The organism is Xanthomonas floridensis, assembly GCF_001642575.1.
GTDB lineage: Bacteria > Pseudomonadota > Gammaproteobacteria > Xanthomonadales > Xanthomonadaceae > Xanthomonas > Xanthomonas floridensis.
The window spans coordinates 1-57,671 of record NZ_LXNG01000057.1; the positions used below are offsets into that span (position 1 = coordinate 1).

The 57,671-nt window shown below is 66.6% G+C and carries 45 protein-coding genes, 1 other RNA gene, 2 pseudogenes and 1 riboswitch (1 of these 49 running past the window's edge); of the genes and pseudogenes, 12 read left to right on the forward strand and 36 right to left on the reverse strand.

The annotated features are described in order from the left end of the window. Positions 1–11: 11 nt before the first annotated feature. The gene (locus A7D17_RS20990) at positions 12–995 is read right to left on the reverse strand and encodes an IS5 family transposase (protein ID WP_064510886.1); all 984 of its coding nucleotides are present in this window, start codon (positions 993–995) and stop codon (positions 12–14) included. A gap of 44 nt (positions 996–1,039) precedes the next feature. Here A7D17_RS20990 and A7D17_RS24340 point away from each other — a divergent pair, with 44 nt between their 5' ends. The 3 genes and pseudogenes from A7D17_RS24340 to A7D17_RS25300 all read left to right on the forward strand — a co-directional run bounded on the left by A7D17_RS24340 (position 1,040) and on the right by A7D17_RS25300 (position 2,276). Next, complete coding sequence (locus A7D17_RS24340) at positions 1,040–1,786, forward strand: hypothetical protein (protein WP_161946568.1); 747 nt, start codon at positions 1,040–1,042, stop codon at positions 1,784–1,786. A 159-nt stretch (positions 1,787–1,945) separates the two neighbouring features. Further along, positions 1,946–1,996 (forward strand): annotated as a pseudogene (locus A7D17_RS25295) (hypothetical protein); the annotation flags it as partial. A gap of 121 nt (positions 1,997–2,117) precedes the next feature. Then, positions 2,118–2,276: a hypothetical protein gene (locus A7D17_RS25300; RefSeq protein WP_425479651.1), complete on the forward strand. Its 159-nt coding sequence runs from the start codon at positions 2,118–2,120 to the stop codon at positions 2,274–2,276. A gap of 124 nt (positions 2,277–2,400) precedes the next feature. Here A7D17_RS25300 and A7D17_RS20995 read toward each other — a convergent pair whose 3' ends face one another. The 12 genes from A7D17_RS20995 to A7D17_RS21050 form a co-directional block, all read right to left on the reverse strand. Further along, positions 2,401–3,117 (reverse strand): response regulator, encoded by a 717-nt coding sequence (locus A7D17_RS20995; RefSeq protein ID WP_064510887.1) that lies wholly within the window; start codon positions 3,115–3,117, stop codon positions 2,401–2,403. Next, positions 3,107–5,767: a sensor histidine kinase gene (locus A7D17_RS21000; RefSeq protein ID WP_064510888.1), complete on the reverse strand. Its 2,661-nt coding sequence runs from the start codon at positions 5,765–5,767 to the stop codon at positions 3,107–3,109. The genes A7D17_RS20995 and A7D17_RS21000 overlap by 11 nt, the downstream gene beginning before the upstream one ends. Positions 5,768–5,850: 83 nt before the next feature. Next, positions 5,851–6,480, reverse strand: coding sequence for a potassium-transporting ATPase subunit KdpC (gene kdpC / locus A7D17_RS21005; protein WP_064510889.1), 630 nt, complete (start codon positions 6,478–6,480; stop codon positions 5,851–5,853). 30 nt (positions 6,481–6,510) lie between these two features. Continuing rightward, positions 6,511–8,559, reverse strand: coding sequence for a potassium-transporting ATPase subunit KdpB (kdpB, locus tag A7D17_RS21010; RefSeq protein WP_064510890.1), 2,049 nt, complete (start codon positions 8,557–8,559; stop codon positions 6,511–6,513). 10 nt (positions 8,560–8,569) lie between these two features. Beyond that, a complete protein-coding gene (gene kdpA / locus A7D17_RS21015) occupies positions 8,570–10,384 on the reverse strand; it encodes a potassium-transporting ATPase subunit KdpA (protein WP_064510891.1) in 1,815 nt (604 codons plus the stop codon). A gap of 15 nt (positions 10,385–10,399) precedes the next feature. Beyond that, positions 10,400–10,492 (reverse strand): potassium-transporting ATPase subunit F, encoded by a 93-nt coding sequence (locus A7D17_RS21020; protein WP_006452907.1) that lies wholly within the window; start codon positions 10,490–10,492, stop codon positions 10,400–10,402. A gap of 1,224 nt (positions 10,493–11,716) precedes the next feature. Then, a complete protein-coding gene (locus A7D17_RS21025; RefSeq protein ID WP_064510892.1) occupies positions 11,717–13,297 on the reverse strand; it encodes a CocE/NonD family hydrolase in 1,581 nt (526 codons plus the stop codon). 557 nt (positions 13,298–13,854) lie between these two features. Then, entirely contained in the window at positions 13,855–14,829 is a 975-nt protein-coding gene (thiL, locus tag A7D17_RS21030; protein ID WP_064510893.1) for a thiamine-phosphate kinase, read from the reverse strand. 110 nt (positions 14,830–14,939) lie between these two features. Further along, positions 14,940–15,410 (reverse strand): transcription antitermination factor NusB, encoded by a 471-nt coding sequence (nusB, locus tag A7D17_RS21035; protein ID WP_064510894.1) that lies wholly within the window; start codon positions 15,408–15,410, stop codon positions 14,940–14,942. Continuing rightward, complete coding sequence (gene ribH / locus A7D17_RS21040; RefSeq protein WP_003490334.1) at positions 15,407–15,871, reverse strand: 6,7-dimethyl-8-ribityllumazine synthase; 465 nt, start codon at positions 15,869–15,871, stop codon at positions 15,407–15,409. The genes nusB and ribH overlap by 4 nt, the downstream gene beginning before the upstream one ends. A gap of 284 nt (positions 15,872–16,155) precedes the next feature. Next, positions 16,156–17,295, reverse strand: coding sequence for a 3,4-dihydroxy-2-butanone-4-phosphate synthase (gene ribB / locus A7D17_RS21045; protein WP_064510895.1), 1,140 nt, complete (start codon positions 17,293–17,295; stop codon positions 16,156–16,158). Beyond that, entirely contained in the window at positions 17,292–17,894 is a 603-nt protein-coding gene (locus A7D17_RS21050; protein WP_064510896.1) for a riboflavin synthase, read from the reverse strand. The genes ribB and A7D17_RS21050 overlap by 4 nt, the downstream gene beginning before the upstream one ends. A gap of 168 nt (positions 17,895–18,062) precedes the next feature. Beyond that, a riboswitch (FMN riboswitch) is annotated at positions 18,063–18,232 on the reverse strand. 219 nt (positions 18,233–18,451) lie between these two features. Here A7D17_RS21050 and A7D17_RS21055 point away from each other — a divergent pair. Continuing rightward, on the forward strand, positions 18,452–19,075 hold the full coding sequence (locus A7D17_RS21055) for an outer membrane beta-barrel protein (protein WP_064510897.1): 624 nt from the start codon (positions 18,452–18,454) through the stop codon (positions 19,073–19,075). Between the two features lie 102 nt (positions 19,076–19,177). Here A7D17_RS21055 and A7D17_RS24355 read toward each other — a convergent pair whose 3' ends face one another. From A7D17_RS24355 to A7D17_RS21085, 7 genes are all read right to left on the reverse strand, one after another. Continuing rightward, on the reverse strand, positions 19,178–19,438 hold the full coding sequence (locus A7D17_RS24355) for a hypothetical protein (RefSeq protein ID WP_153042017.1): 261 nt from the start codon (positions 19,436–19,438) through the stop codon (positions 19,178–19,180). Between the two features lie 57 nt (positions 19,439–19,495). After that, complete coding sequence (locus A7D17_RS21060) at positions 19,496–19,888, reverse strand: hypothetical protein (protein WP_064511002.1); 393 nt, start codon at positions 19,886–19,888, stop codon at positions 19,496–19,498. A gap of 231 nt (positions 19,889–20,119) precedes the next feature. Further along, the gene (gene ribD / locus A7D17_RS21065) at positions 20,120–21,214 is read right to left on the reverse strand and encodes a bifunctional diaminohydroxyphosphoribosylaminopyrimidine deaminase/5-amino-6-(5-phosphoribosylamino)uracil reductase RibD (protein WP_064510898.1); all 1,095 of its coding nucleotides are present in this window, start codon (positions 21,212–21,214) and stop codon (positions 20,120–20,122) included. After that, positions 21,211–21,687, reverse strand: coding sequence for a GNAT family N-acetyltransferase (locus tag A7D17_RS21070; RefSeq protein ID WP_064510899.1), 477 nt, complete (start codon positions 21,685–21,687; stop codon positions 21,211–21,213). The genes ribD and A7D17_RS21070 overlap by 4 nt, the downstream gene beginning before the upstream one ends. Positions 21,688–21,691: 4 nt before the next feature. Further along, positions 21,692–22,216 (reverse strand): transcriptional regulator NrdR, encoded by a 525-nt coding sequence (nrdR, locus tag A7D17_RS21075; protein ID WP_005997276.1) that lies wholly within the window; start codon positions 22,214–22,216, stop codon positions 21,692–21,694. Between the two features lie 101 nt (positions 22,217–22,317). Continuing rightward, a complete protein-coding gene (gene glyA, locus A7D17_RS21080; protein WP_064510900.1) occupies positions 22,318–23,586 on the reverse strand; it encodes a serine hydroxymethyltransferase in 1,269 nt (422 codons plus the stop codon). Positions 23,587–23,771: 185 nt separating this feature from the next. Then, a complete protein-coding gene (locus A7D17_RS21085) occupies positions 23,772–24,281 on the reverse strand; it encodes an RcnB family protein (RefSeq protein ID WP_064511003.1) in 510 nt (169 codons plus the stop codon). A 225-nt stretch (positions 24,282–24,506) separates the two neighbouring features. Between A7D17_RS21085 and ettA the strand changes: the two genes are divergently transcribed. Beyond that, positions 24,507–26,168 carry an energy-dependent translational throttle protein EttA gene (ettA, locus tag A7D17_RS21090; RefSeq protein WP_064510901.1) on the forward strand — a complete coding sequence of 554 codons (1,662 nt, stop codon included), beginning with the start codon at positions 24,507–24,509 and terminating at the stop codon, positions 26,166–26,168. 106 nt (positions 26,169–26,274) lie between these two features. On the opposite strand, the gene def is transcribed toward ettA, so the two are convergent. Further along, positions 26,275–26,790 (reverse strand): peptide deformylase, encoded by a 516-nt coding sequence (def, locus tag A7D17_RS21095; RefSeq protein WP_064510902.1) that lies wholly within the window; start codon positions 26,788–26,790, stop codon positions 26,275–26,277. Positions 26,791–27,130: 340 nt separating this feature from the next. Next, the gene (gene arsC / locus A7D17_RS21100; protein ID WP_064510903.1) at positions 27,131–27,553 is read right to left on the reverse strand and encodes an arsenate reductase (glutaredoxin); all 423 of its coding nucleotides are present in this window, start codon (positions 27,551–27,553) and stop codon (positions 27,131–27,133) included. 680 nt (positions 27,554–28,233) lie between these two features. On the opposite strand from arsC, the gene A7D17_RS21105 reads away from it, so the two are divergent. Together A7D17_RS21105 and A7D17_RS21110 are read left to right on the forward strand one after the other, a co-directional pair. After that, on the forward strand, positions 28,234–28,644 hold the full coding sequence (locus A7D17_RS21105; RefSeq protein WP_064510904.1) for a post-PEP-CTERM-1 domain-containing protein: 411 nt from the start codon (positions 28,234–28,236) through the stop codon (positions 28,642–28,644). After that, positions 28,637–30,295 (forward strand): PA domain-containing protein, encoded by a 1,659-nt coding sequence (locus A7D17_RS21110; protein ID WP_064510905.1) that lies wholly within the window; start codon positions 28,637–28,639, stop codon positions 30,293–30,295. Before A7D17_RS21105 ends, A7D17_RS21110 begins: the two co-directional genes overlap by 8 nt. A gap of 214 nt (positions 30,296–30,509) precedes the next feature. Here A7D17_RS21110 and A7D17_RS21115 read toward each other — a convergent pair whose 3' ends face one another. The 12 genes from A7D17_RS21115 to A7D17_RS21170 all read right to left on the reverse strand — a co-directional run bounded on the left by A7D17_RS21115 (position 30,510) and on the right by A7D17_RS21170 (position 49,703). Next, positions 30,510–35,045 (reverse strand): cellulose biosynthesis protein BcsC, encoded by a 4,536-nt coding sequence (locus A7D17_RS21115; RefSeq protein ID WP_064510906.1) that lies wholly within the window; start codon positions 35,043–35,045, stop codon positions 30,510–30,512. After that, the gene (bcsZ, locus tag A7D17_RS21120) at positions 35,027–36,208 is read right to left on the reverse strand and encodes a cellulose synthase complex periplasmic endoglucanase BcsZ (protein ID WP_064510907.1); all 1,182 of its coding nucleotides are present in this window, start codon (positions 36,206–36,208) and stop codon (positions 35,027–35,029) included. Before bcsZ ends, A7D17_RS21115 begins: the two co-directional genes overlap by 19 nt. Further along, positions 36,205–38,505 (reverse strand): cellulose biosynthesis cyclic di-GMP-binding regulatory protein BcsB, encoded by a 2,301-nt coding sequence (gene bcsB / locus A7D17_RS21125; protein ID WP_064510908.1) that lies wholly within the window; start codon positions 38,503–38,505, stop codon positions 36,205–36,207. Before bcsB ends, bcsZ begins: the two co-directional genes overlap by 4 nt. 44 nt (positions 38,506–38,549) lie before the next feature. Next, entirely contained in the window at positions 38,550–40,694 is a 2,145-nt protein-coding gene (gene bcsA / locus A7D17_RS21130; RefSeq protein WP_064510909.1) for a UDP-forming cellulose synthase catalytic subunit, read from the reverse strand. 92 nt (positions 40,695–40,786) lie between these two features. Further along, positions 40,787–41,254 carry a hypothetical protein gene (locus A7D17_RS21135; RefSeq protein WP_064510910.1) on the reverse strand — a complete coding sequence of 156 codons (468 nt, stop codon included), beginning with the start codon at positions 41,252–41,254 and terminating at the stop codon, positions 40,787–40,789. 28 nt (positions 41,255–41,282) lie between these two features. Then, positions 41,283–41,738, reverse strand: coding sequence for a cellulose biosynthesis protein BcsD (gene bcsD / locus A7D17_RS21140; RefSeq protein ID WP_064510911.1), 456 nt, complete (start codon positions 41,736–41,738; stop codon positions 41,283–41,285). 190 nt (positions 41,739–41,928) lie between these two features. Beyond that, positions 41,929–43,110 (reverse strand): nicotinate phosphoribosyltransferase, encoded by a 1,182-nt coding sequence (gene pncB, locus A7D17_RS21145; protein WP_064510912.1) that lies wholly within the window; start codon positions 43,108–43,110, stop codon positions 41,929–41,931. 370 nt (positions 43,111–43,480) lie between these two features. Then, entirely contained in the window at positions 43,481–44,449 is a 969-nt protein-coding gene (locus A7D17_RS21150) for a glycoside hydrolase family 113 (protein ID WP_064510913.1), read from the reverse strand. Beyond that, positions 44,431–45,729 carry a hypothetical protein gene (locus tag A7D17_RS21155; RefSeq protein ID WP_161946572.1) on the reverse strand — a complete coding sequence of 433 codons (1,299 nt, stop codon included), beginning with the start codon at positions 45,727–45,729 and terminating at the stop codon, positions 44,431–44,433. Before A7D17_RS21155 ends, A7D17_RS21150 begins: the two co-directional genes overlap by 19 nt. Positions 45,730–45,778: 49 nt before the next feature. After that, complete coding sequence (locus A7D17_RS21160) at positions 45,779–47,686, reverse strand: glycosyltransferase family 2 protein (RefSeq protein WP_064510915.1); 1,908 nt, start codon at positions 47,684–47,686, stop codon at positions 45,779–45,781. 12 nt (positions 47,687–47,698) lie between these two features. Beyond that, complete coding sequence (locus tag A7D17_RS21165; protein ID WP_064510916.1) at positions 47,699–48,733, reverse strand: hypothetical protein; 1,035 nt, start codon at positions 48,731–48,733, stop codon at positions 47,699–47,701. 130 nt (positions 48,734–48,863) lie between these two features. Beyond that, positions 48,864–49,703, reverse strand: coding sequence for a glycosyltransferase family 2 protein (locus A7D17_RS21170; RefSeq protein ID WP_064511004.1), 840 nt, complete (start codon positions 49,701–49,703; stop codon positions 48,864–48,866). A 1,036-nt stretch (positions 49,704–50,739) separates the two neighbouring features. Between A7D17_RS21170 and A7D17_RS21175 the strand changes: the two genes are divergently transcribed. From A7D17_RS21175 to A7D17_RS25305, 5 genes and pseudogenes are all read left to right on the forward strand, one after another. Then, positions 50,740–51,900 carry a phosphotransferase enzyme family protein gene (locus tag A7D17_RS21175; RefSeq protein WP_064510917.1) on the forward strand — a complete coding sequence of 387 codons (1,161 nt, stop codon included), beginning with the start codon at positions 50,740–50,742 and terminating at the stop codon, positions 51,898–51,900. A gap of 29 nt (positions 51,901–51,929) precedes the next feature. Then, positions 51,930–54,098 carry a TonB-dependent receptor gene (locus tag A7D17_RS21180; RefSeq protein ID WP_064510918.1) on the forward strand — a complete coding sequence of 723 codons (2,169 nt, stop codon included), beginning with the start codon at positions 51,930–51,932 and terminating at the stop codon, positions 54,096–54,098. A gap of 1,258 nt (positions 54,099–55,356) precedes the next feature. Next, the gene (gene pnuC, locus A7D17_RS21185) at positions 55,357–55,932 is read left to right on the forward strand and encodes a nicotinamide riboside transporter PnuC (RefSeq protein ID WP_064510919.1); all 576 of its coding nucleotides are present in this window, start codon (positions 55,357–55,359) and stop codon (positions 55,930–55,932) included. A gap of 105 nt (positions 55,933–56,037) precedes the next feature. After that, on the forward strand, positions 56,038–56,766 hold the full coding sequence (locus tag A7D17_RS21190; protein ID WP_064511005.1) for a UTRA domain-containing protein: 729 nt from the start codon (positions 56,038–56,040) through the stop codon (positions 56,764–56,766). Between the two features lie 154 nt (positions 56,767–56,920). After that, a pseudogene (locus tag A7D17_RS25305) lies at positions 56,921–57,111 on the forward strand (hypothetical protein); the annotation flags it as partial. Between the two features lie 53 nt (positions 57,112–57,164). On the opposite strand, the gene A7D17_RS21195 reads toward A7D17_RS25305, so the two are convergent. Then, positions 57,165–57,255, reverse strand: a non-coding RNA gene (locus A7D17_RS21195) — sX9 sRNA. A gap of 58 nt (positions 57,256–57,313) precedes the next feature. Continuing rightward, positions 57,314–57,671 carry the 3' portion of a glycosyltransferase family 2 protein gene (locus A7D17_RS21200; RefSeq protein ID WP_064510920.1) on the reverse strand. It continues 482 nt past the right edge of the window, so 358 of the gene's 840 nt are visible here — the last part of the coding sequence; its start codon lies off the right edge, out of view — the gene reads right to left on this strand; it ends in the stop codon at positions 57,314–57,316.

The window sequence follows — 57,671 nt, forward strand, 5'->3', positions numbered from 1 at the left end:
TGTTGCCCCTGCTACAGGCACACCTTCCCCACGGCAGGCAGTAACTGCTTTCGCTTCAGCCACAGATTCGACAGCGCGAACAGCGTCAGCACCTGCGCGGTATTCTTCGCCAAGCCGCGATAGCGCACCTTGACGTAGCCAAACTGACGCTTGATCACCCGAAACGGGTGTTCCACCTTCGCACGCAGGCTGGCCTTGGTGTGCTCCCAGCGCTTGGCCAACTTCAGTTCGCGTTTGTTCTTGATCTGCTTCAGCTTCGAGGGTTTCTCCGCGATCAGGTAGCGCAACTTGCGCTTGCGCTTCAGTTCTTCGCGCTTCTCCAGCCCGGTGTAGCCGCTGTCCCCGCACACCGTGTCCTCCTTGCCGTGCAGCAGTTTGTGCGCTTGCGTGATATCGGCTACGTTGCCCGCCGTGCATTCCACGTGGTGCACCAGCCCGGAGTCCTCGTCCACCCCGATGTGCGCCTTCATCCCGAAGTAGTACTGGTTGCCCTTCTTGGTCTGATGCATTTCAGGATCGCGCTCGCCTTCCTTGTTCTTGGTCGAACTGGGCGCAGCGATGATGGTGGCGTCCACGATCGTCCCGCCGCGCAAGCTCTGCCCCTTGCGCGACAGGTGCGCGTTGACCCGATTGAACAGCTTGCGCGCCAAATCGTGCCGCTCCAACAAATGACGGAAGTTGAGAATCGTCGTCTCGTCCGGCACCTCATCCAGCCCGCCGATCTTGGCGAAACGACGCATCGACACCGTGTCGTACAGCGCCTCTTCCGCCGCTGGGTCGCTCAGTGCGTACCACTGCTGCAGAAAGTGGATGCGCAGCATCGTCTCCAGCGGGTAGGGCTGCCGGCCCGGCTGCCCAGACGTCGGATAGTGCGGCGCGATCAGCACCAGCAGACCCTTCCACGGCACCACCTGCTCCATCTCCGACAAAAACACCTCGCGCCGTGTCTGCTTGCGCTTGCCGTTGTACTCCGCGTCGCCAAAGCTCAGCTGCATCGAGATCGTCCGCTCGGTTCGTTGATCCATTGTGGCAGTATCAGATGGAGTTGTTCAGACCTTCCCTAAGGCGACTGCAGACACGCGGACAAGTGGGTAACGACCTTTCCTCCACGGAACAAGATCGTATCAACGAATTCCTCAGATCTGATGACGGACGCACGTTTGTGCAAGCTCTCAACGATCAGCAGGTCGAGCGAAAATGGCAAGCCGTGGGCGAACCTCTGTCGGAAATAGGCTGGCTACAGAATCTCAATCGAACTCACCCGGGCGAAGCTGCGGAAATCGTTGCTGTGACCAGCAAACTTTACAACCAGAACCAATCTCGTGGAACGCTACTCGTAGACACCCTCAAACAATCCACTGGCATGACGCCCGATAGCGTCCGCGATTGGGTTGGGAACCAAGGGATCAACGATCTGAACCCTGATGTTCGAGCAGCGATCACATCCGGGCGCGATGCGACAGCCAGGGGAGTCGGCCTCGTCAATGCGTTGGAACTGGGGCAGGGGCAAGGCAGTGAAGAATGGAGAACTCAGGTCAGAGAGGCTAACAATCCAGCCTTGGCACGCGGATTCAACAGCGAGCCTAGCCTACAGCTTTTCGATGCGATGTTCCGTGACCCGGCAAACGGCGCTCGCATCCTTGCGAGGATGGATACCCAAACCCCTGGAACTCCACTGGCAATTTCCGGAGGAAATGAACTTGCTAGAGCTGAAATTTCTCAGGTAAGAGTCGATCGCCAGGGCCACTTATCAGTGACCGATCCCGCTGGCGAAGTACACACCTAGGTCGGCAGATCTTGGGCTTCGTCACTCGAACGAACTGATCCAATTTACCACCAAGGAGCACACCCTTTTGGGCCTCCCGCGCCATTAACCCTGAAGTCGCCAAACCTACCGCCGATATTTGGACAGTGCCTTGAACGCGTTCATGCTTTAGATCGATTGATGGGGCGATCACCAGATGAACGCAGCAACCGCGCGGCCGCATGTTTGGCTACTGAGGCAATGGCAAATGGCCTTACTCGGGTAGATCACGTCATGCTCAGCACGGCTACGCCATCACTGCAGGCAGGGCATCATTTTCGCGGTGCAAGGAACGCCAAGCAATCCCGCACACATGCGGGCCCATGTAGAGACAGAGGTGGCAATCAATACCCCAATCGAAGTATCGATCCAGCGTGGCCTAGACCTGCATAGGGAACAATTGAGTCAACAGCAAAGCATGCAGCTCGACCAGACACAGCAAGGACAGCGTCAAGGACCGGTCATGGGATAGATAGCGTATGGCTTCGGCGTACCCCAAAACTCATGAACCAGCCGATCCCGTTTTCAACGATCTGCGTATACGCCCCTGGAGATGTTGCTGATTTTGGATCCTCGTGCACCATGGGCCAGTTGACTCAGCGCGTTACACCGATAAACCGCAGGCCCACGCCCGGTTCGGTGACAATGTAATGCGGGTCGGCGGCATCGTCGTGCAGTTTCTGGCGCAGCTTGCCGACCAGGATGCGCAGGTAGTGGGTGTCTTCCTCGTGGGTGGGGCCCCACACCTCGCGTAGCAGTTGCGGTTGGGTGACCACGCGGCCGGCGTGCTTGAGCAGCAGCGCGAGAAGGGTGTATTCCTTGCGACTCAGCGGCACCGCTTCACCATTGAGGGTGACTTCGCGCAGGCCCAGATGGATGTGCAGGCGGCCGTCGTCGAACACGCTTTCTTCCACCGTGCTGCCGGCACCGGACTGGCGCAGCAGCGCGCGGATGCGCGCCATCAGTTCCTGCACGCCGAATGGTTTGGTGACGTAGTCGTTGGCGCCGGCATCGAGTGCGGCGACCTTCTCGGTTTCGCCGGCGCGCACGGTGAGCATGATCACCGGCACATTGGACCACTGGCGGATCTCGCGCAGCACTTCATGGCCGTCACGGTCAGGCAGGCCAATATCCAGCACCACCAGTTCGGCACCCTGCCCGGCCAGCGTGGCCAGCCCTTCTTCGGCGGTGCCGGCCTGCAGCACACGGTACCCCTGCGCGCGCAGGCTGATGTCGAGAAAACGGCGGATTTGCGGCTCATCGTCAATGATCAGCACACGGGCGGGAGGGATGGCAGCGGGGTCAGTCGGCATCGGGGCGTGGTGGCGCGGCAGGGAGGAGCAGCGGCAGCGTAATGCCAATCGTGGTGCCCTGACCATGCGCCCCGGCCAATGCCTCCACGCTGCCGCCGTGCGCACCGATCATGCCCTGGCAGATGGTCAGGCCCAGGCCGGTGCCATGGCGGCCACGGTCACCGCGCTCCACGCTGTAGAACATGTCGAAGATGCGCGCGCGCTCGTCTTCGGGAATGCCGGGGCCCTGGTCGCCGATGTCGATCTGCAACGCACCACTGCGCAGTTGCGCCTGCACCGTGACCGCCATGCCGGATGGCGAAAATTTCGCCGCATTCTCCAGCACGTTGAAGATGGCCTGCTCCACCAGCGCCGGGTGCACCCAGATCGCCGGCAGGTCGGCGGCCAGGTCCAGCTGCAGGCGCACCGCCGGCTGGTAGCGCTGCAGCCGCCGCGTGGCCGAGCCGATCAGCTCGTCCACGCCGATCCAGTCGCGCTTCAAGGTCAGCCCAGTGTGGCCGAGCCGGGTCATGTCGAGCAGGTTCTGGATGTAGCGATCCAGCCGCTCGCCTTCGAGCTGGATGGTGTCGAGCAGGCTGTGGCGGTCCTGCGCGTCCATCGCATCGCCGTAGCTGGCCAGGCTGCTGGCCGAGCCGATCATCGAGGCCAGCGGCGAGCGCAGATCGTGCGAGACCGAGGACAGCAATGCCGAGCGCAGGCGCTCGGTTTCACCACTGACGCGCGCGCCTTCCAGATCGGCGACCAGGCGCGTGCGCAGCGCCGCCTGGCCGATGTCCTCCACCATCGCTTCGGCCAGCCGACGCTCCTCCAGGCCGGGCCGCTGCACGCTCTGACGAAAGCGCAGCGCGGCCACCCCCAGGCTGCCGCGTTCGTGCCGCACCGGCAGGCACCACCACTGCGCACCGGCCAGCGTATCGGTGAAGCGGCCGGCCGGCTGACCGTGGCGCTGGGTCCAGTCCGCCGCGCTGCGATCGAGTGCACCGAAGCTGGCCGGTGCATCGCTTTCGCGCTGCTCCAGGCGCAACCAGGCCTCGGCATCCAGGGCCGTGGCCAGCGCGCGACGGCCGGCTTCCAGCACCTGCCCCAGGTCGGCGGCGGTGCTGAGCTCGCGGGCCAGCGTCTGCAGCGCATTGGCATGCGCATTGGCGGCGCGCAAGGCCAGCACCTGGCTGCGCAGGCGCGAGGCCAGGCGGCCGGCGACCAGGGCGGCAATCAGGAACAGGCACACCGTCACCACGCCCTGGCGCGCGCTGATATGCAGGGTGAAGCGTGGTTCGATGAAGAAGAAGTTGTAGGCGACAAAACTCAGCAGCGCGGCGATCACCGCGGCGGCCATGCGCGTGCGCGAGGCCACCAGCACCACCGCGACGATGAACACCATCGACAGGTCGTCGATGTCGGTCCAGCGCTGGATCACCCACGCCACCGCGACCGCGGCAGCGGCGGCGATCGCCGCGAAGGCCAGGTCGTAACGCTGCAGCCACTGGCGCGGATTGCGCCAACGCTGGCGTGCGCGTGCGCGCGCGTCCGCGGAACTGACGATGACCAGTTCGTAATGCGCGCCACGTTGCAGCAGTTGCTGGGTCAGCGTGCGGTTGAACATGCGCGCCAGCGGGCGTTCGCGCGTGCGCCCCAGCACCAGCGTGGACACGCCGTTTTGCGCGGCGAAATCCAGCAACGCCTCGGCGACGTTGGCGCCGTGCAGCAGCGCGGTATCGCCGCCGAGGCGACGCGTGAGCGCGAAGGCACGATCGATCTCCAGCTGCCAGTCGGCATCGGCAACGGTGCGTGTCTGCACCGTCACCACCGTCCACGGTGCATCGCGGCGCTCTGACAGGCGCCGCGCCACCCGCACCAGATAATCCGAGCTGCCACGCCCATCGATGGCCACCACCACGCGGCGACGCAACGCGGCCGTGCCGGGCAGCCCGCGCGCGGCCTGGGTGTCGCGCAGATCGCTGTCGACGCGGTCGGCGGCGGTCTGCATCGCCAACTCGCGCAGGGCAGTGAGGTTGGAGGGCGAAAAAAATGCCTGCAACGCCTGTGTCGCCTGTTCGGGCAGATACACCTTGCCCTGCTGCAGCCGTTCGATCAGTTCACGTGGCGGCAGATCCACCAACACGATATCGCGCAGGCGGTCGAACACCGCATCGGGCACGGTTTCGGACACGCGCACGCCGGTGATGCGCAGCACGATGTCGTTGAGGCTTTCCAGGTGCTGGATGTTGACCGTGGTATAGACATCGATGCCGGCATCGAGCAATTCAACGATGTCCTGCCAGCGCCGCTCGTGCCGGCTGCCGGGCACGTTGCGATGGGCCAGCTCGTCGATCAGGGCCAGCCGCGGTTTGCGCGCCAGCAATGCATCCAGGTCGAGCTCTTCCAGTACCCGCCCCTGGTAGTTCACGCGCATGCGCGGCAGCAGCGGCAAGCCGTCGAGCAGCGCAGCGGTTTCGCTGCGCCCGTGGGTTTCCACCACGCCCGCCACCACGTCCATGCCCTGCCGCAAACGCTCGCGCGCCCGCGACAGCATGGCGTAGGTCTTGCCCACGCCGGGCGCCGCACCCAGGAAGACCGTGAGCCGCCCGCCATGTTCGCGTTGCAGTTCGCCGATCAGCGCGTCGGCTTGTTGGGTGCGGGCGTCGGTCATCGGGAATCGGGAATCGGGAATCGGAAATGGGGAATGGGGAATGGGGAATGGGGAATCGCAAAGCCTACAGCTGCCCGATGATCCTAGTGCTTTTGCTTCACCCCATTCCCGATTCCCGCTTCCCCATTCCCTGCGCGATCCAGCGCCAGGTTCAGCGCCAGCACATTCACCCGCGGCTGCCCCAGCAGGCCGAACTGTGGCTGCTCGGTGGCGGCCTGCAGCAGTACGGCCACACGCTGTTCCGGCCAGCCACGCGCGGTGGCGATGCGGCGTACCTGCACTTGCGCACCGGCCGGGCTCAGGTGCGGGTCCAGGCCGCTGCCGGACTGGGTCAGCAACTCGCCGGGAACCGCGTCCGGGGCGATGCCGTCGCGCGCGGCGACCTCGGCACGGGTGGCGGCGATGCGCGCCTGCAGGTCCGGGTTGGAACGCGCCTGGTTGCTGCCGGCGGCGGCGGTGAGGTCGTACTTGGCCGCCGATGGGCGCGGCTGGAAGTAGCGTGCATCCGTGAATGGCTGCGCCACCAGTGCCGAGCCGACCACCTTCGCCTCCGCGCGCAGCAGCGAGCCCTGCGCCTGCGCCGGAAACAGCGCGCCGGTGATGCCGGTGGCGACCAGCGAATAGGCCAGGCCCAGGCCGAGCAGCGTAACCGCGGCAAAGGCAAGAGAGGCACGTAGCACGCCATCGTCGCGCAATGGCAGGGAGGTGGACATGGCAGTGCTCTTGGAAGAAGTGGTCATGACTCAGGTACCCAGGGTGGCGGCCAGCGCCAGGTCGATCAGCTTGATGGCCGCGAACGGCAGCAGTACACCGCCCAGGCCGTAGATCAGCATGTTCCGCCGCAGTAGCGCGGTGGCGCTGGAAGGACGGAAGCGCACGCCGCGCAGCGCCAGCGGAATCAAGGCCGGAATGATCAAGGCGTTGAAGATCAGCGCCGCCAGCACCGCATGCCGCGGGCTGGAGAGCTGCATCACGTTGAGCGCGGTCATCGACGGAATTGCCGCAGCAAACAGCGCCGGCAGGATCGCGAAATACTTCGACACATCGTTGGCCAGCGAGAAGGTGGTCAAGGCGCCGCGCGTGATCAGCTGCTGCTTGCCCACCTCGACCACCGCCAGCAGCTTGGCCGGATCCGAATCCAGGTCGACCATGTTGCCGGCCTCCTTGGCCGCCTGCGTACCGGAGTTCATCGCCAGGCCGACATCGGCCTGCGCAAGCGCCGGTGCGTCATTGGTGCCGTCGCCCACCATCGCCACCAGCCGCCCGCCGGCCTGCTCGGCACGGATACGCGCCAGCTTGTCTTCCGGGCGCGCCTGCGCGATGTAGTCGTCCACGCCGGCTTCTGCAGCAATGGCGGCCGCGGTGAGCGGGTTGTCGCCGGTGATCATCACCGTCTTGATGCCCATCGCACGCAGCTGCGCAAATTTCTCCTTGATGCCCTGCTTGACCACGTCGCTCAACTCGACCACGCCGAGCACATGGCGGCCTTCGGCCACGACCAGCGGGGTGGCACCGCCGCGTGCGACTTCCTCGATGCGGCCCTGCAGTTCCGGCGAGACCGTCGCACCCTGCGCCTGCACATACGCCACGATCGCATCGCCGGCGCCCTTGCGGATGCTGCGGCCAGCCAGATCCACGCCGGACATGCGGGTTTGCGCGGTGAAGGCGATGAAATGCGCGCCTTCGGGCTCGACCGCGACCGCACCTTGCTGGCGCGCCAGCTTGACGATGGACTTGCCTTCCGGCGTCGGGTCCGCAAGCGAAGCCAGCATCGCGGCATCGCGCAGTTGCGTACGATCGATGCCGGCCAACGGATGGAATGCGGTGGCCTGGCGATCGCCGTAGGTGATGGTGCCGGTCTTGTCGAGCAACAGCACGTCCACGTCGCCGGCCACTTCCACTGCCTTGCCTGACTTGGCCAATACATTGGCCGATAGCGCGCGGTTCATGCCGGCAATACCGATCGCCGGCAACAGGCCGCCGATGGTGGTGGGGATCAGGCACACCAACAACGCGATCAGCAGCAGCGGATCAAGCGTGACGCCAACGAAGCCCGCAATCGCCGGCAGCGAGGCCACCACGATCAGGAAGGTCAGCGTCATTGCGGCCAGTAACAAGGTCAGCGCGATTTCGTTCGGCGTCTTCTGCCGGTTGGCGCCTTCCACCAGCGCGATCATGCGGTCCAGAAAACTGTGGCCGGGCTCGGCCGTCACCTTGAACACGATCTCGTCGGACAGCACCCGGGTGCCGCCGATCACGCCACTGCGATCGGTGCCGGCCTCACGCAGCACCGGTGCCGATTCGCCGGTCACCGCCGCTTCGTTGATGGTGGCAAGACCGCGCACGATCTCGCCGTCGGCCGGGACGAATTCGCCCTCGGACACCATCACGTAATCGCCCGGGCGCAACTCGGCCGCCGGCACCCGCGTTTCGCGGCCGCCCAGCGCGGTTTCGACCCGCCGCGCCACCAGGTCCTTGCGCGCACGGCGCAACGAAGCGGCCTGGCCGCGGCCGCGCGCTTCGGCGATGGCCTCAGCGAAATTGCCGAACAGCACCGTCACGAACAGGATGGCGGTCACCGCCCAGCCGAAGCCGGCATGGTCCTGCCCGCTGGCGGTGATCACCGCCGCCAGCACGGTACCGCCCATCACCACCGCCATCACCGGGCTGCGCAGCAGATGCCGTGGCGACAACTTGACGAAGGCCGCACGGATCGCCGCGACCAGCACCGCAGCATCGAACAACGCTGCGTCACCGCGCTCGCGTTTTTCAGTTGTATCGATCGTAGACATTGCTCAATTCTCAGGACGCCGCCAGGGCGAGGTGTTCAGCGATAGGGCCCAGCACCAGTGCCGGCATGAACTGCAGCACGGTCAGCACAAGCACGATCGCCATCAGGGTCAGCGCAAAGGTGGGGGTTTCCACCTGCAGGCTGCCGGCCGACTCGGGCGCGCGCCGCTTCACCGCCATGCGCGCAGCCACCATCAACGGCAGGATCAGCGCCGGGTAGCGACCCAGGGCCAGCACCACCGAGCAACTCAGGTTCCACCAGTACGTGGCATCACCCAGCCCCTCGAAGCCCGAGCCGTTATTGGCGAACGCCGAGGTGTACTCGTAGAACACCTGGCTGATGCCATGGAAGCCAGGATTGGAATTGGCGGTCAATGCCGGCACCGCCAGTGCCACCGCGGTAAAGCCCAGCACCACCAGCGGCTGCAACAGAATCAGCAGTGCCAGCAATTGCACTTCGCGCGCTTCGATCTTGCGGCCGAACAGCTCCGGCGTGCGCCCGGTCATCAGGCCGGCCAAAAACACGCTCAGCAGCAGATACACCACGAACTGCTGCAGACCGCAGCCGATGCCGCCCCAGATCGCGTTGATCAGCATATCCACCAACGTGACCAGGCCGCTCAACGGTGCCAGCGAATCGTGCATCGCATTGACCGAACCGTTGGAGGTCTGCGTGGTCAAGGCCGCCCACAACGCAGAGGCGTCGGCGCCGATGCGCACTTCCTTGCCTTCCATCAGGGCCGGCGAAGCGGCACTACTCGAATGCGCCTCGGACCACAGCAACAATGCGGTACTCGCCGCCGACATCGTCAACATGGTGCCGAACACCAGCGCCGTGAGCCGTTTGCGTCCGGTCAGGTAGCCGACCATGAACACCACGCTCATCGGCAGCAGCACCAGCGCCAGGGTTTCCAGGAAGTTGCTCAGCGGTGTGGGGTTTTCCAGCGCCACCGTGCTGTTGGGGCCATACCAGCCGCCACCGTTGGTGCCGAGCTGTTTGGCCGCCACCATCGATGCGACCGGGCCTACCGGAATGGTCTGCTTGGCCATGCCGGCGCCGCTGTCCAGCGGCACGGCAGTGGCCGCGCCCTGCAGCGTGGACGGCACGCCCTGCCAGCCCAGCAGCACGGTCCACAGCAGGCACAGCGGCAGCAACACGCGCACGCTGGCGCGGATGACATCGGCCCAGTAGTTGCCGACATCGGCGTCAGGAAGTGCCTCCGCGCTAGAGCTTGGCGGTTGCCCGCCATGGCGCGCCAGCGCCGTCTCCGCCTCGTCCTGCCCGATCATCCCTGGCCGGGCGCCTGTCGTTGCGTCCGATGCCGGCAAGGCATCGGACGGGCCTGCGATGGCTCGTCCACCGAACAAGGCACGCAGCGTTGCCACCGCCAATGCCAGGCCCATCATCGGCGTCACCACCTGCAGACCGACGATGCCGGTCATTTGCGACAGGTACGACAATTGCGACTGGCCCGAGTAGTGCTGCTGATTGGTGTTGGTGAGGAACGACACCATGGTGTGCAGCGCTGTATCCCACCGCATGTTGGGAATGGCATCGGGGTTGAGCGGCAACCAGGCCTGGGTCATGAACACTCCCCAGGTCAGCAGGCCGACCACCAGGTTGCTGATCAGGAACGCCATGGCGTAACCACGCCAGGACATGCCCTGCTGCGGGCGCGTGCCGAGCAGCGCGTACAGGGGCCGTTCGATCAGCCCGAACACGCCATCGCCCCGCATCGGGGCACCGCGCATCACCGCAGCCAGGTACCGGCCCACGGGCCACGCCAGCACGATGGCCAGCGCGTAAACAAGAAAGGTTTGAGTCATTGCAGCGCACTCACATCAGAAGTCTTCGGGCCGCAGCACCACGTACAGCAGGTACGCGGCAGCAACGAGTACGGCCACGCCGCACAACAGGGACAACCAGGCAGGCATGTCGTTCACTCCCCGAAACGTGCGCAGGCACGCGACAACATGAGGCTGCCCGCATCTTCAGGCAGCCGGGACATGACAACAGGGCAAGGCGCCGCCACACCGCGCGCGCAGCGCCGGTGGAGCAGACAGGTCAAGGGATGCATCGGGATCGTCCACGGCGGAACCGCTCCGCCAACCCGCGCAGTGTCTTCCCGGGCTGCGTAAAGTCGCTATGGACGTGGCATGGTCGCTGCGTAAATTCCGCATAAAAGCGGCCGAGCGGTGCTTGGTCGACGCCTGGATTGTTCGCTCGCCTGTGTGCGGTTACGGGTTGGACGCTGGCTATTGGTTTGGCTGAGGGCGGTTGGTCGAGGCGGTTGGTCGAGGGCGGTTAGTCGAGGGCGGTTAGTCGAGGGCGGTTAGTCGAGGGCGGTTAGTCGAGGGCGGTTAGTCGAGGGCGCACTGCCCTGGCCGGTTCCGGGACACGCCGTGAATCCGTCCGTGGAGGCTCGGTGGCGGCATCCATGCCGCCACACGGTCCCGGAACCGGCCAGGGCAGTGCGCCTTTCGAATTGGTTGGGTGCGGATGGAACGGCGACATGCAGTGGCGCAGGCAGGTCACTTGTGGGGTTGATCGAGCTGATGCGGCTGACGACTCAGCTACAGACGTAACGACATGATTGCTGGGAGTACATTTTTTTATGTGTGGGCTCTTCCCACAAGAAAAGCGAGGAGTAGAAACTCATCCGCTCGCCACAGCAACGCACGCAAACGATGCCCTGCTTTTAACCACGCATACCGATACTCTCGAGTGGCCCTTGCCCGCCCACCGTCGCGGGACCTTATGCGGCATGAATGCCGCGCATGAGCCTACAAGGACGTACTTGCGGCGTGTCCTGCAATGGTGGGCGAGCAAGGGCCCTGCAGCGACCGCACAGATCAGCGGCTTGTCGCCGCCGCTCATCGAACGCAACGACATGCAAGGTGCAAGCGCGCTTTGGCAACATCTGAAAACCCAAGCCAGCGTGATCGCAGGACGCGTGTCCTACCCGCCAGCGAAATACGCCATCAACCGATCACTCAAGGCTCCTAGCGGCATCCATGCCGCAACAAGGCCAACGAGCAATCCCACTTGTTCGCAATCTGCACACCAGCCACGCGAGTGCAGTCGCAAGACGAACACGCGTCCTGGCAATCACCCACCGCTGATGCACGCCAACACAGGTCAAGTGTTGCCTTGATGCGTTATCGCAGCGGCACGTTCAACACCGATGGCGTTGCCACCGGCGAGGTGAACGTCACCGCGCCGCCGCCATCGCTTGCATCGGTGTAACGCGCATCGCGCGTATCGATGACCAGCACCAATCGCTGCCCTGCGGGGATTTCGGCGGCGGCGGCCTGCAGCGACCACTCCAGGGTCACCGCACGGCCGGGCGTTGCATCGCGCAGCGAATACGGCGCATGCGTGATCAACGAGGCAACGCCCAACGCGTCCATGCGGTATAGATACGCAAACAGGCTCACCTTCGATTGCGTGGGCACCACCGTGATTCGCAATGATGGGCTGCCGGCCAGCTGACGCACATTGCTAACCGGCGAGCCCACCCACACCGCCGCGCCAGCGCGCGCGACCAGCGGAATCGAGGTGGTCACCGGCAAGCCGATCCCCTGCAACAGGCCACTGACCAGCACCACGCCCGAGTCGGCCAGTGTCGGCACATCGGTGGCAATGCGCGACTGCCATCCGCTGGCAGTGCCGGCGATCAACCCACCGGTAGGGCTGAGCAGCCCGGATGGTGCAGACAGACCCAGGCGCGTGCTGCCCTGCTGCACCGATGTCCAATTTGGATACGCCAGCCATTGCCCCGCGCGTGGCGACAGTCGCACCGGCGCTTCGGTATCCACGCCGTTGCGTACTTGCTTGAGATGGCGATCGAACCAACGCGTGGCGGCGGTGTAGACCTCGTTGGGCAGGCCCAACGCGCCGGGCAGTTCCGTGGTGGCGTGATCGCCCTGGCTCAGCAGCAATTGCTTGGGCCCGCGCAATTGATTGAAGAAGGCGATGGTCTGATTCGGCGGGAACAAGCCGTCGTTGAAGGCATTGCCCAGCAAGACGGCGGTGCGATTGAGGTTGAGCGCGTCCACCCCGCGCACCGGGCTGCGCGAAGCGGCCTGCGGCAGGAAGCCCTGCACTGCGCCGTCGTAGTCGCCGACGGCGACCCGCTTCCCGATCTGCGCCAGGTCAGGACCAGGCCGGCCGGTCAACGTTCCCGCGCCGACCAGCAAGCCGACACCCTGCTGGCTGACCGTGCGATTGGAGTACAGCGCCGCTTCCAGATCGGCCCAGCCGCTGAGCGCAGCCACTGCCTTGATGCGCGGGTCGCGCTCGGCCGCCAGCAAGCTGATGCCGGCGCCATAGGAGATCCCCGACGCGCCAATCGCATTCGGGTTGGCTGGCGTATGCGCCAGCGCCCAGTCGATCACCGCGCTGACGTCTTCCACCGTGTCCGGCCCGGCGATATCGATCTGGCCAGCCGAATCCCAGAACCCGCGCGAGGTGTAGCTGACCACCACATAGCCATCGCTGGCCAGTTGGGTGGCGCGGCCCAGGTATTCCAGATTGGGCAGCGACCAACTGGCCGGCATCACGATCAGCGGAAACGGCCCGGCCCCCTGCCCCTGCGGCACCAGCACCAAGGCTCCCATCCGGGCGCCGTCCCAGCCGGGGATGCGCTCATAGGTCTTGCTGAAGGCGCCCGCCACGGCCGACGCCGATGCCATCAGCAACGCCAGTGCGGCGATGCCACCAATCCAACGCTTGCTCATGCTGCTTCTCCCACGCAAGGCCGGGCCGGGATGGCCCAGCGGCGATTGCCATGCATCCGTGGTTCGGGGGAGAACGCCGGGCGAACGTACCAGACGGTACGGTATGGCTCAAGGGCCGGGAATCGGGAATCGGGAATCGGGAATCGGGAATCGGGAATCGGGAATCGGGAATCGGGAAGCGGGAAGCGGGAAGCGGGAAGCGGGAAGCGGGAATCGGGAATCGGGAATCGGGAAGCGGGAAGCGGGAAGCGGGAAGCGGCAGGCGGCGGGGATCGCGTTTGGCTTGGCTGATGGAAACTCATCGCGCAGGACTGGCGGGATAACGCGAGCACGCTGCCTTCTCCCGCATGCGGGAGAAGGTGCCCGAAGGGCGGATGAGGGCCACCGGCCGCATTCGTCGTCCCCAGATGCACCATCAACCCAAGGTCAAGCAAGACACTAGCGCCCAACTGATGCGCGCCCGCTGATGCGCGCCCGGCGATCCGCTTCGCTGCGCCGTCTCAGCACGGCGCCCCACGCACCGCCGGTCCCCTCAGCACACGCTCCAACCCCACGCGTCAGCCAACGAAATGCTGATACCCGCGCTGCGGTGGATGCCAGGGATTGCCATCTGCGTCATGCACCACCACGCCCGGTGCGGCCACGATGCGGCCGATGCGCGTGGCGGCCACGCCGGCAAACGCCATTGCCTGCTCCACTGCATCGCGATGCGGCGGGGCGGCGGTGAAGCACAGCTCGTAATCGTCGCCGCCGCCGAGTTGCCAGCCGAGACAGGCCAGCGCATCAATGCCATCGCTGCACAACATGGGCGGCAGCATCGAAGCAAGTATCTGAGCGCCCACGCCGCTGCGTTCGCACAGGTGACCCAGATCGGCCAGCAGACCGTCCGAGACATCCACGCAGGCATGCGCAAGCCCACGCAGACGCAAGCCGGCCTGCACACGTGGCTGCGGGCGCAGCAGACGGCCGCGCCAGGTTTCATGCACTGCATCGGCCGCGGCCTGCGTGACATCCAGCCGGCTGGCCTGCCACAGCGACAATGCCGCTGCGGCCTCGCCTGGCGCCCCGGTGACCCATACGTCATCGCCCACGCGCGCGCCATCGCGACGCAGCGCCGCGCCCGGCGGCACGCTGCCGATGGCGGTCACCGCGCACGACAACGGCCCGCGCGTGGTGTCGCCCCCGACCAAGGCAATGTCATGCGCGTCGGCCAGCGCAAAGAAGCCATCGGCAAACCCGTCCACCCAGGCCAGATCGTCGCTGGGCAGCGACAGCGACAACGTGCACCAGCGCGGCTGCGCGCCCATGGCCGCCAGATCAGACAAGTTCACCGCCAAGGTTTTCCAGCCGACATCGGCGGCCAGCGTCTCGTGCGGGAAGTGCACCCCGGCATTGAGCGTATCGGCGGTGATCGCCAACTGCTCGCCGGCCGGCGGTTGCAACAGCGCCGCATCGTCGCCGATGCCCAACGGCACATCGGCACGCGCCGCAATGCGGGCGCGCAGACGAGCGATCAGATCGAATTCGGGCATGGGGACGAGAATCGGGAGAAGGGAATCGGGAATCGTAAAAGCGCGTCAGGAGATATCGCAGATGGAGCTCTTACGATTCCCCATTCCCGACTCCCCATTCCCACGGCGCCTCAGGCGCCCGACTCGACCTTGCGCCACTCCACCGCGGCGCGATCCAGCACGCCGTTGACGTAGGTGTGGCCGTGCTCGGAGCCGAAGCGCTTGGCGGTTTCGATCGCTTCGTTGATGACAACGCGGTAGGGCACGTCCTGCCGGTACAACAGCTCGTAGGCGGCCAGGCGCAGCACCGCGCGCTCGATCGCATCGACCTCTTCCACGCCGCGGTCCAGATACGGCGTCAGCGCGGTATCCAGTTCGGCGCGGTTGGCGATCACGCCATCGACCAGGCTTTCGAAATACGCCAGATCCGCCACTTCGTGCGCCTGCTCATGCGCGAACTGGGCAATCACCTGCCTGGCGAAGCCGCCGGAGATCTGCCAGGCATACACCGCCTGCAGGGCGCGGCGGCGCGCGCGCGAACGCAGCACCGGGTCGATGCCGTCGCGACGGCCGTGGCGTGCATGTCCACCGGACTTGCTCATGGCAACAACTCCATCAAATTCACCAGTTCCAGCGCAGCAAGCGCGCATTCCTCACCCTTGTTGCCGTGGCTGCCGCCGGCACGCGCCTCGGCATCTTCCACCCGCTCCACCGCCAGCACGCCGTTGAGCACCGGCACGCCGGTCTGCAGCTGCACGCTCATCAGGCCTTCGGCGCACAGGTCGGCCACGTGTTCGTAATGGCGGGTATCGCCACGGATCACGCAGCCCAGCGCGATGATCGCGCCATGCTGGCCGGACTGCGCCACGCGGTTGGCGGCGATCGGGATTTCCCAGGCGCCGGGCACGCGGATCACGTCGATGGCGTCCTCGCCAATGCCGTTGCCGGCCAGGCTCTGGCGTGCGCCGGCAACCAGCACGTCGGTGATGCGGGCGTTCCAGCGGCTGGCGATGATCGCAAAGCGCGCGGTGGTGGGGCGAAGATCGCCTTCGTAGTGGGTCATGCGGGTCGGCAACTCGAGGGGGCGGGAAGTTTAACAGCTGCCGGGGTCAGCCCCGGCGGGCACCGGCACGGCGTGGCCCGGCAAAGCAGGCCCTGCCTTGGCGCCGGACGCTTGGCGCCGGACGCCGGACGTCGGACGCGTGGCGCCAAAGCAGTATGGGCAGGGGATAGGCTGGCGGCGACTGCAGGCCCGGGCACCGCCCGCGACTGCGCTGCGGCCGGCGCAGTGGCGGCCGGGCTGCACCAGTGCCACGCCATGGCGCGGCACCAGCGCAGAAGCATCGGTTACGGCACCGCGTCCGGCGGCACCGAGCGCACGCCCTGGCCCGGGTGGCATTCCAGGTACTCCACCACTTCCAGTCCGAAGCCGGCCAGGCCGACCTGACGCCGCGGCGTCCCCAGCACACGCAGCTTGCCCAGGCCCAGTTCGGCCAGGATCTGCGCGCCGGCGCCATTGCGCCGCCACTGGCTGACATCCTTGGCATTGGTGGCGGCCTCGGGCTGCTGACGCAACCGCGCCAACAACGATTCGCTGTCGCGCGGGGCCGACAGCACCACCATCACACCCTGCCCCTCGGCAGCGATGGCGCGCAAGGCGTCGGTGGCGGGCACGCCGAAATCCTCACGCTGCCAGTGCAGCAGGTCGGCCAGCGGGTTTTCCACCTGCACCCGCACCAGGGTGGGCGTGTGCGGATCGGCCGTGCCGCGCACCAGGGCGAAGTGCAGGTCGTGGGCGATGCGGTCGCGGTAGGTCACCAGTTGGAATGGTCCAAACTCGGTGGTGATCTCGCGCGCATCCACCCGCTCGACGGTGTGCTCGTTGGCCAACCGGTAGGCGATCAGGTCGGCGATCGAGCCCATCTTCAGCCCATGCTCGCGTGCGAACACTTCCAGCTGCGGGCGGCGCGCCATGCTGCCGTCCGGGTTGAGCACTTCCACCAGCACGCCGGCCGGTTCCAGCCCGGCCAGCATCGGCAGATCGCTGGCCGCTTCGGTGTGGCCGGCGCGGGTCAGCACGCCACCGGGCTGCGAGATCAGCGGGAAGATATGCCCCGGCTGGCTCAGATCCTGCGGCTTGGCATCCGGACGCACCGCGGTGCGCACCGTGTGCGCGCGGTCGTAGGCGGAGATGCCGGTGGTCACGCCTTCGGCCGCTTCGATACTGACGGTGAAGTTGGTCTGGAACTGCGCGGTGTTGTTGCGCACCATCGGCGCCAGGCCAAGCTGCGCGCAGCGCTCGCGGGTCAGCGACAGGCACACCAGGCCGCGTGCGTGGGTGACCATGAAGTTGATGTCCGACGGCTTGACCAGCTCGGCAGCCATGATCAGATCGCCCTCGTTTTCGCGGTCTTCGTCATCGACGATCACCACCATGCGCCCGGCACGCAACTCTTCGATCAGCTCGGGAACCGGTGCGAAATTCATGCTGCCCCCCGCGTGCCGAGCAGGCGTTCGACATAACGCGCCACCAGGTCGATTTCCAGATTCACCGCCGCCCCCACTGCCGTTGCCGAAAACGCCGTGTTTGCCACGGTATGCGGGATCAGCGCGACCTCGAAGCCGGCATCGTCCACGGCGTTGACGGTCAGGCTGACGCCATCGACACAGATAGACCCCTTCTTGGCGACATACCGCAGCACCTCGGGCGGTGCCACAAAGCGCCAGCGCTGTGCGCGGGCATCGTCATGGACAGAGTGCACCTGGCCCAGGCCATCGACATGCCCGCTCACCAGATGACCGCCAAGCCGGTCGGTGGGGCGCATCGCGCGCTCGAGATTGATCACCGCGCCGTCGGGCAACGCGCCCAGCGTGGTCAGCGACAGGGTTTCGGTGGACGCATCGGCCTGGAAACTGGTTGCGTCGAACGCGATCACGGTCAGGCACACGCCATTGACCGCGATGCTCTCACCCAGCTGCACGGCGTCGAACGGCAGGCTGCCGGTGGCAAAGGTGAATCGCACATCGCCGCCCTGCGGCTGGCGCGCGGCCAGGCGGCCGACGCCCTCGATGATTCCGGTGAACATCAGTGCGCCCCCTTGTGCAGCGAGCGCTGCGCAGGAGTCGGGCGGTGAACAGGTGCAGGACAGCGCAGCAGGTGATGCAGAGGCATAGTCGTTTCTCGCAGGAGTTGAGCGAAAAACGCCACAAGGCAAAGCAAACAGGCGCGCGCACAGCCGCGAGGGCTGCGCGTTGGCCGTCTTCTTTCATCCGGACTATACCGTCGGCTCCGGCATCGGACCGGATCTGCTGACCTTCGCCCCCGCGTCCGCACGGGGCGGATTGGCGGCGAAGCGCTCGCGGGCTCGCACGCTTGCACGTGCCTACCGCCGGTGGGGAATCGCACCCCGCCCTGAAGACGTTCGTAAGTACCGGCGAACCGGCCGGCGCAGTTTAACAGCGCGCATCGGCGCCATTGCTGACCACCAGCTAAGGCCAATAGGACGCTGTGTCATGTCAGGAATTTCCCCATAGCAAGTTTTGTGAAGAGTCTGTTAAATTGCGCACCGCGACGGGAGACGTCGCGCTTTTCCAGCCTGCAAAGGGCCGGAAGACACGGACATCAACTCTAAAGAGAACACTCATGCGCACCACCCTGATTCTGGCCGCCCTGCTGGCCGCCTCCCCGTTTGCCGCCGCTGCTGAAGGCCTGAGCTACAGCTATGTCGAAGGCGGCTGGAACCGCACCGAAATCACCGTGAACGACGATTCGGACGACTTGGACGGCGGCTACCTGCGCGGTTCGTGGCAGATTGCCGAGCCGGTCTACCTGCTCGCCGGCTACCAGCGCGCCACCAAGGATTTCAACCTCGGCTCCGGCTTCGTGCTCGAAGGCACCTTGCAGCAGGCCAGCGTCGGTATCGGCTATCGCCAGGAAATGACCGAGCGCGTTGAGTTCATCGCCGACATCAGCGTGCTGCGCTCCAAGGTCGAATCCGACCTGCGCCTGCGTGGCCGCTCGATCGACGACTCCTCCGACACCAGCAGCCTGGGCTTCGGCAACCTCGGCCTGCGTGGCAAGCCCTCGCCGCGTACCGAAGCATGGATCAAGGCCGGCTATATCGACGGCAGCGACGTGGACGAAGGCGAATTCGTCGGCACCCTGGGCGGCCAGGTCAACTTCACCCCGACCTGGGGCCTGGTGGCCGAAGCGCAGTTCATCGACAACGCCAACCAGTACCGTGTCGGCGTGCGCGCAAGCTTCTGATCGACGCGCTGCAGCTGCAGAAAAAGGCTCCGCTTGCGGAGCCTTTTTTGTGTCCGTCCACGCCTGGCGCGATTCGCGCGTTCCTTAAGACAAAAATTTTGGTCACGGAAGATCCATACAGCTAAATCGCTCCGGGTGCAGTGGATCGACCGTGGTACGCGCAAACCGCCACCTGACGTTCGACCATGCATTGATTGAAAGGCCAAGCGCAAGGCACAGCACGCCAATGGCAGAGCACGCACGCGAATAGAACGCTCCCAGCAATAGCCACACCACGGCTGCAAGCACCACCAGCAGAATGGGCGCTGGAAGCCGTGTTTCTAGCGCCTGCAACATCGCACGCACGCTTGCTGCGATCTGCATTAGGAAACGTCCAGACGCCAGAGCATGCCGTCGACCACTACATCACGCCGCATCCTGCTATTGATTGAGCGTGGTTTCGATGACATCGACGATCTCACTGACGGGGATCGTGAAAACTCCAGCATTGCCTTCTTCAAAGGCAGTCCGCCAGGTTGTGTAGCCCTCCAGATACTCCGGATTCACCGGGGACTGACCGACAAGCGTCGTCACCGAGCTTTCGAGTGTCGCTCTGGATACCGGAGAATGCGGCAACTCCGTCGAGATGCCATCGGGCGCACGCGCATTTTTTACCCGAACGTCGCGGACGCTGATATGGAAGACTTCGCCAATCTTCGGTTCGCTCTCGATCCTGTTGATCTGCAGCGTCGATCCCGGCTCTTCGGCCCTGTTGCGGTACTTCCAGACTTGCCCTTCCGCAAACTGCCGGGCTTGTGCGGTGACCAGGGTCATAGTTAAAAATCCGATGACAGAAAGGAGGCTAATTTTCATCTAACGCGGCTTGAGAGCAAATGTTGGTCGGCAGCGTGTTCAACCAATCGCCGTCATCGCTGGGACCTTCGGACCTGGCCGGCCCAGGCAGGCCATGCATTCGATAACGCCACCCTCAAGCTTCGACGCTTACGGAACGCGTGAGCTGGAGGATCAGCATCCTGCAACGTTCTCTTGCGCCAGAGCCAGCGCTCACTCGACGACCCCAGGCAAATAGCGCAGCCGCAGATCCTGGCCAAGCTGGCGCACATCGGCCAGATGCAGCGTGCGCCGTTGCGCCATCGTATCGATGCCCAACCCGGCCAGCAGCGGTCTGGCGGTATCGCCCAGCAGCACCGGAGCCATGTAGACCAACAGTTCGTCGACCAGGCCGGCTTGCAGCAGCGCGCCGCTCAACGTTGCGCCGGCCTCTGCATGTACTTCGTTGATGCCGCGCTCTGCCAGTTGCGCCAGCACCGACCCCAGATCGAAGCGCCCTTCCTGCAGCGGCATCTCGACGAACTCGGCATTCTGCAGCGATGGAACGGGCATCGCGTTGCCATGCAGATAGAGCGTCGGCGCATCGCCCTGACGAATGGTCCCGCACTCCAAGGTGCGCAAGCGCGCATCCAGTACGACCCGCAACGGCGGCACGAAGGGCGTGTCATCGCCCAAGCGCACCGTCATCGCCGGATCGTCCGCCAGCACCGTGCCGGCACCGGTCAGGATGGCACCGGCACGCGCGCGCCAGCGTTGCACGTCGGCACGTGCATCTACACCGGTGATCCACTTCGACTCGCCGCTGGCCAGCGCTGTGCGCCCATCCAGGCTGGCGCCCAGCTTGACCCGCAACCACGGCCTGCCACGCTCCACCCGCGATAGAAACCCGCGATTGAGCGCGCGTGCCTGCGCCTGCAGCACGCCGCTGACCACCTCGATTCCTGCCTCACGCAGCAGCGCGAATCCACCCCCGTTGACCTGCGGAAACGGGTCGGCCATCGCTGCGACAACACGCGTCACGCCTGCCTCGATCAAAGCCAGTGCACACGGGGGCGTCCGCCCGTAATGCGCACACGGCTCCAGCGTGACGTAAGCGGTGGCGCCGCGCGCCAGCGCGCCGGCAGCGCGCAGTGCGAACACCTCGGCATGCGGGCCACCGGCCCGCTGATGGAAGCCTTCGCCCACGCACACGCCATCGCGCACGATCACGCAGCCCACCATCGGATTGGGCCGCGTGGTGTATGCACCGCGTTCTGCCAGGCGCAGCGCCTGCGCCATCCAGCGGTGGTCGTCGGCCGTTACCTTCATTGCCTTGCTCCTTCGGGCGCGATGGCCATCACCACGATCTGCATCGGGCCAAGCAGCAGCTTGGCATGCGTGTGCCAGCCCAGTCGCAGATAAAAAGGCACCAGCGCCGGCTGGCAATACAGATACAACAGCGGCACACGCAATTGCGCGGCGGCACGCACGCAGTGCGCCACCAGTGCTTCGCCAATGCCCTGCCCGCGCGCCTGCGGCTGCACGAACAGCGATGCCAGCCAGGGCGACCATTGGCGGATGCGGTCGTCGTCGTTCTCCAGCAGGCTGACCGAACCGAGCCAGTGCGACCGATCGAGCGCGACCCAGGTGGTGGGTATCACGCCATCGCGCGTATGCCTGCGCAGCTCGCTCAACGCTTCATCGATCGTCCAGTCCGGCAACAGGCTGCCGAAGGCCTGCAGATGCGCCTGCGCGATGGCAGGCAGATGCTCTGGCGTGTCCGCCACGCAGGCGATGCGCATGCGCTCAGCGCTTGCCGGGTTTGCCAGCACGTTCCAGCGCCGCTTCCAGCAACGGCAGTTGCTCGCTGCCGACCGGAAGCTCGCGTTCGAGCTTTTCGATTTCTTCGCGGAAGTCGGCCACATCCTGGAAGCTGCGGTAGACCGAAGCGAACCGCACATAGCCGACATGATCGAGCTTGCGCAGCTCCACCATCACGTATTCGCCCACCCGCAGCGAGCCCACTTCGCGCTCGCCAGACATGCGCAGCTGATGCACCACCGCGCGCACCGCCGCTTCGATCTGTTCTTCGGACACCGGGCGTTTCTGCAGCGCGCGGTCGAAGCTGGTGCGCAGCTTGCGCGCGTCGAACGCCTCGCGCCCGCCATCGCTCTTGACCACGGTGGGCAGCTTGAGCTCGATGGTTTCCAGCGTACTGAAACGCTCGCCACAGGCCTCGCACTCGCGGCGCCGACGAATCGTCGTGCCGTCTTCGGACACCCGCGAATCGATCACGCGGGTGTCGTTGTGCTGGCAAAAGGGGCAGTGCATCAGGCGTCCGGGAATAGGGAGAGGGGAATAGGGAATCGGAACAGCAGAGCTATCGCAGCGTTGCTTTTACCATTCTCGTCTCCCTATTCCCCATTCCCATCTCAGCCGTAGACCGGATAACGCTTGCACTGTGCGGTCACTGCGTCGCGCACCTTGGCCAGCACGGCTTCGTCGCTCGGTGCATCCAGCACGTCGGCGATCCAGTTGGCCAGGTCGATGCTGTCCTGCTCCTTGTAACCGCGCGTGGTGATGGCCGGGGTGCCCAGGCGCAGGCCCGAGGTCACGAACGGCGAGCGCGGGTCGTTGGGCACCGAGTTCTTGTTGACGGTGATGTGCGCCTTGCCGAGCGCGGCTTCTGCATCCTTGCCGGAGACATCGCGACCAATCATGTCCACCAGCATCAGGTGATTCTCGGTGCCGCCGGACACGATCTTGTAGCCACGCGCGATCAGCGTGTTGGCCATCGCCTGGGCGTTCTTGACCACCTGCTGCTGGTAGGTCTTGAACGCCGGCTCCAAGGCTTCCTTGAACGCAACCGCCTTGGCCGCGATCACGTGCATCAGTGGGCCGCCCTGGATACCGGGGAACACGATCGACTGCAGCTTCTTCTGCAGGTCTTCGCTGGCGCCCTTGGCCACGATGATGCCGCCGCGCGGGCCGCGCAGGGTCTTGTGGGTGGTCGAGGTGACAACGTGCGCATGCTCCATCGGGCTCGGGTAGACGCCGGCGGCCACCAGGCCGGCCACGTGCGCCATGTCCACGAACAGATACGCACCGACGCTGTCGGCGATGGCGCGGAAGCGCGCCCAGTCGATCTTCTGCGAGTACGCAGAGAAACCGGCCACCACCATCTTCGGCGTGTGCTCGGTGGCCAGGCGCTGGACTTCGTCGTAATCGATCAGGCCCTGCTCGTTGACGCCGTACTGCACCGCGTTGAACAGCTTGCCGGAGACGTTGACCTTGGCACCGTGGGTCAGGTGACCGCCATGGGCCAGGCTCATGCCCAGGATGGTGTCGCCGGGCTGCAACAGCGCCAGATACACCGCCTGATTGGCCTGCGAGCCGCTGTGCGGCTGCACGTTGGCGTACATATCTTCCGTGGACCCCGCACCAAACACCTGCTTGATGCGGTCGATTGCCAGTTGTTCGGCAATGTCCACGTACTCGCAACCGCCGTAGTAACGCTTGCCCGGATAGCCTTCGGCGTACTTATTGGTTAGCTGGCTGCCCTGGGCTTCCATCACCAGGGCGCTGCAGTAGTTCTCGCTGGCGATCAGTTCGACGTGATCCTCCTGGCGGCCGACTTCAGCGGCGATGGCCTTGGCCAGTTCGGGGTCGTAGGTTTCCAGTCGGACGTCGCGCGAGAACATTCGAAGCTCCGGGGCAGCTGCAGCCAGTAGGGCCGCCGATTGTAAGCCCCCGCCGCACAGGTGACCAATCGCGCCGCTGGCGGACATGGGCCCGATCGGTCGGCGCGCCCCGCAAACGACAAAGGCGCACCGGAGTGCGCCTTTGCGTGATGGCTGGCCCGATTGCTCGGCCGCCGGCTGCCTGCTCAGTTGTTGAGGACCAGGTCGGCAATCACACCGGTGGCGATGGCGACCAGCAGCAGGTTGCCGGTGTTGTCGCGCTGCCAACGGTAGCCGTACGGCGGGCGGCGCAGGTTGTAGCGGTCGTAGTCGTTGATCACATAGACCGGGCCGTGGTACCGCTGGCCGCGGGCCCAGTACGGGCGCGGCGGCGGGCCGGCGCGGTAGTAACTGGGGCGATCGTAGACATAGACCCGGTTGCGGTCGTAGCGACGGTCCTGGTAACGGGCGTCGCGATAGCCCTCGCGGTAGCCACTGCTGTAGTAGCGGCGGTCGTCGCGACGGTCATCGCGCCAGTCGCGGCGATCGCCGCGCCAATCGCCACGGTGATCGCGACCGCGGTCGTGGCGATCGTCGCGGTCGTGGCCATGACGGTCGTGGCCGCGGCCCCAGTCGTCGGCAAACGCTGCCGGAGCCACCGAGCCCAGCGCCAGGATGGAAGAAAGCACAACAGTGACGATGCGTTTGCGGTTCATGACCAGCTCCTGTTTGCGATGTCGCAATTTCATTAAGACGCTGCCCGCCTTAACGCATTCTTGCTGGAATCGGTTACGAAAATCCCTATTCAGGTAATAGGTAGGCTGCCGTTTAGCTAGCTTCCACCCGGCGCGGCTCCGGGCGCTTGCCCGTATAATCGACGCAATCCCTTTTCCGCTGCCTCCGGCCCCGGCCGGTGGGCTGCCTGCGTCCACGGAGCACCCATGTCGCAATACATCTACACCATGAACCGCGTCAGCAAGGTGGTCCCGCCCAAGCGGCAGATCATCAAGGACATCTCGCTGAGCTTTTTCCCGGGCGCCAAGATCGGCCTGCTGGGCCTGAACGGCGCCGGCAAGTCCACGGTGCTGAAGATCATGGCCGGCGTGGATACCGACTTCGAGGGCGAAGCCCGTCCGCAGGCAGGCATCAAGGTCGGTTACCTGGCCCAGGAACCGCAGCTCGACCCCGAGCACACCGTGCGCGAAGCGGTCGAAGAAGGCGTGGGCGACGTATTGCAGGCCCAGGCCGCGCTGGATGCGGTGTATCTGGCTTATGCCGAAGAGGGCGCCGACTTCGATGCGCTGGCCAAGGAGCAGGAGCGTCTGGAGGCGATCCTGGCCGCCGGCGATGCCCACACCCTGGAAAACCAGCTGGATGTGGCTGCCGATGCGCTGCGCCTGCCGCCGTGGGACGCCATCGTCGGCAAGCTGTCCGGTGGTGAGAAGCGTCGCGTGGCGCTGTGCCGCCTGCTGCTGCAGAAGCCGGACATGCTGCTGCTCGACGAACCGACCAACCACCTGGACGCCGAGTCGGTGGAGTGGCTGGAGCAGTTCCTGGCGCGCTACACCGGCACCGTGGTGGCGGTGACCCATGATCGCTACTTCCTGGACAACGCCGCCGAGTGGATCCTCGAGCTGGACCGCGGCCGCGGCATTCCGTGGAAGGGCAACTACACCGACTGGCTGACCCAGAAGGACGAGCGCCTCAAGCAGGAAGACAACCAGGAAAAGTCACGCCAGAAGGCGATCCAGAAGGAACTGGAATGGTCGCGGCAGAACGCCAAGGGCGGCCGTACCAAGGGCAAGGCGCGTCTGGCCCGCCTGGAAGAGCTGCAGTCGGTGGACTACCAGCGCCGCAACGAGACCAATGAAATCTTCATCCCGCCGGGCGAGCGCCTGGGCAACTCGGTGATGGAGTTCAAGAACGTGTCCAAGAAGTTCGGCGACCGCCTGCTGATCGACAACCTGTCGATGATCGTGCCGCCGGGCGCCATCGTCGGCATCATCGGTCCCAACGGCGCCGGTAAGTCGACCCTGTTCAAGATGATCACCGGCCAGGAAAAGCCCGACTCCGGCGAAATCGTGGTCGGCCCCACCGTGCAGCTGTCCTACGTGGACCAAAGCCGCGACGCGCTGGAGGGCAACCACAACGTGTTCCAGGAAATCGCCGGCGGCCTGGATATCCTCAACATCAATGGCGTGGAGATCCAGTCGCGCGCCTACATCGGCCGCTTCAACTTCAAGGGCCAGGACCAGCAGAAGATGGTCGGCTCGCTGTCCGGTGGTGAGCGCGGTCGCCTGCACATGGCCAAGACGCTGCTGCAGGGCGGCAACGTGCTGCTGCTCGACGAACCGTCCAACGACCTGGACATCGAAACCCTGCGTGCGCTGGAAGATGCGTTGCTGGAGTTCCCGGGCAACACCTTCGTGATTTCGCATGATCGCTGGTTCCTGGACCGCATCGCCACGCATATCCTGGCGTTCGAAGGCGAGTCGCACGTGGAGTTCTTCCAGGGCAACTACCGCGAGTACGAAGAAGACAAGCGCCGCCGCATGGGCGATGACGCAGGTCCCAAGCGTCTGCGCTTCAAGGCGCTGAAGTAAGCATGACAAGGGCGCCGCAAGGCGCCCTTTTTATATCCGAGGTGCAGTGCCGTCCCGCCTAGACCGTGCCGCTGTCGAAGATGAAATGCGCAGCGCGACTGCTGCGCTACAAGTCGTAGGACAACACGTCTTCGAAACCGAAGGTATCGAAATTTTCGATGCGCGAGGGATACAGGCGTCCGACCAGATGGTCGTACTCGTGCTGGACGACGCGCGCATGAAAGCCTTCGGCCTCGCGATCGATCGGGGTGCCGTCGGGCGCGAAGCCGCGATAGCGGATGTGGCGGTAACGCGGGATTACCGCGCGCAGGCCGGGAATCGACAGACAGCCTTCCCAACCGTTTTCCATCTCGTCCGACAGTGGCTCGATCTGCGCATTCGCCAAGGCCGTGCGCGGTACCGTGGGCGCGTCCGGATAACGCTCGCTGACTTCGAAACCGAACACCATCAATTGCAGGTCCACCGCGATCTGCGGAGCGGCCAGACCGACGCCGCGCGCATCGTCCATGGTCTCGAACATGTCGGCCACCAAGGCATGCAAGTCGGCACTGCCCAGGTCGGTCACCGGTGGCGCCACGCGCAGCAGGCGTTTGTCGCCCATGCGGATAATCTCGCGAATCATGTCGATGCTCCTCAAAAACGATACGGCGATCTTAGAACGGCCACCACACGCTGGCGAGCGGCTGCCAGGCAGGTGTGCACGGCGCCAATCGGCGTGGACGAGTGCCGCATGACGTCCCTGGCACCGGCCGCGCCTGACGGTGGTCGCACAGTCGCTTGGTTGGTCGCTTCCAGCGCGGTAGATACCGTGTGGTAGCGGTGCAATCCATGACTCCCATGGCGTTGGCGCCAAGCGCCGATCCGCCCTGCCCGGTCACCGCGCAACGGTGTCATTGGATGCGCGCAGCGTGAAAAAGGCAGGACCGGTAGCGGCGCAGTGATGACTGCGATTGCTGCGGCGCTCAGGCGCCGATCCGCTGGCCGGTCTCGTCCAGCACGCACTCGCCGTCTTCCTTGACGAACGCACCGGTGGCTGGTGGCAACAGGTCGAGCACCTGCTCGGATGGACGGCACAGGCGCGTCCCCAGCGGGGTCTGCACGAACGGGCGATTGATCAGGATCGGATGCGCGAGCATCGCGCTCAGCAGGGCGGCGTCATCCAGCGCGGGATCGTCCAGCCCCAGTTCCAGATACGGCGTGCCCTTCTGGCGCAGGGCATCGCGTACCGACAGGCCGGCATCGGCAATCAGCGACTGCAGCGTCTGCCGGTCTGGCGGGTACTGCAGATACTCGACGATCTGCGGCTCGATGCCGACATGCCGGATCAGCGCCAGGGTGTTGCGGGACGTGCCGCAGGCGGGGTTGTGGTAGATGACGGCGTGCATGCATGACCTGAAGGGGGGCGACGGACCACGCGTGCAGCGGTGACCGCTGTCCATGCCGCCACGCGTGGGGCGCAGTGTACGAGCGGATGGATCGAATGCGCATACGCACGGACCGGCTCCGTTCGGTGGGGCAACTGCTCCGGACCGCCCGTCGCGCTCCCCGCTGCCTGCGGCTTGCGGGCACGTCGATCTGCCGACCGCCTCGACAAGACGGAAATCCAGACCCGTCCGTCATGACCAACCCGCGGACTACGCCCTTCCAGCGCGCTGGCCGGCGCCTGCGCCGCAAGCGCGGGCCAGGCATGCAACGCATCGCATGGACCACCGACCGACGTGCCACGTGCCGCTGCACGACCCGCGCAGCCTCGCCCGCCCCGCATCCGCCCATCTCGGCACCCGCTCCGAAAGAACACCGGCTGCCCCACCCCGCCACCGCGTCAGATTTCTGACTGGGACCGGCCCCAAATCAACGTCGCACCGCAGAAAAGGCGCCGAGCACAAGCACGAAGCTGACTTTTTCAGGCCATGACTTCGCTTGAGACGCTCGGCCTGTCAAAAGATTGACACAAGTCACGGATTCATGATTCAGTCATGAACAGACTAAATCGGAAGGATTTCTCCCGAACGCCGGGATCTCGCACGGCGTTCTTTCTGCAGTTGGCCCCAAGGAAACCCCAACAATGATGAGCGTTCGCAAGCCCGGATGGATGCTGTCCGGCGTGCTGTGTGTTGCCTGCCTGCCGGCGCTTGCCGGGGCGCAGGATGTCGCCGCCAGTTCCAAGGTCGGTATCGATCCTGTCACCGGCAAGCTGCGCCCACTGACCGATGCCGAGAGCGCGGCACTGGACCAGCAGGCCGGCGCGGCTGCCCGCAGCGCCGCGACCCGCACCACGATGCCGCAAACCGAGGCGGCCGCACGCGCCACCGAGCGTCGCCTGCCCAACGGCACCGTGGCGCGCAAGTTGCCGGCCACACAAATGAGCTCGTTGACCGCGACCCGCCAGGCCGATGGCCGCATCGTGATCGAGCACAGCGACGACGCCGACACCCAACCCGCCCACGCCGAGCACGGAGCGCTGCCGCATGAATAAGCCCTTGTTGCTGTTGTCCCTGGCGGTGGCCGCCGCACTCGCACCGCTGCACGCCTCGGCTGCCAATGTCACGCTGATCAATGGCGACGCCGGCACCGTGGTCGGCTTGAACGACCCGACTGCCGCTGCCCCGCTAGGCGGCAACCCCGGGCGGTCGGTCGGCGAACAGCGTCGCATCGCCTACCAGTACGCAATGGACCTGTGGGGCGCGGTGCTGCAGAGCAACGTGGAAATCAAGGTGTACGCCTCGTTCGCGCGGCTGACCTGTACCGCCACCGGCGGCACCCTGGGCCAGGCCGGCCCGAACTGGATCGTCAACAACTTCCCCGGCGCCAAGCCCAATACGCTGTATCCGTCTGCGCTGGGCGATGCGATCGCCGGGCAGGACCTGGTGCCCGATCCAGCCGATCCGGCCGACGTGTTTTCGCAATTCAACGGCGACCTGGGCAAGGACGACTGCCTGGCCGGCTCCGGCTGGTACCTGGGCCTGGACGGCAAGACCCCGGAGGGCCAGATCAACTTCCTCAACGTGGTGATGCACGAGATCGGCCACGGCCTGGGCGCTGCCGGCTTCCTCAACAAGACCACCGGCGTGCTCGGTTCGGGCAGCGGGCTGACCGACGTCTACACCTCGCAGGCCTACGACAACGTGCAGAACAAGCGTTTCGACGACCCGACCATGACCAATGCCCTGCGCGCCGAAGCAATGCGCACACCCGGTCGCACGGTATGGGCCGGCACGCGCGTCAACCGCGAGGCGGCGTTGATCCTGGATCCGCGCACGCTGCTGCAGGTCACCGCGCCCAGCACCGCCGCCGGCAAGTTCGAGGTGGGCTTTGCCAGCTTCGGCCTGCTGGCCACCGCCGGCAATTTCCCCGCCCGCGCAGTGGTGACCGTCAACGATGGCGTCGCCGCCGCATCGGCGACCGATGGCTGCGAGACCCCGTTCGTCAACGCGGCCGAGGTGGCCGGCAAGGTGGCGTTGATCGACCGCGGCACCTGCGCCTTCGCCATCAAGGTCAAGAACGCCCAGCTCAATGGCGCGGTGGGCGTGATCGTGGCCAACAACGCCGCCGGCGTGCAGACCATGGGCAACGCGGCCCCGCCGATCACCGACATCACCATCCCGGCGATCATGGTGTCGCAGGCCGATGGCGCACGCCTGAAGGGCAGCACCGCGGTCGTGGCCGGGCTGTACGAGGATCCGGAACTGCTGCAGGGCACCGACAGCGCCGGCCGCACGCGTTTGTACGCCCCCAGCGTTGTGGCAGGCGGCTCGACGTTCTCGCACTTCGACACCGACCTGCAGCCGAATGCGCTGATGGAACCGTTCGATACGCCGGAAGTGCAGGCGCATCTGAACATCGACCTGACCCCGGCGATGTTTGCCGATATCGGCTGGACCTTGAACCGTGGCCTGACCCGGCTGGGTAACTGCAATACGCTGGTACCGACCGTGGAGACTGGCGGGCTGATTGCCGGCGCCAACCTCACTGCCGAAAACAGCCTGTGCAAGACGCAGAATGCAGGCAATCGCTTCGGTTACCTGAGCTGCATGAACGACCATCTGCGCGAGCTGGAAGACCAGGGAGCGATCAGCCGCGTGCAGCAGGCGGCGACCTTCATCTGTGCCACCAAGGTTCGCCCGTAAGGCGCGCCTGCACCACGTGATGGGGATGCGAACGGCGCCGCGAGGCGCCGTTCGTTTATGCGGCGCGGTGCGGTGCGCCGCACGCCGCTCTCAAGATCGATGCACGGTTGTGCCAGGCGTGCGCCCACACAGCAGGCCGCAGGCAGGCATCGCCCGGCCGCCATGCAGCGGCAACTGCCCGTTGCGAGAGCGGACCGCCAGTGCCCCTGCTGCCTCAGCGATCGGCGGCGTACGGCGAGGTCAGCACCTGTGGTGCGCGGCCCAGCGCAGCGCCCAGGCGATCCATCACGAAACGCAGATAGAGATTGCTGCTGAACTGGTTGTAGTCGCGTGCGTTGTTGAAGGTCATGCGCCCGCCCAGGAACAACTGCGGCGCCACCCGCCACTCGGCCGCGCCACTGAGGTTGTAGGACACCCCGGTACGGCTTTCGCCCGCGTACACCGGATCGGTGTAGCGCTCGACCAGGCCCAGCAGCGCCGCCAGCGATGCGGCATCGTAGGCGGCCTGCTGCAGGGTCGGGTCGGTGGGGAAATACGGCGTGGGGTCGGTCTTGAAATGCTGCACGCCCACACTGGCATCGACCTTCCAGTTGACGCTCTGCCCGGCACTGCGGCCGCTCCAGTGCACCGGGAAGCCGAGGTCCACATACTCCTGCGGGCTGAAGTAACCGCCGTGCCCGTAGGTGAAGCCGCTGAGGTTCTTGTCGTACTGCATGGCGGTCAGATTGACGCCGGCGGTCAGCGACTGATTGCGAGTTTCCAGCGCATGCACGTAGAAGCCCAGGTCGGCCTGGCGGTGGTCGTTGTCGGCCACGTTGTTGCCGGTCAGGCGGTGTGCGGCGAGATTGGCGTAGCCACCGAGCAGGCCGTTGTCGGCAGTGGCCGACAGGACGACGCCGCTGCTGGTGACACCGCCCCATTCGCGGCCGCTGCGGCCGTCCTGTGCGCCGGCGAACGACAGCACGCTGTCGGTGACTGCGCGCCGCGACGCATCGGCCGACCAACTCACCGTCTCGCCGAGCTCGCCGCGATAGCCAACCCCACCGACGATGTTCTGCTCCTGGAACCCGATCGGCGTGCTGCCCACATCGGCGCTGAAACCGCCGTTGCGATAGCGCACGCCGACACCCACGCCGGTGTCGTCCTGGCTGAGCCGGCGCGCACCGTTGCCGGTGGCGGCCATGCTGTTGAGCGTGGCCGCCAGCGAGGTTGGCGTCTGCTGCGCGGCGGCGGAACTGCTGGCCAATGCCTGCAACGCGGCGCCGTCGCCCGCGGCCAGCTGTTCGCTGATGGCGGTGTTGCTGAGGATGTCGCGCGCCAGCTGCGCGATCGGCGTGTTGGACGCATTGACGCTGAGCAGGTACGCCGGCAACGGTTCGTTGGCCAGCGCGGCCAACGCCGCCGGCGTGCTGTTGTTGTTTTCGGTGAGCAGTTCGCCGAACAAGCCGGTAGTCAAGGCATAACGGCGCAGGCGTTCGCGCGTGGCGGCGGTGTTGCCCTGGGTGGCGAGCAATTGATACACCGATGAGCTGGTCAGCGTGTCGATCGGACTGCGGTCGGCGGCAAGCGCGTCGTTGACCGCCGTCTGCGGGCCGGTGCCGAAGCGGCTGGCGGTGGCGTAATCGGTGGTCAGGGTGCCGGCATCCACCACGGTAGGCGTCAACGTGACGCCGAGCTTGCCTTCGCCCACCGCGAACTCGGCCTGCACCGGCATTTCGATGTCGTCCAGGCGGCCCAGGCCGTCTTCGCCATCGCGCGAGCGGTACAGCGCGCCGCCGGCGAGGTTGTCGCTGTTTTCCGACTGCACGGCGCGCAGTTCGTCGAGCACGCTGTTGCCGCTGTTGCCGCTGCTGGCCGCCGGCAGTGCCTGCGCCGCGACGCCGCGCGGGCGCGGAGCGTCCGCCGGTGCCAGCGTCGGCACGCTGCGTGCGGGCAGGCGCGAACGGCTGGCCGGCGCTGGCAGCACCGATGGCGCCGCGCTGGCGCTCACCGGCGGCGGCAGGGCATCGGCGCTATTGCCGGCGTAGGCATCCGCGCCGGCAGTGACAGGCGCGGGGACGGGCGCAGCGAAGCGGGCAGCGGCCGGTTGCGTGGGCAGCGGCGCCAGCGCGGTCTGCGCGTAGTCACTGCCGGTGTCCATGCGCTCGGACAGCACCGCCGGTGAGCGCGGCATGCCGCCGGTCATGCCGGAGAACGGATTGAGCGGGCGACCGGACGAGACCACCACGGCGGGGCCGCGTGCGGCCGGCAGGCCGTTGTCGAGCTGGCCGGCCTGGCGCTGCTGGGCGGCCAGCGAGGCGCGGAAATACTGCTCGGCCTTGCGGTTCTTGCCGGCGCTGCGATACACCCGCCCGGCCGCGGCCAGCACTTCTGGCGACTCGGGCGCCTGCGCCAGCGCGCGCTGCAGATAACGCTCGGCATTGCGCAGATCCGACTGCGCGGCGGCGCTGTTGGCGGCTGCAGTGAGCGTGTCCAGGTCATCGGGATGGCGCTGCAGGATCTGCTGGTAGAGCGCCAGTGCCTGCGGCTGGTCGCCGGCGGCGGCATACAGCCGGGCCAGTGCGGCCTGCGCATCGCGGTTGTCAGGTTGCTGGGCCAGGATCGGCGACAGCGCATCAAAGGCGCCTTCCAGATTGCCGAGCTCGCGCAGGGCATCCACCTGGCGCAGCGTGTAGGCGCTGCGCAGGCTTTGATAGCGGCGCAATTGTTCCGGCGTCATGGTGGTGGATTGCAGCTGGCGCAGCACCGCCGACAACTCGGCGTCCTGCTGCGCGCGCAGCAGCACGCCGGCATATTGCAGGCGGTCTTCGGTGCGCGGATTGGCACCGGTGACCAGGCGCTGGGCCAGCACCAGCGCGCGCGGGGCATTGCCGGCATCGGCATGCGCACCGGCCAGCGCGGCCAGCAGTTGCGGGTCGTCGAGCTGGTTGCCGAGCGCGGTTTCGGTACGCGCCAGCAGTTGCTGGGCCTCGCCCACCCTGCCCTGCTCCACCAGCAGCCGCGCCTGGCGTGCCTGCAGTTCGATCCAGGCGGTGGTGCGCAGCTGGGTCATCTCCGGCGTGCGCGCGGCAACCGGAATGCGGTCCAGGCTGTCGTAGACGCCCTGCCAGTCGCCGCTTTCCTGGGCGAACAACGCATTGGCATGCAGCGCTTCGGGTTGATCGGCATGGACGGCAAGCAGGCCGTCCATGACGCTGCGCGCCTGATCGGGGCGGCCGGCCTGTTGGTACAGGCGCGCCAGATCCAGGCGAATCCAGGCATCGCCGGGACGTTCGACCATGGCCGCTTCCAGCTCGGCCTGCGCGCTGACCGCATCACCGGCGTCCAGCGACTGGCGGGCACGCGCACGCTGCACGTTGGAACGCAGCAAGGCCTGTCCCCCGGACTTGGCGCGTTCGGCGGCCGGCAGGCGATTGAACAACTCGGTGGCTTCCTGCATGCGGCCCTGGCGGCTGTACAGCCCGACCAGGCCCTGCAGCGCGCCGGCATTGTCGGCATCGCGCGACAGCGCCTTGCGATAGCTGGCCTCGGCCGCGACCGGGTCGCCGGCGGCCTGCAATCCGCCCAGCGCCACATGGCCGGCCGGCTCGTTGGGCAGCAACTGCACCGACTGTTCGACCAGCTGGCGTGCCTGCGCCAGATCGCCGCGCGCACGCGCGGCCTCGGCCTGCTGCAACTGCTGCCAATAGCGCGCGCTGTCCAGCGCAGGTTTCCATTTGCCATTGCTGGCCGCCGCCGGGCGCAGCAGCTCCTGCGCTTCGGAAAAACGTTGCTGGCGCAGGCGCACCGAGCCCAGCCCACCCAGTGCCTCGGGATCGCGCGCACGCGCACGCAGCACCTGGGTGAAGCGCTGTTCGGCCACACCCAGGTTGCCGGCGTTGAGCGCGCGGAAGCCTTCGCCGAGCGCAATGCCATTGGGATCGGCGGGCGTGGTCTCGGCGCTGCGGCGGTTGCTCAGCTGGCCGAGTTTGGCGGTGACTTCCGCATCGTTCGGGGTGCCGGCCAGAAACGCCTGGTACAGCGGCGCATCGGCGGTGTTGGCATTGAGCCACAGCAACGCCTGGCGCCAGCTGATGCGCGCCGGGCCGCCGACGTCGGCACGCTGCGCCAACGTGCGCAGCTGCGCGATGCCTTCGCGGCGGGTGGGTTCGCGGTAGCTCAGCACCTGGGCCAGGGCCAGCTGCAACGACGGATTGCCCGGTTCGCTGGCCTGCAGCTTGCGCAGACCGTCACGGGCGCGCTCCCAGCCGGTGGGCGTGCCGGCTAGCGACTGGTAGTACTCCAGCGCCAGGTTCGGCGGCGGTGCCTTGCCGGCGAACACGGCCTCGTAGCTGCGGGCAGCTTCTACATACCGTCCGGCTGCAGAAGCGCGGCGCGCGTTGCGCAGATTGGGATCTTCGCCGGCGGTGGCGCTGCCGCGCGCGCCGATCGCCACGCGCAGGCGCTGCGCCTGCGGCGACTGCGGGTGGGCCGCTTCGAGTTGCTGCAGGCGCTTGCGCGCTTCGGACTGGCGGCCCTGCGCCAGGTCGATCTGGGCCAGGCCGAGCAAGGCGTCGGGCTGGTCCGGGTCGATGCCGAGCAGCTTCTTCCAGGTGTCGGCGGCCAGGTCGTCGCGGCCCTGGTCATGCCAGTAGTTGCCCTGCCCGACCAGTTGTTGGGTGGCGCCGGTCTGCGCATGCACCGGTGAGGCGAGCAGGCACAGGTCGATCATGCCGGCGAGGTAGAGCGGCGTCAGGTTTTTGCGGAGCATGCAGGCGTTCTCCAGGCGGGCAGCAGGCGCCCGTCTGCGGCAAAGCGGTAGCGGTTCTCAAGCCAGCCCTGTCCAAACAGGGCCAGCGTGCGTTCGTAGTACGGCAGGGCGGCGGCCGCAGGCTGGGCGGCGGCGGGAATGCGCTGCGCCTGCGCCTTGAGCAATGCGGGCTGGCCCAGGGCACTCAGGTACGGCAGCAGCGCAGCGGAAAATCCCACCGGCACCGGGCCGGTGCCCACACCGCGTGCGGTGTCGATCTTTTCGGCAAAACCGGTGCCTGCTGCCAGCAGGTCGGCCGGGCCGGACAGGTCCTGCAGCAACCTGGTGCGCAGCGGTTCGCCGGCATCGAGCATGCCGGCCCACAGGTAGACGCGGATGGCGTCATAGCTGCCGACATTGCCGCGCTTGGGATCGGCGCTGAAGCTGGTGCCGTCCCATCCCGTCCAGTCCGGGGCGAATCCCACCGGCGCACTCTCGCGCAGCACGCGCGCGCTGTTGGCGGCGATGGCGGCCCATGGGCCCTTGGGATCGGCACTGGCGCAGCGACGCAGGGCCTGGATCGGCAGGTAGCTGGGGTTGAGCGTCCAGCGGCCCTTGTCCGCAAATCCGCTGCGGCCGGGCAACAGCATCGGCCCGAGCCCGGGCAGCGTGGCCACTTCCTGCGCACGCATCAGCTGCAGGATCTGCTGGCCGGCCTTGACGTAGCCGGGGCGGTTCCACAGCCGGCCCGCTTCCAGCAGGGCGTAGGCGATCCACAACTCGCCGTCGCTGGCGGTGTTGGGGTCGAGCACCCGCCAGTTGCCGCCCTCGTCGCGGCCCCACAGCCAGGCCGGCAGGTTCAGGTCCGGGCGGCCGCCGCACAGGTTGTGCCGGGTCCAGCCCAGCACCTTGTCGAACAGCACCTGGTCGTTGGCCACCAGCGCGAAGAACAGCGCATACGACTGGCCTTCGGAGGTTGAGCGCTGGTCGGGGTTGAGAAAATCCACCACCCGTCCATCGGGCTGGATGTGCCTGGACACGAATGCATTCCACAACGGCCAGCTGCCGCACTGCGCCGGTGCCGGCTTGGCGCCCGCCGGCAGGACCGCCGCCAGGCCGGCCAGCGCACCGGCGCGCAGCAGGCGGCGGCGGGTCATCGCACTGCCGGTGTGATGCGCGCTCATGTGCCGTGTCCTTGGTTGAGTCGCTCTGCAGTATGCCGGCGCAGCAGCACGCGGGCGGCCAGGGCCAGCAACAGCGCCAGCAGCACCACGGTGAACGCCAACCACACCGGATGGTGCGAGAAGTACCAGCGCAGCCAGGTCGGCAGCGGCAGGTGGCCCACGTAATAGGTCTGGTTGCCGACCAGGCTGGTGACCTTCTTCTGCTGCAGCAATACCACGCTGCCCTGGAAGTCCTTGAGCAGGGCCGGGTCGAACCAGGCATCGAACAGGCGGCTCATGTTGGCCGGGTCTTCGGTCTGGAACGCGACCACGCTGCGGCCGGATTTCAGCGGTGATTCGAAGCCCATCAACAGCACGTCGTCCGGCTGGGGCTGCAGCGCGACCTCGGTGGTGGTCGGCAGGTCGGTGCGGCGCGCGTCGAAGGACAGGAAGCCGGGCAGTTTCTCGAACAGCCAGTCGGTCAGGCCGACCCGCCGGCTCTGCCCGTCCTGGCCAATGGGAAGCTGCGCGCGCCACTGCTTGAACAACGGCTGCGAGTCGGCGCTGCCGAGCAGCAGCAGATCGCGATCGGCGTGCTGCTGCACCGCGCTGGCGCCGATGATCTGCGCATGCAGCGCCGGGTAGCCGGTGCTCGCGCCGAACCGCCCGAGCAGGGTCAGCACGTTGCCCAGATCCTGGTCGCCCGGGTTGTTGGGCAGCACGATGGTCGATTCGGACAGGTCGGCCAGCCGCGTGAACGGATAGCCGGCGTTTGCGAACGCGGCCAGGTTCGGCATCGCCATGTAGTGGTGGAAGCCGCTCAGGTCGATGGTGGAATCGGCATCGATGGCGCCGGACACGTCGGGGAAGGTGTTCTTGCACGCCTCGCCCTGCGGGCGATCAAAGAAGAAGTGGAAGCGCAGCTGGCTATTGGCGGAAAAGGCGCCCACCGGCAACTTCAGGTCCTGGTGCACCGGCATGCTGCCGCGCGCGCCCAGGCTGTTCCACCAGCGCATCGGGGTGGACTCGGCGAACGGGCGCCCGGTCAGCGGCAGCGTGGTCACGAACGACTCGTTGATGCTGACGTTGAGCGCAGACTTGTTGTCCACCTCCGGCACCGTGTAGCGGTATTTCAGCGCCACCGGAATGCCGTCGCGCTCCCACACGAACAGGTCCGGCGGCAGCTGCAGGCCGACCCGGATCAGGTCCGGGTGGTAGCCGGTGACATTCAGCGCGCCGGCCTGGGTGACCAGATCACCGAAACGCACCGGGTGTTCGCTGGACACCCACTTGGGGGCGTCGTAGGGCTGGCGCGGCGCCGGTGCGGACATCTCGCCGATCCGGGCCACCGCGCCGGTCAACGGCGCACGCAGCGCCAGTGCGGCAGCGGCACGCTGCAGATCCTCCGTGGTGCGGCCGAGCACCAGCAGCAGCTTGCCGTTCGGATCGGTGGGGTTGACCACCACCGCCACGGTGGGGCCGCGGATATCGGCCACGCCGCTGTCGGCGGTGGCGAACTGCGCCGGCAAGGTGGCCGGGGTGGCGAACACCACCGCATTGCCGCTGGCCGGCAGCGCCGTGGTGGATGCCGGGAACACCGCGCCGCGATACCCGGCCAGGGTGCCGAACCACGAGGCGACCGTGCCGGCGGCCTGCAGCGTGGCCATGTCCGGTTGCTGCGGGAAATAGAACGGCAGCTCCAGGCGCCGCGTATCGCGCACATCGAAAAACGGCACCGGCAACAGCGCCAGGTTATTGGCCAGCGCCAGCGGCGTGGTGGTGAGCGACAGGCTGGTGGCCGCATCCACGTTCGCCCACAGGCTGCTGTGGTCGGGATCTTCGCAGTCGCGCGTGTAATGGCCGATCAGCTGCAGGTTGAGCTGGTTGTAGTCGGTGATCAGGCGCGGATCGATCGGCAGGTCGGCCGAGAGCAGCTTGCCGGCGTTGGCCTTGTCGGTGGGCAAGGTCGCAACGGTCACGCCGTTGATGGTGACCTTGACGTGCGACAGGTCCGGCAGCAGCGACGGCGAATAGCTGTATTTGAGATTGAGCGTGGCGGCGGTGACGATCTCGTCGCTGCGCACACTGAAGGGCACGCCGGCACTGCCCTGCACGCCGCGCAAGGTGATTTCGTAATCGATGCCCAGATCGCGCAGCGTGGCCGCGCGCGCGCTGCCGGCGGGCAGCGGCGCCTCGGGCACGGTTGTCGCGGCGGCCTGCGCATCGGCTGTGGGCGCCGTCGGCGCGGCCTGCTGCGCCTGTGCCAGACCGGCCAGGAGGGTGAGCGCGCAGGTCAACACGGCGGGGGACATTCGCATCAATCGATTCTTGGCAAGGGAAAGGGACACAGCACGCATCGAACTCACGACTCCAGATCCACCGGGCGCGCCGGGCGAAAGCCCTGCCGCGCACTGTCCACCATATGCCGGCCCAGCCGCCCGAATCCGCGCGCACTGGCTTCCAGCACCTGGCCCATCGAGCGCCAGAACGAATCGCGGTCGTGCTGGCCCCATTGCGAGAGCCAGATATCGGCGCGCGCGAAGGTGGACGCCACCAGCCAGCGTTCCTGTTCCATCGACATCTGCGTGAACTGGATGCTGACCTGGCCATCGCGATCCTGCCGCACCACCGCCGGCAGGGTCTGTTCGATGCCACGATGGCTCAGGCCGATCTGGACCGGCAGGCCGGGTTCGATCGGCTGTGGCTGATCGAGCCTGATCGCCATGCCGCCGGTGGAAAAATTCAGCGAGCGGCTGACCAGCACATTGCCATCGGGCAGGTACAGGTTGACCGGGATATCCAGCGGCACGCGGTGCGCGCTGCGCACCTGGCGGGTTTCGCTGGCCGTGGCGATCGTGGCACCCAGCAGCACCATGTTGTACAGCGTCCAGGCCAGGTTGAACCAGATCGTCTGCTGCTCGCCGCTGCCGCCCACATAGATCAGCCGCAGCACGCCGGCGACCACGCCCACCACGTTGAGCAGCAGCAGGAACAGATAGGGCTTTGCGATCTGCGCGTCGAAATAGCTGCGCGCCACCAGGCCACCCTTCGGGGTCACGTTGAACTTGCCCAGCTTGGGGTTGATCAGCGCCACCAGCGTCGGGCGGAAGATGTACCAGGCCAGCGTGGTCTCATAGACCTCGTTCCACAGCAGATGCCGGAACCGGCTTTGCACGCGCAGATTGGTCAGGTTGGCCTGCAGGATATGCGGCAGTGCATAGGCCAGGATCATCAACGCCGAGGCCTGGATCACGTGCGCGCCGAAGAACAGGTAGGCCAGCGGTGCGGTGAGGTAGATGATGCGCGGCAGCCCGTAGAAGAAGTGCAGCATCGCGTTGAGATAGCACAGCCGCTGCGAGAGCTTGAGCCCGCGACCGAGCAACGGATTATCGATGCGCGCGATCTGCGCCATGCCGCGCGCCCAGCGGATGCGCTGCGCCACATGCCCGGACAGGCTCTCGGTGGCCAGTCCCGCCGCCTGCGGCACCGCCAGATACGCGGTGCGGTAGCCGCGGCGCTGCAGCTTGAGCGCGGTGTGCGCATCTTCGGTCACGGTTTCCACCGCCACACCGCCAACCTCTTCCAGCGCGGTGCGCTTGATCACCGCGCACGAGCCGCAGAAGAACGTGGCATTCCACTGGTCGTTGCCATCCTGCAGCAGGCCGTAGAACAGCTCGCCTTCGTTGGGCACCTTGCCGTGGGTGTCGAGATTGCGCTCGAACGGATCCGGCGAAAAGAAATAGTGCGGCATCTGCACCAGCGCCAGCTTGGTGTCGCGCAGGAACCAGCCCATCGCCACCTGCAGGAACGAGCGGGTCGGGATGTGGTCGCAGTCGAAGATCGCCACGTATTCGCCGCTGCACTTCTTCAACGCCGCGTTGATGTTGCCGGCCTTGGCATGCGCGTTATTGGTGCGGGTGACGTAGTTGATGCCGACCTCGGCGCAGAACTCGCGGAACTCGTCGCGGCGTCCGTCATCGAGCAGGTGGATGGTGATCTTGCCGGCCGGCCAATCGATCACGCTGGCGGCCAGCACGGTGGTACGCACCACCGACAGCGGCTCGTTGTAGGTGGGAATGAAGACATCCACGCTCGGCCACAGGCTCTGGTCGGCGGGCAACGGCACCGGCTTGCGATTGAGCGGCCACAGCACCTGGAAATAGCCCAGCACCAGGATCACGAACGCATATAGCTCGGCGCCGAGCAGGCCCAGACCGAGAATGAAATCCACCGCGCTGCCCACGCCCATGGTCTGGGTCATGCGCCACCAGATGTAGCGGCACGACACCGCCAGGGACATGCCCATCATCATCAGGATGACCACCCGCCCGCCACGGTTGCGCACCGCCAGCGCCACGGCGAACAGCACGCCGGAGAACACCAGCTGCTGGTTCACGTCCATTGGCACAGCCACCACGAACACCAGCAGCAACGCACCCAGCAACCACAGCGCCCAGGTCGCCAGCCTTGGCAGCGGTGATGCGGAACGGACACTGGCAGCGGTCATCGGGCAACTCCTCTCAGGCATGGCGGCATGCGGCAAAACGGAAACTGGCAGGCGCGCGCTGGCGCCTGCCGGGGATCACTCTGCAACTGGAATCAACGCGAGCGCAGCCGCTTGAGCGGGCTATGCGCCGAGGCGCGCGCGTCGGCCTGCAGCAGGCGCTGGAACAGGCGCTCCAGCGGCGTATGCGCCGGCCGCTCGGGCGCTGGCAGGCCACGCGGGCCGGACTCGTCCAGCTGGCGCAACTTGCGCAACGGCGCCAGCGCATCGGCGGGCGCCAGCTCGGCCGGTTCGTCGGCAGGCGCGGCAGCGTGCGCCGCATGCACAGCGGGCGCACGTGGCGCCGGCGCCGGTGTCGGCGGAGCCGTCGTCACCGCGTCCGGTGCAGGCGGTGCCGCCTCAGACGATGCAGGCGCATCGGCCGGCGCCGCACCTGGCTTGCGTGGCGGCAGCTGGGTGTAGGCGAAGTCGTGATAGCCCTCGCTTGCCTGCGTCCCCAAACGCGCGAACAGGCCCGAGACATCGTCATGTCCAGGTGCATTCTTGGTGTTCTTCGGTGCCATCACAGTCCCCTTGCCCGATCACACATGCTCATGCCGTCCGCGCCAGTACGAACTGGCGCAAATCGACGGTCTCGCCCGGAACGGTCTGCACCTCCAGGCCTGCCAGCATCCCCAGTTGCTGGAACCACCCTTCATACACACCCTGCAAGAACCCGTCGCTCCACGCCGCGCCGTCCAGGGCCACCCCCAACGGCGCACCGCCGTGGCGGATCTGCACGTGGTCGGCATGTTCGTCCATGACGCACTGGCCCCAGTCGCAGCCGTCCCAGATCGTATTGGCGGCCTGCTGCACCTCGTCCAGCGTGGTGCAGGGCGCCAGCCGGTGCTCACGCGCGAAGCGGCGGCCGATACGCGCCATCAGGGTGGCCAGATCATGCTCGGGTAACTCGGCACCGAACTCCTCGGCCATCGCCCGCACAAAGCCCAGCCACTGGCGGGAGCAGCTGCGGGTGCGGTAGAGCGACAGTGGATCGAGTGCGGGCATTCGACAAGCTTCGCGAGGGAGGGACGTCACATACGACGCATGCAGCAAAAGTGATGCAAGCGTGATGCCAATGTTAAGGCCTGCCAACTGGCGATTGAGAGATGCATCTCACTTTTCCGGGCATTCCCTGACAGCTGCCCACACTTTTCGGCAGTTACTGCCGGCCTGCGTCAGTCGTTGCCGCCGCGGGTCAGGCGCCTTCCGGCACCGGCGGCAGGCCGAACACGTCGCGCAGATAGCGCAGGTAGCCGGCGTCTTCGCACATGCTCTTGCCGGGCGAATCGCTCAGCTTGGCCACCGGCTGGCCGTTGCAGCGGACCATCTTGATGACGATCTGCAGCGGCGTCGGCCCCAGGTCGTTGGTCAGGCTGGTGCCCACCCCGAACGCCAGCCGGCAGCGGGTGTGGAAGTGCTGGTACAGCTTCATCACCTTGTCGATGTTGAGGCCATCGCTGAAGACCAGCACCTTGGTCCTGGGATCGATGCGATGGGCTTCCAGATGCGCAATCACCCGCTCGCCCCATTCGAACGGGTCGCCGGAATCGTGGCGCATGCCGTCGAACAGCTTGCAGAAATACAGGTCGAAATCGCGCAGAAACGCATCCAGCCCCACGATGTCCGACAGCGCAATGCCCAGGTCGCCGCGGTATTCGCGCGCCCACGACTCCAGCGCGGCCACCTGGGAATCGCGCAGCCGCGGTCCCAGCGCCTGAAATGCCTGCAGGTATTCGTGCGCCATCGTGCCGAGCGGAGTCAGCCCGTAATGCTTGGCGAAGTACACATTGCTGGTGCCCACGAACTGCTCGCCCAGCCCGTCGCGCAGCAGTGGCAACAGCTCGCCATGCCAATGCCGCGAATAACGCCGCCGGGTGCCGTAATCGGCGATCTTGCAGCCGGCCGGCATGCTGCGCAGGCTGCTCACCTTGGCGCGCAAGCGGCTGCGGCCCTCTTCGAAATCCGGCTCGGAGGTGTTGCGGAACCACACCTCGTTGATGATCGCCAGCAGCGGCACCTCGAACAGGATGGTGTGCAGCCACGGCCCGCGAATGGTCAGTTCGATCTCGCCCGGGTGGGTGGTGGACGCCGACAGCTGCAGGTACTTGCGATCCAGGTGGAACAGCGCCAGGAAGTCGGCAAAGTCCGGCTTGATGAAGCGCAGGCTGCGCAGGTAGTCCACCTCGTCCTCGCGCAGGCGCAGCCGACACAGCGCGTCGATCTCGCGCGAGATCTCATCGATGAACTGCGCCAGGTCCACGCCGGGCGTGCGGCACTTGAAGCGGTACTCGACCTGCGCGGCCGGATGCTGGTGCAGCACCGCCTGCATCATGGTGAATTTGTACAGGTCGGTGTCGAGCAACGAATGGATGATCATGCCGCCGGATTATGCCCGCAGCGGCAGCGCGCGCGCGTGCAAGTGGGCATGACCGAACCGCGGGCTGCGTCGCGCTGGAGCCTGCGCTCAGGGGCGCACGCCCCAGCACGGTGGCCTCGTCGCATTGCCGTTGGCGTCCGGGGAGCCGCATGGGGCCTTGGTTGCCTGGTGTCACGCACCGGCGGCACCGGTCGGATCCACAAGACCGCGGAGCGCAGATCCAGCACCTGAGTCCTTGCAACGAGTGGCGACCATCCTGCATCACGCCACACCACCGTCGCGGGTGTTGATGGACGAGATCGGCCGCGGCACCTCACCTACCCGCACTGGCCTGTCGCCGAGCACTGTCGCGCATCAGCGCATCAGCGCCTCAGCGCGCCAGCACCTGCTGCGCCGGCTTGCCCTGCACGGTGAAGTCGCTGTCGCCCACGCCGCCGGCGGCCGGATCGGTGTACCAGCACCACAGCGCAATGCCGTCCATGCCGTGTGCCTGCAAGACCGTGCGCCATTGCTGCAACACCTGCAGCTGCAGACGGGTATCCACCGCTGCGGTGCGTTGCTCCGGGCTTTCCCACGGTGCCGCCAGGCTGCCGCGCGCCGAGCGCAGGCCCAGCTCGGCCACCCAGACCGGCTTGCCTACGCGCTGCCCCAATTGCTGCAGCCGCTGCGCGGCGGCATTCATTTCCTGGGTGCGTGGCTTGGCCGCTTCGGACAGGCGCGGATACAGGCTGGTGCCCACCGCATCGAACAGCGACCAGTAACGGAAGCTCTCCGCGTGCTCCATGCCATCGGCCACGTACAACAGTTTGCCGCGATAGACCTTGCGCACCGCCGCTACCAGCGCCGGCCATTGCGGTGCGTCCTGCAGCTTGCGCAGCTCGGTGCCGATCACCAGCGCCTCGGCGTGTTCGTCCTCGGCCAGCTGTGCCAGCGGCAACAACGTCTTTTGATATGCGGCGAACCAGGCCGCCTGGTCGCTGGGCGCCACCTCGCCAGCCCAGTGACCGGGGATCCAGACATGCACCTTGAGCGTCGGACTCAGGCCGGCGCGATGGCTCTGGCGCAGCGCCGCCCGCATCGCCTCCAGGCTGCTGTCGCTGCCGAGCACCGGGTCGTTGGAGTGCGGTGTCGCCTGCCACACGAATGCCACCAGCAAGGCCTTGCTGGCACCGGTGGCGGCCAGGGATTGCAGCGACTGCGCAGCGGCGGAGCTTTCCCAGGGCGCGTTGGCCGAGACCTTGACGTTGGCGCCCATCCACATCGGCGCGGCCGCATTGCAGCCATTGGCCAGCAGGCACACGCCCAGCACCGCAGCGAAGGTCAGAACGCGCTGGAACATGCAGCCGCTGCCTCGGTGGTCGACGCTGCCGTGCCCTGCACGCAGTGGGGCGTGCCCAGGGTCGCATGCGTGGTGTCCGGCGGCGCCATGGTGCCGGTGGTCGTGCCTACGGCTGCCTCCGGAGCGCTGGCCAGCGTCGATGCACCGAGCACGGATGGCGTCTGCGTTGCGCCCTGTGGTTCCACCACCGGCGCATTCGCCGGCTGCGCTGCCGCGCGGCCCAACGGCAGCGAGGCCGGCGCCGTCATGACCACCGCCTCGCCCTGCAGCAACGCCTGTTCATCAGCCGGCACCGCGCGCAGCCAGCTCCCCCAGCCCTGCGGTTGCACCCAGGCTGCACCCAGCAGGCCAAGCAGCAGCAAGCCCGCTGCCTGGCTGCGCTGGTCCGGCTGCAAGGCGCGCAGCAGCAACGCGGCTGGCACCCATAGCAGCACCAGCGCATCGAACCCGGCCCAGCCGAAGGCGAACGACAGCGCCGCAGCGCAGATCACGGTCCCGGCGCTGGCAACCACGCCACGGGCCAGTGCCGCGCTGCGCGCACGTACCACCAGCGCCAGCACCGGGAAGCACACCAGGGCGGCCACGCCCCAACGCACCGCCGGCAGCCAATCCTGCGCCTGCGCGGCCAGCGGCAACGGCAGTGGATGCGCGCCCTGCGCAATGCTCGACAGCGTCGGCCACGGCGCGTTGAACACGGTCAGATTGACGTAGGCCCACATGCCCACCAGAAAGACAAACGGCAGGTAGCACACCAGGTAGAACGACCCCGGCGCCTTGCGCAGCATCTGCGGCGGCATCACCAGCAACAGCCACGGCGCCACCATCGTCGACAGCGCCAACGTCTGCAGGTCCAGGCACAGCAAGATGCACAGCCACCCGGCGATGCGCAGATAGGTGAACGCTTCCACCGGTGCCTGCAGGCGCCGCAGCGTGCGGCACAGGCCATAGAACGCCAGCAGCCCCACCGCCTGGCTGCCGCCGGCCGCGATCGGCAGCAGGAACAGCGGATTGCAACCCACCAGCAGGGTCAGTCCGCTGGCCCAGCCCCGCCCGAACACGCCGGCCAGATCGCGCCATAGCAGCGACAGGAACAGGGCATTGGCCGCCACCGCCAAGAACGGCCAGACCTGGAACGGCAGATCCCAGCGATGCAGCGCCAGCTCCACCGCCCACGCCAGCAGACCGCTGGCCGGCACGCCTACGCCCGGGGTGGCGACCGGTGCGGCGCTGCCCAGCGACTGCACCAGCAATGGCTGACTCAGCAGCGACAGCCCCACCACCGCCACCAGGAACGCCGGCAGGCCGCTGTCGCCACGCGCGGCAGCCGGCTCACTCTTCGAGTGCGGCGCGGCGCTCGTTTTCCGAATGCTTGCTGATGCCATGCGTGGTCTTCTCCCAATAGAACGGATTGTGGATCAGCTGCCAGAGCCCCTTGTAGGCGGCGATCGATTGCAACGCCCAATAGAACGGCACCGTCAGCGCATACGGCGCCAACTTGAAGTAGTCGCGTTTGAACGCGGCCACCAGCGTGATGTAGATGAAGAACGCGTTGGCCAATAGCAGATTGACCAGCGACACCGCCGCCAGCCACGGCGGGAAGAAACGGTCGAACATGGTGGTGCCGGTGAGCATCCACACCGCATACAACGCCCACAGCACCGGCACGCCCAGCGCGGTGAAAAATCCGCCGCCGATAAAGAACTGGAACCCCCAGAACCCCTTGAAACCGGTACTGCGATACAGATGCACCGGGTCGCGCATGTGCACCAGCCAGGTCTGCATGTAGCCCTTGAGCCAGCGCGAGCGCTGCCGGATCCAGTTGGGAATGCTGACGTTGGCTTCTTCGAACGTCGTGGAATTGACCACGTTGACGCGATAGCCGTTCTGGATCAGCCGCACGCCCAGGTCGGCGTCTTCGGTGACGTTGTACGGGTCCCATGCGCGCACCTGGCGCAACACATCCAGACGGAAGTGATTGGAGGTGCCGCCCAGCGGAATCGGGATGCGCAGGTACTCCAGCGCCGGCAGGTAGAAGTCGAACCAGAGCGTGTACTCCAGCGTGAACATCCGCGTCAGCCAGTTTTCGTCGGCGTTGTAGTAGTTCAGCCGCGCCTGGATGCACACCACATCCTTTTCTGCCTTGCGGAACGCCGCCACCACGCGCTTGAGCTGGTCCGGCTCGGGCTTGTCTTCGGCGTCGTAGATGGTGAGCAGTTCGCCACGCGCAAAGTGCAGCGCGTAGTTGCAGGCCTTGGGCTTGGTCTTGGGCTGCGACGGCGGCACCCGGATGATTTCGAAGAACGCTTCCAGGCCGAGTTTCTTGGCCGCCTCGATGGTGTCTAAGTCGTCGGCTTCCAGCACCAGCTTCACGTCGAGCTTGCTGATGGGGTAATCCAGCTTGCGCAGCGCGTTGGCCAGGATCGGCAGGACCTCCGGCTCTTTGTACATCGGCACCAGCACGGTGTAGACCGGCAGGTCGTCGTCGCGCAACGCGGCCACTTCGTCTTCGGTGACCTTGATGTCGATGCGGTGGCGCGAGCCGAACCACACCAGCAACAGCTTCAGGCCGAAGGTGGCCAGAAAGCCCAGCGCCACCAGCACGTTGACGGCAATCAACGCCGGCACCGGAAACACCGCCAACGTCACCACCAGCAGGGCGGCCAGCACCCACAGCGTGATCTTCTGCCCGTGCGTGACCACCTGGCGTGCCGAATAAGTCGGTGCATGCGCGGCAAGCAGGTTCAGTGCGTTGTCGGTGAGCTGCTCGTCGGCGTGGCGTTGCAGGCTCCAGATGATGTCGAACTTGGCGGTGCCGACAAAGCGCACCTCCTCGCCGTAGTGCGCGCGCGCCCAGGCGAACAGCGCCGGGTCCGGGTCGGCCACGGCCAGCACCAGCACGCCGTCCTCGCGCCGCCACGGCAGCAGCAGACGCTGCGCATAGCTGTCCAGATCTCCGGGAACCAGCAGCGTCGGATCCGGCGGCTGCTGTACCAGGTCGATGAAGTCCAGCCCGAAGTGCGCCGCCACGATGGCGTAGAAGCGCTGCGCCGGCACGCCGCGCTGGGCCAGGATCACATCGCCCAGGCGCGAGTTCCAGCGCTGCTGCAGCGCCAGCGCCGCCCGCAGTTGCTCATCGGTGATGACGCCTGCCGAAACCAGCGCACGACCCAGCAGCCCGCGTTCGCGGCCGATGTCCGGCGCCCGTCCCAGCGCATCCATTTCGCAGGTGACCGTCATGGCGTGGCGTCCTTAGAATCGCCACCAGGCGGCCACGAAGGGCCCGCCTGCGGCACCGGTGTTGCGGCCCATCACCGGCTGCTGATACCCCACCTGCCACTGGCTGCCGCCCGGGGCGGTGTACAGCGTGGATAGCTGCAGCTTGGTGAGGTCGTAGTTGGTGCCGGTGGCGACGAAGCCAACGCCGCCAGCAGAACCGGGGACATCAAAGTTGCTACGCCCGTTGCCCAGGCCCTGGATCACATTGAGCTCGCCCAGCAACAACCAGCTCGAGGTCAGGCTCAGACCGGTGGACGCGTCCACCCGTACTTCGTCGGAGGCAGCGCTGCCGCGCAGGCGCACTGCGCCCCCCAGATCGACGTAGCCGTTGCGCCCGCCCAGTGTGTAACCGCGGCCGCGGCTGTAACGCAGCTCTAGGCCATAGTCGCCCAGGCCAAGCGCAGGATCGGAATTCGCACCGGGATTATTCGGATGATAGGTCTTGCTGCGGCCATAGGCGGGGATGCTGACCAGCGCCTGCACCGAGCTGCGCCACACGTCGTTCTGTGCACTCGGCAGCGCATAGCGCAAGCCGACTTCCTGATCGGCAAAGCCGGTGGTGGTGGTCCGCTGCCGACCGCTGACGGCATCGTGGCTGCTGAAGCCGATATCGTTGAAATAGAAATTGCCGATGACGCTGAGCTTGTCGGTCAGGCCATGCTCGACGTAGACATTGAGCTGGTCCTGGCGACTGCGGCCGTTGCCGTCGAATTGCTGGCCGTCGCCAAAGGTCGTGCGGTGGTGACTGTCGTCGAACCATCCTCGGCCATCGCTATGCAGCGCCTTGACGATCACCAAGGTGTCGCCCTGCGGCTGGGTCCAGGCACCGGCGATGGCGCTACCCGGCAACGCGGCCAGCGCGCAACCCATGGCGAGTACCGACGTCGCGGCCACCGACAGGCGGCGGGCGTTACGGACAGGAGTGGACGATGCAGCAACCGGACTGGACTGCCCGGAGGTAAGACACGACTGACGTACCCGCGAGCGCGGGTCGTTCTGTAAGGACATTTGTACGATTCCTGATGGGGGACCCGTTAGGGACAGGAAGCACGGGCTAGATCACACTTCGTCGCGCAACGTATCACAGTTGCGAACGCTCCCCCATCACAGATTTATCACCAATTTAACGCGCGGAAATTCATTTCGAACGTAACAATCTGGGCACCTGAACGGCGGCGTGGGTCCAGATCGCCAGCCAGACGCCAACCTGGGTCGGCAGACCGCGCTGGCCTGCCTCGAACTTGCGGAAATACCGCCACAATCCGCAATGTTTATGCCATTCCACGAAGAACGGCCGCGAGCGACTGGACACGCCGCGCACATGCACCACCTGTAGATCATTGGCCACCGCGACCAGCGCACCGGCCTGGCGCGCGCGCCGGCACAGGTCCAGATCCTCGGCATGCAGCCGGTAGTGGCCATCCCAGCCCTCCAGCCGGTCGAACAGGCTGCGCTGCATCAGCATCAACGCGCCGGAAATGGCATCCACCCGCTGCAATGCCGTGGACGGGTCGGCCGGCACCGCCAGTTGGGCGGCGGCACGCGGCGCACGCAGCATCGCCGCAAAGTCGGGGTCGCGACGTCGCACGGCCGCATCCGGCCGGCCCTGTTCGTCCACCTGTTCCACCCCCAGCAACACGGCAGCGTGCCCGGCGGCACGGGCGCACAGCTGCACCAGCGTATCGGTCTCGACCATCAGGTCCGGATTGATGAAGACCAGCCACGGGGCGTGCGAGGCGCGCGCGCCCTGGTTGCAGGCGGTGGCAAAGCCGGGGTTGTCCGGGTTGGCGATGAAGTGCACGCGCGCATCGGCCAGGGCATGCCGTTGCACCACGTCCAGGGTGTCGTCGCTGGAGGCGTTGTCGACAACGCGGATTTCGCTGATGCCCTCGGCCGCACGCAGCCGCGACAGGCAGGCATCGATGGTGCTGCTGCTCTGGTAGGTGACAACGACGGCGGCGATCTGGACAGGGGTCATCCGCGCATTATCCGGTGGCAAGCCGTCGCCGCGCCATGGCATGCGCACGGAGCGCGCACCCAGCGCTCAGGTAAGTGGCGGGGACCATGCGCCTGCCCGCTGTAGACCTCAGGCGTCGCCCGGGGATGCCGTAGCGCACCCAGCATGCATGTGAGCCTCCAGGACATCTGCACGCAGCACACGGCGGTCCGTTGGCATTACCCAATCAACGCCTGGGCCGAACGCCAACCCATCGCTCAGATACATGGCGGAAACCTGCACCTGCGCGCTGCAAACCTCTGGCGAAATCCTGGCGTCCCTGTGGTGCTGCACACCCAGCGCGCATGTAAGCCTCCGGACGTCTGCACGCAGCACAGGGCTACCTGTCGGTATTCCCCAATCGGCGTCTGGGCCGAACGCCACCCCATCGCTCAGGTACCTGGCGGAAACCTGCGCCTGCGCGCTGCAATCCTCCGGCGAGGTCCTGGCAGTGCGTGGTGCTGCACCCAGCACGCGCGTGAGCCCCGGGCATCTGCACGCGAGGGAGGACGGTCCGGCGGCGTTCCAGCCAGCACGTGGGTGGCGGGCCCACCGCGCCACGACCATGGCCCGACAAAATAGGCGACGCAAAGCAACCTCATTGCCCACGACGCAGTACGGCACGACGCGCCGCCCCGCTTCAACCACTCACCGCGCTGGCCGGGCCACCCCGCGAACCGTCGACGCCAACTCCTGGCTTCTTGGCAGCGCCGACATGGCGGACGGCATCGGCAGCGGGCATACTGCGCGCCCGACAGCGGCCCAGCGGCCTGCGTCGGTGCCGTTCGCGGCGCAACCCCACACTCGATTCCAGTGATGACAGCCAGCAACCGCGTGGTTTGCCGCTGCCTTTTCACCTTTTGCCTCGCGGCGGCCTGATGCGGCCAGCGCGGCAACGACGGCCCGGCAGCGCCGTCCTTCGTTTCACCGGCCTGCGCACCGGTCCGGCTGATACGCTTCCATCCACCTGGTCTATACCACCCGCGATTCCCGCAGCGCACGCGCCGTGGGGTGCCCGATGAGTGCCACCCATCAGGTCCACGGCATGAGCCTGGAGCTGGCGCTGCCGGACTGGCCTGCCCTGACCGTGGACGAGATCCAGCGCGTGCTGCAGCGGTTCGCCGGCATTGGCGGTGGCGAGGTGGTGCGCTGGCATAGCGCGCGTCCGTTCTCCGCTGCGGCCTGCGTGCAAACCGCGGCCGGGCCGGTGATCGTCAAGCGCCACCATTGCAGCGTGCGCAGTGCCACGGCCTTGCGTGAGGAACACAGCTTCATGGCACATCTGCGCTGGGCCGGCGCACCGGTGGTGGAGGTGTTGCATGCGGCCGGCGGCCAGACTGCGCTGGCGCAGGATCAATGGGTCTATGAGGTGCAACGCGTCGGCGCCGGCCAGGACCTGTACCGCGACGCCTTGTCGTGGACGCCGTTCGCCGACCGCGCCCATGCACAGGCGGCGGGCGTGGCGCTGGCACAGCTACACCGCGCGGCGCAGGGCTTCGATGCGCCGCCACGTTCCACCAGCGTGCTGGTCGCCAACCTGCAGCTGTTCGCGCAGGCCGAGCCACTGCTGGCGCTGCAGCGCACGCTGCCAACGCGGCCGCACCTGGCGGCGGCCCTGCAGCGCTTTGCCTGGCAACGCGACCTGGCCACCCATCTGCTGCCCTGGCATGCCAAGGCCTGGCCGCTGCTGTCTGCGCCGGGTGCGATGCCGCCGCTGTGGACGCATGGCGACTGGCATGCGTCCAACCTGCTCTGGACCACCGACGCCGACGGCCACGCGGCGGTCAGCGCGATCTTCGACTTCGGCCTCAGCGACTGCAGCAGCGCGCTGTTCGATCTGGCCACCGCCATCGAACGCAACCTGGTGCCCTGGCTGCAGCTGGATGCCGGCGCACGCGCGCGGCCCGAGCTCGCCCAGCTCGATGCCTTGCTCGACGGGTACGCCCTGCACCGCCCGTTGACGGGTGCGCAGCTGCAGTGCCTGGCGGCGCTGTTGCCCATCGTGCATGCGGATTTTGCGCTGAGCGAGATCGAATACTTCGCCGGTATCACCCGTTCCGCCGACAACGTGGACATCGCCTATCACCGGTACCTGCTCGGCCATGCGGACTGGTTCGCCAGCCCCGATGGCCAGGACCTGCTCGCGCATCTGCACGCGCGTGCACGCCGCTCGCCATGAGCGCTTTCTCCTTCTCTCGAGTCTTTCGCATGCCTGCATTGCGCCCCACCCTGCTCTCCTGCTGCCCGCTCACGCTCGCACTGACGCTCTGCCTGGCCGCGCCGGCACTGGCACAGCAACGCCCCGATACCGATGCGGTGGAACTGGACGCGGTGACTGTACGTGGCGAACGCGGCGACACCGCCACTGCACTGGGCGGTTTCGGCGCCACCCGCCTGCTCGATGCGCCCGCCTCGATCGCAGTGATCGAGCGCCAGCAACTGCTCGATCGCCAGGCGCGCGTGCTCAGCGAGGTGCTGCGCGCCGATGCCTCCGCCGGCGATGCGTATGCGCCGATCGGCTATTACGAGAACTTCGTGGTGCGCGGCTATTCGCTCAATGCCGCCAACAGCTATCGCATCAACGGGCTGAGCGCGGTCGGCGAGCAGTCGATTGCGCTGGAAAACAAGCAGCAGGTGCAGATCCTCAAAGGCCTGGCCGGGCTACAGTCGGGCGTCAACGAGCCGGCCGGTCTGATCGACTACCGCACCAAGCGCCCCGAGCATGTGCGCAGCGTGACCCTGGGCACCGACGAGCAGGGCTCGCGCTACCTCGCCGCCGATCTGGGCGACTGGTTCGGCGCCGAGCGCACGCTGGGCCTGCGGGTGAATGCCGCGCGCGAAAACATCGACAGCTATGTCGATCACGCCGATGGCTACCGCAATTTCCTGTCGCTGGCCGGCGACTGGAAGATCACTGCGCACTCGCTGCTGCAGCTGGACGTGGAATACCAGCATCGTCAGCAACGCTCGGTGCCCGGCTACCAATTGCTCGGAGGCACGCAGGTGCCGCGCGACATCGATGTGCACCGCCTGCTCGGTTACCAGCCGTGGGCACGACCGGTGGAAATGGACTCGCTCAACGCGCAGCTGCGCTATGCGTATCAGTTCAACGACGACTGGCGCGCCACTGCCGAGGCCTCGCGCAGCCGTTCGGTGATCAACGATTTCTCCGCATTTGCCTGGGGCTGCTATGGCGCCGCCAGTTGCGCCGACATCGCCGCGCCCAACGTCTTCAGCGCGCAAGGCGAGTACGACATCTACGACTATCGCAGCCCCGATGACACCCGCGTGCACGATCAGCTGCGCGCCACGCTGGAAGGCCACGTGGTCACCGGTGCGCTGGAGCATCACCTGAGCATCGGCGGCGACTGGCTGCGCCGCACCATCGATCGTTTCGGCTCGGTCAACGAGTTCGTCGGCAGCGGCAGCATCGACCGCGACCCCGAAGTGTTTGCACAGACCGACGTCGCGCTGGACCCCAAGCAACGGCGCCTGGACAGCCGTCAACGCGCGTTGGTGCTGGCCGACCGCATCGGCCTGGGCGCACAGTGGGAACTGGCGCTGGGTGCGCGCGCGGTGCGCCTGGACGAGCGCGCCTTCGACCGCGATGGCCTGCTGGAACGGCGCACCCGCAAGGATGCGGTGCTGCCGCAGGCCGCGCTGTTGTTCAAGCCGCAGCAAAACATCTCGCTATATGCCAGCTACGCCAAGAGCCTTGCCGCCGGTGGCACGGCGCCCTGGTTTGCCGACAACGCCGATGAAATCCTGCCGCCGACCAGTGCCTACCAGCTGGAAACCGGCGCCAAGTTCGAGCTGGATGGGCTGCGTCTGGGCGCGGCGCTGTTCGATATCCGGCAGGCGTACCAGTTCACCCAACCGCAGGCCGATGGCGGCCTGCGGTTCGTGCAGCAGGGCCGGCTGCACAACCGCGGGCTGGAACTGTCTGCCGACGGTGCGGCCACCGAGCAATTGCGCGTGTTCGCCAGCGTCGCCGCCATCCGCGCGCGTGCTGAGGACACCGACATTGCCGACTACGAAGGCCATCAGGCGATCAATGTGCCCAAGCTGCGTGCCAGCGTGCAGGCCGACTACAGCGTTCCCGGTATCGATGGCCTGGCGCTGCTGGCAGGCGTGCAGTACAGCGGCCGCAAGTTCGCCGACCGGCTCGGCAATACCAGCGTGCCGGCCTACACCGTGTCCAACCTGGGTGCGCGTTACGCCACTGCGCTGGGGGGCCTGGCGACCACCTGGCGGTTGAACGTGGACAACGTGTTCGACAAACGCTACTGGCGTGATTCCGGCGAATACCAGGGCGATGCCTATCTGTTTCCGGGTGCCCCGCGCACGGCGCGCTTGACCGTGCAGGTGGATTTTTGAGGCCTGCTGCTGCCCCCATCCGCCCTTCGGGCACCTTCCCCCGCGGGCGGGGGAAGGATGTCGCAGCGGGTCACCTGTGCTTCGGGTGCGCCGCGCACGGCGCGGTTGACGGTGCAGGTGGATTTTTGAGGCCTACTGCTGCCCCCATCCGCCCTTCGGGCACCTTCCCCCGCAGGCGGGGGAAGGATGTCGCAGCGTGTCACCTGTGCTTCGGGTGCGCCGCGCACGGCGCGGTTGACGGTGCAGGTGGATTCTTGAGGCCTGCTGCCCCCATCCGCCCTTCGGGCACCTTCCCCCGCGGGCGGGGGAAGGATGTCGCAGCGCGTCACCTGTGCTTCGGGCGCGCCGCGCACGGCGCGGTTGACGGTGCAGGTGGATTTTTGAGGTCTGCTGCTGCCCCCATCCGCCCTTCGGGCACCTTCCCCCGCGGGCGGGGGAAGGATGTCGCAGCGTGTCACCTGTGCTTCGGGTGCGCCGCGCACGGCGCGGTTGACGGTGCAGGTGGATTTTTGACGTCTGCTGCTGCCCCCATCCGCCCTTCGGGCACCTTCCCCCGCAGGCGGGGGAAGGATGTCGCAGCGCGTCACCTGTGCTTCGGGCTCGCCGCGCATAGCGCGGTTGACGGTGCAGGTGGATTCTTGAGGCCTGCGGCCCCCATCCGCCCTTCGGGCACCTTCCCCCGCGGGCGGGGGAAGGATGTCGCAGCGTGTCACCTGTGCTTCGGGTGCGCCGCGCACGGCGCGGTTGACGGTGCAGGTGGATTTTTGACGTCTGCTGCTGCCCCCATCCGCCCTTCGGGCACCTTCCCCCGCAGGCGGGGGAAGGATGTCGCAGCGCGTCACCTGTGCTTCGGGCTCGCCGCGCATAGCGCGGTTGACGGTGCAGGTGGATTCTTGAGGCCTGCGGCCCCCATCCGCCCTTCGGGCACCTTCCCCCGCGGGCGGGGGAAGGATGTCGCAGCGTGTCACCTGTGCTTCGGGTGCGCCGCGCACGGCGCGGTTGACGGTGCAGGTGGATTTTTGACGTCTGCTGCTGCCCCCCATCCGCCCTTCGGGCACCTTCCCCCGCAGGCGGGGGAAGGATGTCGCAGCGAGTCACCTGTGCTAAGGACTCAAGGCAGGCGCTCTGCGGTGAGGGCGCTGTCGCGCTTGCATCGCACGCCGATTCGGGTCATCGCGCCGCATCCACTTCCGACCGCAGCACTGTTTTGCACGGGTTGCACTCCTTCCACCGCTGTCCACTTTCCATCAGGCATTGCATGTCGTTGCTCGAATCCATCGCCGTTGTGATCAACCTGCTGGGCGTGTGGCTGACCGCGCGGCGCATCCGCTGGTGCTGGCCGGTGGGCATCGTGGCGGTGGCGTTGTACGCATGGCTGTTCTATCAGTGGAAGCTGTACTCGGACATGCTGCTGCAAGGGGTCTACGTGCTGACCCAGCTCTATGGATGGTGGCACTGGCAACGCGGCGCCGCTGCAGACACGCGGATTCGCCCGCTGCCGATGCCGGCTGCGGAACTGTGGCTGTCGCTGTGCATCGGCGCGGCGTTCGCTGCTGCGCTCGGCGCCTACATGCATCACCGCACCGATGCCGCACTGCCCTGGCTGGACGCGGCACTGGCGAGCTTCAGCCTGGTCGCCAGCGTGTGGGCGGCGCGCAAACGCATCGCCAACTGGGTATTGTGGATCGTGCTCGACTGCATCTACGTCGGCGTGTTCGTCAGCAAGGCGCTGTATCCCACTGCCCTGCTCTACGCGGGCTTCGTGGCGTTGGCGGTCTACGGCTGGCGCAGCTGGAAAACCCAACAGAACCAGAACCCGACGGCGGCACGCTGAGCCCGGCGCGGTTTGCGTGCGCGTTCTTCTTTACCATCGCGGCATGCACGATCTTCATCTCATTGCCTTGCCGATGGTCCGTATCTCCGATTGGCGGTGCGCCGCATGACCGCCTCGCGCCAACACGCCATCACCGACATCATTGCCGCGCAGATCGCCGCGGGCGAATGGGGACCGGACCAGCGCCTGCCGGTGGAGCGCGCGCTTGCCGAGCGCTTCGGCTGCACCCGCATCACCCTGCGCGAAGCCTTGCAGCATCTCGAAGCCGAAGGCCGCATCTACCGCGAGAACCGCCGTGGCTGGTTCGTCAGCGCGCCACGCGTGCGCTACGACCCCACCAGCATCGCCGGCTTCATGCAGTACGTGGCCGCGCAAGGCCGCAAGCCGCGCACCGAACTGTTGAGTGCCACCCGCCAGCCCGCAGGCGCTGCGGTTGCGGCCGCGCTGCGCCTGGACACGCCCTACGAAGACGTCTTCGTGCTGCAGCGCCGGCGCTGGATCGACCGCCGCGCCGTGCTGCTGGAAACCAATGTGGTGCTGGCCGCGTGGGCACCGGGCCTGCTCGAACACGACCTGGCCGGATCGCTGTCGAGCGTGTTCAACCAGAAGCTGGGGCTGTTCCTGAGCCGCGCGCAGGTCTCAATGCATCCGGCCGGGCTGGATGCGACGCAGGCGATGCTGCTGCAGTCCACCACCGGCACGCCGTGTTTCCGCCTGCAGCGGATCAGCTTTGCCGAAGACGGCCGTGCGGTGGAGCTGGATATCGAATCCTGGCGTCACGACGCATTGGACGTGGTGGTGCGCACCGAGGCGCCGACGCGCTCAGCTTCTTAGAGCGGCCGACAACGTCAGTCCACTGCAGGCCGGCTGATCTGCGGCCTGGCTGCAGGGCCCTTGCCCACCCACCCTCGTGGGACACGCTGCAAGTACGTGCATGTAGGCTCCTGCGCGGCATCCATGCCGCGTAAGGTCCCGCAAGGGCGGGTGGCAAGAGCCAGTCGAGATGATCGGTGTGCGCGGTTTTCAACAAAGCAACCAGCAACCTGCCTGGTGCGGTGTCCTTGCCGCTTGCGGGACCGTGTGGCGGCATGGATGCCGCCACCGAGCCTCCACGGATGGATGCACGGCGTGTCCCGCGAGCGGCGAGGGCACCGCGCACTCGACCCACTCAGCGTTTGATCTGGACTTCCAATGCGTTTGACCTGAACTTCCGACGGCATCCATCAGGATGCGGCCGACAACACTCTGCACTCATCGCACGGCGAGCAGTCGTCAGCTTGCAGGGCACAGCGCTCAAGGAACTGCACTGTATGCGTGCTACATGCCGCACCGAACACCGGCTGCGCCCGCCTGGCGATGCGCATGCCACTTGGCAGCTGTTCTACGCGTCGAACAGCATGCGTTGCGGGTCCGGCGGTGGCAGGTCGGCAAGCAGTTGGGTCAGTTGGTCGCGCTGCGCACGCAGCGGGTCGTGCATCAAAAAGTTGGCCAGGCGTGCATGCCAGGCCGGCCAGCGCGTGGCCAGGGCATCCATGTCGCCATCGGCCGGGCGGCCTTCGTGCGGCGAAGCGACGAAGGCGGTATCGCACAACACATTGCGCCATCCCAGCCCGCCCATGCGCAGACTGAGGTCCACCAGCGCGGCATACCAGGAGCCATAACTGCTGGCATCCAGACCGCCGGCCTTGCGCCGTGCGGCGCCACGCAACAACACCGCATGTCCGATCGCCGATGGCAAC

What these genes read in the sequence shown, in the direction of transcription:
- A7D17_RS20990 (WP_064510886.1), bottom strand. Translation starts at nt 995, where the DNA reads ATGCAGCTGAGCTTTGGCGACGCGGAGTACAACGGCAAGCGCAAGCAG.
- A7D17_RS24340 (WP_161946568.1), top strand. Translation starts at nt 1,040, where the DNA reads ATGGAGTTGTTCAGACCTTCCCTAAGGCGACTGCAGACACGCGGACAA.
- A7D17_RS25300 (WP_425479651.1), top strand. Translation starts at nt 2,118, where the DNA reads ATGCGGGCCCATGTAGAGACAGAGGTGGCAATCAATACCCCAATCGAA.
- A7D17_RS20995 (WP_064510887.1), bottom strand. Translation starts at nt 3,117, where the DNA reads ATGCCGACTGACCCCGCTGCCATCCCTCCCGCCCGTGTGCTGATCATT.
- A7D17_RS21000 (WP_064510888.1), bottom strand. Translation starts at nt 5,767, where the DNA reads ATGACCGACGCCCGCACCCAACAAGCCGACGCGCTGATCGGCGAACTG.
- kdpC (WP_064510889.1), bottom strand. Translation starts at nt 6,480, where the DNA reads ATGTCCACCTCCCTGCCATTGCGCGACGATGGCGTGCTACGTGCCTCT.
- kdpB (WP_064510890.1), bottom strand. Translation starts at nt 8,559, where the DNA reads ATGTCTACGATCGATACAACTGAAAAACGCGAGCGCGGTGACGCAGCG.
- kdpA (WP_064510891.1), bottom strand. Translation starts at nt 10,384, where the DNA reads ATGACTCAAACCTTTCTTGTTTACGCGCTGGCCATCGTGCTGGCGTGG.
- A7D17_RS21020 (WP_006452907.1), bottom strand. Translation starts at nt 10,492, where the DNA reads ATGCCTGCCTGGTTGTCCCTGTTGTGCGGCGTGGCCGTACTCGTTGCT.
- A7D17_RS21025 (WP_064510892.1), bottom strand. Translation starts at nt 13,297, where the DNA reads ATGAGCAAGCGTTGGATTGGTGGCATCGCCGCACTGGCGTTGCTGATG.
- thiL (WP_064510893.1), bottom strand. Translation starts at nt 14,829, where the DNA reads ATGCCCGAATTCGATCTGATCGCTCGTCTGCGCGCCCGCATTGCGGCG.
- nusB (WP_064510894.1), bottom strand. Translation starts at nt 15,410, where the DNA reads ATGAGCAAGTCCGGTGGACATGCACGCCACGGCCGTCGCGACGGCATC.
- ribH (WP_003490334.1), bottom strand. Translation starts at nt 15,871, where the DNA reads ATGACCCACTACGAAGGCGATCTTCGCCCCACCACCGCGCGCTTTGCG.
- ribB (WP_064510895.1), bottom strand. Translation starts at nt 17,295, where the DNA reads ATGAATTTCGCACCGGTTCCCGAGCTGATCGAAGAGTTGCGTGCCGGG.
- A7D17_RS21050 (WP_064510896.1), bottom strand. Translation starts at nt 17,894, where the DNA reads ATGTTCACCGGAATCATCGAGGGCGTCGGCCGCCTGGCCGCGCGCCAG.
- A7D17_RS21055 (WP_064510897.1), top strand. Translation starts at nt 18,452, where the DNA reads ATGCGCACCACCCTGATTCTGGCCGCCCTGCTGGCCGCCTCCCCGTTT.
- A7D17_RS24355 (WP_153042017.1), bottom strand. Translation starts at nt 19,438, where the DNA reads ATGCAGATCGCAGCAAGCGTGCGTGCGATGTTGCAGGCGCTAGAAACA.
- A7D17_RS21060 (WP_064511002.1), bottom strand. Translation starts at nt 19,888, where the DNA reads ATGACCCTGGTCACCGCACAAGCCCGGCAGTTTGCGGAAGGGCAAGTC.
- ribD (WP_064510898.1), bottom strand. Translation starts at nt 21,214, where the DNA reads ATGAAGGTAACGGCCGACGACCACCGCTGGATGGCGCAGGCGCTGCGC.
- A7D17_RS21070 (WP_064510899.1), bottom strand. Translation starts at nt 21,687, where the DNA reads ATGCGCATCGCCTGCGTGGCGGACACGCCAGAGCATCTGCCTGCCATC.
- nrdR (WP_005997276.1), bottom strand. Translation starts at nt 22,216, where the DNA reads ATGCACTGCCCCTTTTGCCAGCACAACGACACCCGCGTGATCGATTCG.
- glyA (WP_064510900.1), bottom strand. Translation starts at nt 23,586, where the DNA reads ATGTTCTCGCGCGACGTCCGACTGGAAACCTACGACCCCGAACTGGCC.
- A7D17_RS21085 (WP_064511003.1), bottom strand. Translation starts at nt 24,281, where the DNA reads ATGAACCGCAAACGCATCGTCACTGTTGTGCTTTCTTCCATCCTGGCG.
- ettA (WP_064510901.1), top strand. Translation starts at nt 24,507, where the DNA reads ATGTCGCAATACATCTACACCATGAACCGCGTCAGCAAGGTGGTCCCG.
- def (WP_064510902.1), bottom strand. Translation starts at nt 26,790, where the DNA reads ATGATTCGCGAGATTATCCGCATGGGCGACAAACGCCTGCTGCGCGTG.
- arsC (WP_064510903.1), bottom strand. Translation starts at nt 27,553, where the DNA reads ATGCACGCCGTCATCTACCACAACCCCGCCTGCGGCACGTCCCGCAAC.
- A7D17_RS21105 (WP_064510904.1), top strand. Translation starts at nt 28,234, where the DNA reads ATGATGAGCGTTCGCAAGCCCGGATGGATGCTGTCCGGCGTGCTGTGT.
- A7D17_RS21110 (WP_064510905.1), top strand. Translation starts at nt 28,637, where the DNA reads ATGAATAAGCCCTTGTTGCTGTTGTCCCTGGCGGTGGCCGCCGCACTC.
- A7D17_RS21115 (WP_064510906.1), bottom strand. Translation starts at nt 35,045, where the DNA reads ATGCTCCGCAAAAACCTGACGCCGCTCTACCTCGCCGGCATGATCGAC.
- bcsZ (WP_064510907.1), bottom strand. Translation starts at nt 36,208, where the DNA reads ATGAGCGCGCATCACACCGGCAGTGCGATGACCCGCCGCCGCCTGCTG.
- bcsB (WP_064510908.1), bottom strand. Translation starts at nt 38,505, where the DNA reads ATGCGAATGTCCCCCGCCGTGTTGACCTGCGCGCTCACCCTCCTGGCC.
- bcsA (WP_064510909.1), bottom strand. Translation starts at nt 40,694, where the DNA reads ATGACCGCTGCCAGTGTCCGTTCCGCATCACCGCTGCCAAGGCTGGCG.
- A7D17_RS21135 (WP_064510910.1), bottom strand. Translation starts at nt 41,254, where the DNA reads ATGGCACCGAAGAACACCAAGAATGCACCTGGACATGACGATGTCTCG.
- bcsD (WP_064510911.1), bottom strand. Translation starts at nt 41,738, where the DNA reads ATGCCCGCACTCGATCCACTGTCGCTCTACCGCACCCGCAGCTGCTCC.
- pncB (WP_064510912.1), bottom strand. Translation starts at nt 43,110, where the DNA reads ATGATCATCCATTCGTTGCTCGACACCGACCTGTACAAATTCACCATG.
- A7D17_RS21150 (WP_064510913.1), bottom strand. Translation starts at nt 44,449, where the DNA reads ATGTTCCAGCGCGTTCTGACCTTCGCTGCGGTGCTGGGCGTGTGCCTG.
- A7D17_RS21160 (WP_064510915.1), bottom strand. Translation starts at nt 47,686, where the DNA reads ATGACGGTCACCTGCGAAATGGATGCGCTGGGACGGGCGCCGGACATC.
- A7D17_RS21165 (WP_064510916.1), bottom strand. Translation starts at nt 48,733, where the DNA reads ATGTCCTTACAGAACGACCCGCGCTCGCGGGTACGTCAGTCGTGTCTT.
- A7D17_RS21170 (WP_064511004.1), bottom strand. Translation starts at nt 49,703, where the DNA reads ATGACCCCTGTCCAGATCGCCGCCGTCGTTGTCACCTACCAGAGCAGC.
- A7D17_RS21175 (WP_064510917.1), top strand. Translation starts at nt 50,740, where the DNA reads ATGAGTGCCACCCATCAGGTCCACGGCATGAGCCTGGAGCTGGCGCTG.
- A7D17_RS21180 (WP_064510918.1), top strand. Translation starts at nt 51,930, where the DNA reads ATGCCTGCATTGCGCCCCACCCTGCTCTCCTGCTGCCCGCTCACGCTC.
- pnuC (WP_064510919.1), top strand. Translation starts at nt 55,357, where the DNA reads ATGTCGTTGCTCGAATCCATCGCCGTTGTGATCAACCTGCTGGGCGTG.
- A7D17_RS21190 (WP_064511005.1), top strand. Translation starts at nt 56,038, where the DNA reads ATGACCGCCTCGCGCCAACACGCCATCACCGACATCATTGCCGCGCAG.